The organism is Caproiciproducens sp., from assembly GCF_053840905.1.
On record NZ_JBNLXQ010000002.1, the window covers coordinates 56985 to 114301 of the forward strand.

The 57317-nt window shown below is 54.9% G+C and carries 57 protein-coding genes and 1 riboswitch (2 of these 58 cut by a window edge); of the genes, 16 read left to right on the forward strand and 41 right to left on the reverse strand.

Annotation, left to right across the window (positions count from 1 at the left end):
• The 6 genes from abc-f to sufU form a co-directional block, all read left to right on the forward strand.
• Positions 1-542 carry the 3' end of a ribosomal protection-like ABC-F family protein gene (gene abc-f, locus ACQGQ5_RS01985; RefSeq protein ID WP_455734927.1) on the forward strand. The gene continues 937 nt to the left of window position 1, outside the view, so the window shows 542 of its 1479 coding nt (coding positions 938-1479); its start codon lies beyond the left edge, outside the window; its stop codon occupies positions 540-542.
• Positions 543-681: 139 nt separating this feature from the next.
• On the forward strand, positions 682-1431 hold the full coding sequence (gene sufC / locus ACQGQ5_RS01990) for a Fe-S cluster assembly ATPase SufC (RefSeq protein WP_455734928.1): 750 nt from the start codon (positions 682-684) through the stop codon (positions 1429-1431).
• A gap of 17 nt (positions 1432-1448) precedes the next feature.
• Positions 1449-2870: a Fe-S cluster assembly protein SufB gene (gene sufB / locus ACQGQ5_RS01995; RefSeq protein ID WP_455734929.1), complete on the forward strand. Its 1422-nt coding sequence runs from the start codon at positions 1449-1451 to the stop codon at positions 2868-2870.
• A 22-nt stretch (positions 2871-2892) separates the two neighbouring features.
• On the forward strand, positions 2893-3990 hold the full coding sequence (locus ACQGQ5_RS02000; protein WP_455734930.1) for a SufB/SufD family protein: 1098 nt from the start codon (positions 2893-2895) through the stop codon (positions 3988-3990).
• Positions 3971-5197: a cysteine desulfurase gene (locus ACQGQ5_RS02005; protein WP_455734931.1), complete on the forward strand. Its 1227-nt coding sequence runs from the start codon at positions 3971-3973 to the stop codon at positions 5195-5197. The genes ACQGQ5_RS02000 and ACQGQ5_RS02005 overlap by 20 nt, the downstream gene beginning before the upstream one ends.
• Complete coding sequence (gene sufU / locus ACQGQ5_RS02010) at positions 5187-5636, forward strand: Fe-S cluster assembly sulfur transfer protein SufU (protein ID WP_455734932.1); 450 nt, start codon at positions 5187-5189, stop codon at positions 5634-5636. The genes ACQGQ5_RS02005 and sufU overlap by 11 nt, the downstream gene beginning before the upstream one ends.
• Before the next feature lie 70 nt (positions 5637-5706).
• Here sufU and gpmA read toward each other — a convergent pair whose 3' ends face one another.
• From gpmA to cysK, 9 genes are all read right to left on the reverse strand, one after another.
• The gene (gpmA, locus tag ACQGQ5_RS02015) at positions 5707-6459 is read right to left on the reverse strand and encodes a 2,3-diphosphoglycerate-dependent phosphoglycerate mutase (protein ID WP_455734933.1); all 753 of its coding nucleotides are present in this window, start codon (positions 6457-6459) and stop codon (positions 5707-5709) included.
• A 128-nt stretch (positions 6460-6587) separates the two neighbouring features.
• Positions 6588-8480 (reverse strand): ABC transporter ATP-binding protein, encoded by a 1893-nt coding sequence (locus ACQGQ5_RS02020; RefSeq protein ID WP_455734934.1) that lies wholly within the window; start codon positions 8478-8480, stop codon positions 6588-6590.
• Entirely contained in the window at positions 8477-10720 is a 2244-nt protein-coding gene (locus ACQGQ5_RS02025; RefSeq protein ID WP_455734935.1) for an ABC transporter ATP-binding protein, read from the reverse strand. Before ACQGQ5_RS02025 ends, ACQGQ5_RS02020 begins: the two co-directional genes overlap by 4 nt.
• Positions 10721-10726: 6 nt before the next feature.
• A complete protein-coding gene (locus tag ACQGQ5_RS02030; RefSeq protein WP_455734936.1) occupies positions 10727-11194 on the reverse strand; it encodes a MarR family winged helix-turn-helix transcriptional regulator in 468 nt (155 codons plus the stop codon).
• Positions 11195-11480: 286 nt separating this feature from the next.
• Complete coding sequence (locus ACQGQ5_RS02035) at positions 11481-12326, reverse strand: P-loop NTPase (protein ID WP_455734937.1); 846 nt, start codon at positions 12324-12326, stop codon at positions 11481-11483.
• Positions 12327-12523: 197 nt separating this feature from the next.
• Complete coding sequence (locus tag ACQGQ5_RS02040) at positions 12524-13480, reverse strand: NAD(P)H-dependent glycerol-3-phosphate dehydrogenase (RefSeq protein WP_455734938.1); 957 nt, start codon at positions 13478-13480, stop codon at positions 12524-12526.
• Between the two features lie 70 nt (positions 13481-13550).
• Positions 13551-14981 (reverse strand): HAMP domain-containing sensor histidine kinase, encoded by a 1431-nt coding sequence (locus tag ACQGQ5_RS02045; protein ID WP_455734939.1) that lies wholly within the window; start codon positions 14979-14981, stop codon positions 13551-13553.
• Positions 14959-15651: a response regulator transcription factor gene (locus ACQGQ5_RS02050; protein ID WP_455734940.1), complete on the reverse strand. Its 693-nt coding sequence runs from the start codon at positions 15649-15651 to the stop codon at positions 14959-14961. Before ACQGQ5_RS02050 ends, ACQGQ5_RS02045 begins: the two co-directional genes overlap by 23 nt.
• A 320-nt stretch (positions 15652-15971) precedes the next feature.
• Entirely contained in the window at positions 15972-16901 is a 930-nt protein-coding gene (gene cysK / locus ACQGQ5_RS02055; RefSeq protein ID WP_455735136.1) for a cysteine synthase A, read from the reverse strand.
• A 289-nt stretch (positions 16902-17190) separates the two neighbouring features.
• Here cysK and ACQGQ5_RS02060 point away from each other — a divergent pair, with 289 nt between their 5' ends.
• On the forward strand, positions 17191-17625 hold the full coding sequence (locus ACQGQ5_RS02060) for an RrF2 family transcriptional regulator (RefSeq protein ID WP_455734941.1): 435 nt from the start codon (positions 17191-17193) through the stop codon (positions 17623-17625).
• Positions 17622-18053 (forward strand): RrF2 family transcriptional regulator, encoded by a 432-nt coding sequence (locus ACQGQ5_RS02065; protein ID WP_455734942.1) that lies wholly within the window; start codon positions 17622-17624, stop codon positions 18051-18053. Before ACQGQ5_RS02060 ends, ACQGQ5_RS02065 begins: the two co-directional genes overlap by 4 nt.
• 89 nt (positions 18054-18142) lie before the next feature.
• Here the strand turns inward: ACQGQ5_RS02065 and ACQGQ5_RS02070 are convergent, their stop codons facing one another.
• The 4 genes from ACQGQ5_RS02070 to ACQGQ5_RS02085 all read right to left on the reverse strand — a co-directional run bounded on the left by ACQGQ5_RS02070 (position 18143) and on the right by ACQGQ5_RS02085 (position 21747).
• Positions 18143-18952 carry an ABC transporter ATP-binding protein gene (locus tag ACQGQ5_RS02070; RefSeq protein ID WP_455734943.1) on the reverse strand — a complete coding sequence of 270 codons (810 nt, stop codon included), beginning with the start codon at positions 18950-18952 and terminating at the stop codon, positions 18143-18145.
• On the reverse strand, positions 18930-19847 hold the full coding sequence (locus ACQGQ5_RS02075) for an ABC transporter permease (RefSeq protein ID WP_455734944.1): 918 nt from the start codon (positions 19845-19847) through the stop codon (positions 18930-18932). The genes ACQGQ5_RS02070 and ACQGQ5_RS02075 overlap by 23 nt, the downstream gene beginning before the upstream one ends.
• Positions 19848-19868: 21 nt before the next feature.
• Positions 19869-20924: an ABC transporter substrate-binding protein gene (locus tag ACQGQ5_RS02080; RefSeq protein WP_455734945.1), complete on the reverse strand. Its 1056-nt coding sequence runs from the start codon at positions 20922-20924 to the stop codon at positions 19869-19871.
• Positions 20925-21384: 460 nt separating this feature from the next.
• Complete coding sequence (locus ACQGQ5_RS02085) at positions 21385-21747, reverse strand: MmcQ/YjbR family DNA-binding protein (RefSeq protein ID WP_455734946.1); 363 nt, start codon at positions 21745-21747, stop codon at positions 21385-21387.
• Positions 21748-22051: 304 nt separating this feature from the next.
• On the opposite strand from ACQGQ5_RS02085, the gene ACQGQ5_RS02090 reads away from it, so the two are divergent.
• The 5 genes from ACQGQ5_RS02090 to ACQGQ5_RS02110 all read left to right on the forward strand — a co-directional run bounded on the left by ACQGQ5_RS02090 (position 22052) and on the right by ACQGQ5_RS02110 (position 25615).
• Positions 22052-22855, forward strand: a complete 804-nt coding sequence (locus ACQGQ5_RS02090; RefSeq protein WP_455734947.1) for a motility protein A — start codon at positions 22052-22054, stop codon at positions 22853-22855.
• Positions 22856-22870: 15 nt separating this feature from the next.
• On the forward strand, positions 22871-23698 hold the full coding sequence (locus tag ACQGQ5_RS02095; protein WP_455734948.1) for a flagellar motor protein MotB: 828 nt from the start codon (positions 22871-22873) through the stop codon (positions 23696-23698).
• Between the two features lie 77 nt (positions 23699-23775).
• Complete coding sequence (locus tag ACQGQ5_RS02100; protein WP_455734949.1) at positions 23776-24099, forward strand: DUF1540 domain-containing protein; 324 nt, start codon at positions 23776-23778, stop codon at positions 24097-24099.
• A gap of 181 nt (positions 24100-24280) precedes the next feature.
• Complete coding sequence (locus tag ACQGQ5_RS02105; protein ID WP_455734950.1) at positions 24281-25138, forward strand: GDSL-type esterase/lipase family protein; 858 nt, start codon at positions 24281-24283, stop codon at positions 25136-25138.
• Between the two features lie 12 nt (positions 25139-25150).
• Complete coding sequence (locus ACQGQ5_RS02110) at positions 25151-25615, forward strand: DUF4358 domain-containing protein (protein WP_455734951.1); 465 nt, start codon at positions 25151-25153, stop codon at positions 25613-25615.
• Between the two features lie 189 nt (positions 25616-25804).
• Here the strand turns inward: ACQGQ5_RS02110 and ACQGQ5_RS02115 are convergent, their stop codons facing one another.
• Positions 25805-26527 (reverse strand): NAD-dependent protein deacylase, encoded by a 723-nt coding sequence (locus ACQGQ5_RS02115; RefSeq protein ID WP_455734952.1) that lies wholly within the window; start codon positions 26525-26527, stop codon positions 25805-25807.
• A gap of 152 nt (positions 26528-26679) precedes the next feature.
• On the opposite strand from ACQGQ5_RS02115, the gene ACQGQ5_RS02120 reads away from it, so the two are divergent.
• Genes ACQGQ5_RS02120 through ACQGQ5_RS02130 form a run of 3 tightly spaced genes read left to right on the forward strand, consistent with a single transcriptional unit; the run spans position 26680 to position 31388 of the window.
• Complete coding sequence (locus ACQGQ5_RS02120; RefSeq protein ID WP_455734953.1) at positions 26680-27618, forward strand: AAA family ATPase; 939 nt, start codon at positions 26680-26682, stop codon at positions 27616-27618.
• Positions 27619-27627: 9 nt separating this feature from the next.
• Positions 27628-28815, forward strand: a complete 1188-nt coding sequence (locus ACQGQ5_RS02125) for a hypothetical protein (protein ID WP_455734954.1) — start codon at positions 27628-27630, stop codon at positions 28813-28815.
• A gap of 17 nt (positions 28816-28832) precedes the next feature.
• A complete protein-coding gene (locus ACQGQ5_RS02130) occupies positions 28833-31388 on the forward strand; it encodes a transglutaminase family protein (RefSeq protein ID WP_455734955.1) in 2556 nt (851 codons plus the stop codon).
• Positions 31389-31592: 204 nt separating this feature from the next.
• On the opposite strand, the gene htpG is transcribed toward ACQGQ5_RS02130, so the two are convergent.
• From htpG to ylxM, 27 genes are all read right to left on the reverse strand, one after another.
• Positions 31593-33476: a molecular chaperone HtpG gene (gene htpG, locus ACQGQ5_RS02135; protein ID WP_455734956.1), complete on the reverse strand. Its 1884-nt coding sequence runs from the start codon at positions 33474-33476 to the stop codon at positions 31593-31595.
• Between the two features lie 123 nt (positions 33477-33599).
• The gene (locus ACQGQ5_RS02140; protein ID WP_455734957.1) at positions 33600-34775 is read right to left on the reverse strand and encodes a cation diffusion facilitator family transporter; all 1176 of its coding nucleotides are present in this window, start codon (positions 34773-34775) and stop codon (positions 33600-33602) included.
• A gap of 2 nt (positions 34776-34777) precedes the next feature.
• A complete protein-coding gene (locus tag ACQGQ5_RS02145) occupies positions 34778-35308 on the reverse strand; it encodes a FumA C-terminus/TtdB family hydratase beta subunit (protein WP_455734958.1) in 531 nt (176 codons plus the stop codon).
• Positions 35309-35401: 93 nt separating this feature from the next.
• Positions 35402-36325, reverse strand: coding sequence for a magnesium transporter CorA family protein (locus tag ACQGQ5_RS02150; RefSeq protein ID WP_455734959.1), 924 nt, complete (start codon positions 36323-36325; stop codon positions 35402-35404).
• A gap of 313 nt (positions 36326-36638) precedes the next feature.
• Entirely contained in the window at positions 36639-37730 is a 1092-nt protein-coding gene (ftsZ, locus tag ACQGQ5_RS02155) for a cell division protein FtsZ (protein WP_455734960.1), read from the reverse strand.
• Between the two features lie 174 nt (positions 37731-37904).
• Positions 37905-38861: a cell division protein FtsQ/DivIB gene (locus tag ACQGQ5_RS02160; protein WP_455734961.1), complete on the reverse strand. Its 957-nt coding sequence runs from the start codon at positions 38859-38861 to the stop codon at positions 37905-37907.
• Between the two features lie 23 nt (positions 38862-38884).
• The gene (gene murA, locus ACQGQ5_RS02165) at positions 38885-40138 is read right to left on the reverse strand and encodes a UDP-N-acetylglucosamine 1-carboxyvinyltransferase (RefSeq protein ID WP_455734962.1); all 1254 of its coding nucleotides are present in this window, start codon (positions 40136-40138) and stop codon (positions 38885-38887) included.
• Between the two features lie 65 nt (positions 40139-40203).
• Entirely contained in the window at positions 40204-41325 is a 1122-nt protein-coding gene (gene murG, locus ACQGQ5_RS02170; protein WP_455734963.1) for an undecaprenyldiphospho-muramoylpentapeptide beta-N-acetylglucosaminyltransferase, read from the reverse strand.
• Between the two features lie 38 nt (positions 41326-41363).
• Positions 41364-42467, reverse strand: coding sequence for a putative lipid II flippase FtsW (ftsW, locus tag ACQGQ5_RS02175; protein ID WP_455735137.1), 1104 nt, complete (start codon positions 42465-42467; stop codon positions 41364-41366).
• Positions 42468-42703: 236 nt separating this feature from the next.
• Positions 42704-43711, reverse strand: a complete 1008-nt coding sequence (gene mraY / locus ACQGQ5_RS02180; RefSeq protein ID WP_455734964.1) for a phospho-N-acetylmuramoyl-pentapeptide-transferase — start codon at positions 43709-43711, stop codon at positions 42704-42706.
• Between the two features lie 81 nt (positions 43712-43792).
• The gene (locus ACQGQ5_RS02185; RefSeq protein WP_455734965.1) at positions 43793-44293 is read right to left on the reverse strand and encodes a hypothetical protein; all 501 of its coding nucleotides are present in this window, start codon (positions 44291-44293) and stop codon (positions 43793-43795) included.
• Between the two features lie 26 nt (positions 44294-44319).
• Entirely contained in the window at positions 44320-46539 is a 2220-nt protein-coding gene (locus ACQGQ5_RS02190) for a penicillin-binding transpeptidase domain-containing protein (RefSeq protein WP_455734966.1), read from the reverse strand.
• Positions 46540-46669: 130 nt separating this feature from the next.
• A complete protein-coding gene (locus ACQGQ5_RS02195) occupies positions 46670-47167 on the reverse strand; it encodes a hypothetical protein (protein ID WP_455734967.1) in 498 nt (165 codons plus the stop codon).
• 35 nt (positions 47168-47202) lie between these two features.
• Positions 47203-48129: a 16S rRNA (cytosine(1402)-N(4))-methyltransferase RsmH gene (gene rsmH / locus ACQGQ5_RS02200; protein ID WP_455734968.1), complete on the reverse strand. Its 927-nt coding sequence runs from the start codon at positions 48127-48129 to the stop codon at positions 47203-47205.
• A gap of 15 nt (positions 48130-48144) precedes the next feature.
• A complete protein-coding gene (gene mraZ / locus ACQGQ5_RS02205) occupies positions 48145-48564 on the reverse strand; it encodes a division/cell wall cluster transcriptional repressor MraZ (RefSeq protein ID WP_455734969.1) in 420 nt (139 codons plus the stop codon).
• Positions 48565-48800: 236 nt separating this feature from the next.
• Positions 48801-49274, reverse strand: a complete 474-nt coding sequence (locus ACQGQ5_RS02210) for an ATP synthase subunit B family protein (RefSeq protein WP_141827642.1) — start codon at positions 49272-49274, stop codon at positions 48801-48803.
• Positions 49267-49767, reverse strand: a complete 501-nt coding sequence (gene coaD, locus ACQGQ5_RS02215) for a pantetheine-phosphate adenylyltransferase (RefSeq protein WP_455734970.1) — start codon at positions 49765-49767, stop codon at positions 49267-49269. Before coaD ends, ACQGQ5_RS02210 begins: the two co-directional genes overlap by 8 nt.
• Positions 49764-50315, reverse strand: a complete 552-nt coding sequence (gene rsmD, locus ACQGQ5_RS02220; protein WP_455734971.1) for a 16S rRNA (guanine(966)-N(2))-methyltransferase RsmD — start codon at positions 50313-50315, stop codon at positions 49764-49766. Before rsmD ends, coaD begins: the two co-directional genes overlap by 4 nt.
• 68 nt (positions 50316-50383) lie before the next feature.
• Positions 50384-52240 (reverse strand): excinuclease ABC subunit UvrC, encoded by a 1857-nt coding sequence (gene uvrC / locus ACQGQ5_RS02225; protein ID WP_455734972.1) that lies wholly within the window; start codon positions 52238-52240, stop codon positions 50384-50386.
• A gap of 95 nt (positions 52241-52335) precedes the next feature.
• The gene (locus tag ACQGQ5_RS02230) at positions 52336-52599 is read right to left on the reverse strand and encodes an HPr family phosphocarrier protein (RefSeq protein WP_038323319.1); all 264 of its coding nucleotides are present in this window, start codon (positions 52597-52599) and stop codon (positions 52336-52338) included.
• Between the two features lie 256 nt (positions 52600-52855).
• Positions 52856-53623 carry a tRNA (guanosine(37)-N1)-methyltransferase TrmD gene (gene trmD, locus ACQGQ5_RS02235; RefSeq protein ID WP_455735138.1) on the reverse strand — a complete coding sequence of 256 codons (768 nt, stop codon included), beginning with the start codon at positions 53621-53623 and terminating at the stop codon, positions 52856-52858.
• Positions 53613-54140, reverse strand: a complete 528-nt coding sequence (gene rimM / locus ACQGQ5_RS02240; protein WP_455734973.1) for a ribosome maturation factor RimM — start codon at positions 54138-54140, stop codon at positions 53613-53615. Before rimM ends, trmD begins: the two co-directional genes overlap by 11 nt.
• A 196-nt stretch (positions 54141-54336) precedes the next feature.
• A complete protein-coding gene (locus ACQGQ5_RS02245; protein ID WP_455734974.1) occupies positions 54337-54891 on the reverse strand; it encodes a folate family ECF transporter S component in 555 nt (184 codons plus the stop codon).
• A 65-nt stretch (positions 54892-54956) separates the two neighbouring features.
• Positions 54957-55053: riboswitch (THF riboswitch) on the reverse strand.
• A gap of 252 nt (positions 55054-55305) precedes the next feature.
• Positions 55306-55539, reverse strand: a complete 234-nt coding sequence (locus ACQGQ5_RS02250; RefSeq protein WP_455734975.1) for a KH domain-containing protein — start codon at positions 55537-55539, stop codon at positions 55306-55308.
• A gap of 17 nt (positions 55540-55556) precedes the next feature.
• On the reverse strand, positions 55557-55799 hold the full coding sequence (gene rpsP, locus ACQGQ5_RS02255; RefSeq protein ID WP_038323312.1) for a 30S ribosomal protein S16: 243 nt from the start codon (positions 55797-55799) through the stop codon (positions 55557-55559).
• Positions 55800-55866: 67 nt separating this feature from the next.
• Complete coding sequence (ffh, locus tag ACQGQ5_RS02260) at positions 55867-57192, reverse strand: signal recognition particle protein (protein ID WP_455734976.1); 1326 nt, start codon at positions 57190-57192, stop codon at positions 55867-55869.
• Positions 57193-57207: 15 nt separating this feature from the next.
• Positions 57208-57317: the end of a YlxM family DNA-binding protein gene (ylxM, locus tag ACQGQ5_RS02265; protein ID WP_455734977.1), read on the reverse strand. The gene runs 253 nt beyond the window's last position; the window shows 110 of its 363 coding nt (coding positions 254-363); its start codon lies off the right edge, out of view; its stop codon occupies positions 57208-57210.

A 57317-nucleotide genomic window follows, 5' to 3' on the forward strand; every position in this document is an offset into this window, starting at 1 on the left:
AAAACCTCTCCGTGCTTTACGGGGACAAAAGGGTCTTCGACGGTCTTTCCTTTACGGTCAGCCAGGGCGACCGGATTGCGCTGTGCGGTAAAAACGGCTGCGGAAAATCCAGTGTCCTCAAGCTGCTGACCGGGGAAAAAATCGATTTCACCGGCAGCCTGCAGGTGGGAAAAAATCTGATTATTTCCTATGTTCCCCAGGACACCTCCTTTTTACGGGGGAATTTAAAGGACTACGCGGAAGAAAGTCATATTGACGAAAGCCTGTTCAAGGCGATTCTGCGCAAGCTGGATTTTTCAAGGGCGCAGTTTGAAAAGGACATGGCGGATTTCAGCGAAGGGCAGAAAAAGAAGACGCTTATCGCGAAAAGCCTGTGCGAGCGGGCGCACCTGTATCTTTGGGATGAACCGCTCAACTTCATCGACGTTCTGTCCCGTATGCAGATCGAGGAGCTCCTTCTGAAATACCGGCCGACCATGCTGTTTGTGGAACACGACAGTTCGTTTGCCGACTCCATAGCAACCCGCCGGATCCTTTTTTAAGCTTTGAAACATTATCACCAAAGTCAGCCGTACGAAACACCCGAATTTAATGGATTATTTCGCTTGTAAAACGGGAAAACAGTGTTATAATATTAATGTACACTAATTTAGTATACATTAAGTTTAAAAGAGGTGTTGCATGGTGTCACTGTTGGAAATAAAAAATCTGCGCGTCAGCGCAGATGACAAAGCGATATTAAAAGGGATCGACCTGTCCGTGGGCAAAGGGGAAATCCATGTGCTGATGGGACCCAACGGCGGGGGGAAATCCACGCTGGTCAATACGGTTATGGGACATCCCCAATACCGTGTGGATGAAGGCTCGATCGTGTTCGACGGCAAGGACATCACCCGGGAGCCCACGAACGAGCGCGCAAAGGCGGGACTGTTTTTATCGTTCCAAAATCCGGAAGAGGTTCCGGGGGTCACGCTGGAAAACTTTATGAGGACTTCACGCACGGCAATCACCGGAAAGCCCGTGAAGCTGTTCGCCTATCAGAAGGAGCTAAAGAGAAAAATGGAGGAACTCGGCATGGACGGGGAATACGCTTCGCGCTACCTGAACGTGGGGTTCTCCGGCGGCGAGAAGAAAAAGTCCGAGATCCTGCAGATGCTGATGCTGAACCCGAAGCTGGCCATTTTGGACGAAACGGATTCGGGGCTGGACGTGGACGCGGTAAAAATCGTTTCGCAGGGTGTGGAGAAATTCAAGAACAGGGACAATTCCCTGCTTGTGATCACGCATAATACCAAAATTCTCGAATACCTGAACGTGGACTGCGTCCATGTCCTGATGGACGGAAAAATTGTGAAAACCGGTCCCCGCTCGCTGATCGATCAGATCAACGAATCCGGCTTTCAGCAGCTCGCCGTGTCCGCCGCGGGCTGACGGAGGAGGAAACCGAATTGAAAGATACAGGTGTCAGAAAGACCTATGTGGAAGATATCGACCGCAGTATTTACGACGTGAAGGACAAGGTCAACGCCTCTTTTCAGGTCGAAAAGGGACTGACCGCAAAGATCGTCAACGAAATTGCAATCAAGAAAAACGACCCGGAGTGGATGCGGCTTTTCCGGCTGAAATCCCTTCAGGTTTACAACCGCCTCCCCATGCCCTCCTGGGGCCCGCCGCTGGACGGACTGGACATGGATCAGATCATCACCTATATCCGCCCGGATACTGGGATGAGCGCCAAATGGACGGAGGTTCCCGACGATATCAAAAACACCTTTGAACGGCTCGGCATTCCGAAGGCGGAACGGGATTATCTTTCCGGCGTCGGCGCGCAGTACGATTCCGAGGTGGTTTATCACAACCTGCGCGAGGAAGTCAGCCGCCAGGGCGTGATTTACACCGATATGGAAAGCGCGATTCACGACCCGGTGTACGGGCCGATGGTGAAAAAACACTTTATGAAGCTGGTTCCGCCCGAGGATCACAAATTTGTGGCGCTGCACGGGGCGGTCTGGTCCGGCGGGTCGTTCGTATATGTTCCGCCCGGAGTCAATGTGGAAATACCGCTGCAGTCCTATTTCCGGCTGAACGCGCCGGGCGCGGGGCAGTTTGAGCACACCCTGATTATCGTGGGCGCGGGCGCCAGCCTCCATTTTATCGAGGGCTGTTCGGCCCCCAAATACAACGTGGCCAATCTGCACGCGGGCTGTGTGGAGCTGTATGTGGGCGAAAACGCGCATCTGCGCTACTCGACCGTGGAAAACTGGTCGAAGAACATGTACAATCTGAACACCAAGCGCGCGCTGGTCGAAAAGGGCGCCACCATGGAATGGGTTTCCGGCTCGTTCGGCTCCCATGTATCCTATCTGTACCCGATGAGCATCCTGAAGGGCGAAAAGGCCCGCATGGAGTTCACGGGCATCACCTTCGCCGGAAAAGGGCAGTCGCTCGACACCGGAATGAAGGTCGTCCACGCCGCGCCCTACACCTACTCCAACGTCAGCACCAAATCGATTTCCAAGGACGGCGGGAACTGCACCTACCGCAGCTCCGTCAAAATTCTGCCGGACGCGCACGACTGCAAATCCTCCGTTTCGTGCGAATCCCTGATGCTGGACGACCGTTCCCGCTCGGACACCATCCCGGTGACGGATATCCAGAACGACAACGTCGACGTCGGGCACGAGGCGAAGATCGGGCGCATCAGCGACGACGCGATCTTCTACCTGATGAGCCGGGGGCTGTCCGAAGAGGACGCAAAGGCGATGATCGTCACCGGCTTTGCGGAACCGATCGCAAAGGAGCTTCCGATGGAATACGCGGTGGAAATGAACAACCTGATCAGACTGGAAATGGAGGGGGCCATCGGCTGACGCCGGTGCAAAGGAGGCATTCATGAATACGACTTTTCAGAAAATTAACAGCCTGCCCGCTCCCACCTGGGGCTGGCTGGGCGTAAACGGCACGGATGTTCCGGCGGAAATACCGGAAATCGCGCCCTGCAAAAAAGAAAATAAGATTGTCCGGATTCCGGACGGCGTAAAGCTTTTCAGCGGCGCGCTTCCCGTCCTGGAGCCGGAAACAGCGCTGGGGACCGACGCCGCAAATTTTGTCCGGGACCATTGGAATTGCGGCATCACCGCCGTCGTTCCCGCGGGGACCCGGCCGGAACAGCCGATCTTTCTTTCCTACCATATGGATGAAACCAATCCGGCCGTTGTAGACAGGAACACGTTGGTGGCGGAGGAGGGAAGCGAGGTCATGGTGGTCATGAGCTATCTCTCCAAAGAAGGCGTTTCCGGCTTCCACAGCGGGCTGACGCGCCTGTTTGCGGGAAAAAACGCCGTTATCCATCTGGTGCAGGTTCAGCTGCTCGGCGACACCTGCGTAAATTTTGACAACATCGGCGCGGTGACGCAGGAAAACGGCGCGGTCGACGTCGTACAGGTGGAGTTCGGCGCCAAGAGCTCGTACGCGGGCTGCAAGGCCCGTCTGCTGGGAAAAGGCAGCCGGATGGACTACCATACGATTTACTTCGGCGATCAGGACCGTTCCCTCGATATGAACGTCGTCGCGGAACACGCGGGCCCGAAAACAAACAGTGAAATCAGCGCCTCCGGTGCGCTGCTGGACGAAAGCAGCAAGATTTTCCGCGGCACCATCGACTTTCTGCGAGGCGCAAAGCAGGCGGTCGGCCACGAAAGCGAATACAGCCTGCTGTTCAGCCCGAAGGTGCGCAGCCGCACCGCGCCGCTGATTTTATGCGGGGAAGAAAATGTCGAGGGGCAGCATGCCGCGACGACCGGAAAGATCGACGAAAACAAGCTGTTTTACCTGATGTCGCGCGGGCTGGACGAACTCGCCGCAAAAAAGCTGGTGATCGAGGCACAATTCCGCCCGGCAACCGAAAAAATTCCGGACGATGTGCTCAGGCGCGCCGTATCCGATTATGTGGAAGAGAGGCTGAATAAAATTGAACCCTTATCTCAATGATTTTCCCATTCTGCAGGAAAAGGAAAACGGCAGACGTCTGGTCTATCTGGATAACGCCGCCACCACCCAAAAGCCTCTCTCCGTTCTGAAAGCCGTCGAGGAATACTACCGCACAGAAAACGCCAACCCGTACCGCGGGCTGTATAGCCTGAGCGTCCGGGCGACGCAGGCGTACGAAGACGCGCGCCATACGGTCGCCGAATGGATCGGGGCCGGGGACGACAGCGAGATCATTTTCACGCGCAACGCCACGGAGTCTCTCAACCTTGTGGCGTACAGCTACGGCCTTCCGTTTCTGCGTGAAGGGGACGAAGTGACCCTCTCCGTCCTGGAGCATCACAGCAATCTGGTGCCGTGGCAGATGGTGGCCAAGGCGAAGGGCGTCAAATTGAACTTCTTATATCCCGACGCATCCGGGCGCCTGACCGACGAGGAGATCGAAAAAAAGATCACCCCGAATACCCGTGTGGTCGCGGTGACGCATGTCTCCAATGTTCTGGGCACGGTGAACCCGGCCGCGAAGATCATCGACGCGGCGCACCGGGCCGGTGCCGTCGTCGTTCTGGACTGCGCGCAGAGCATCCCCCACTTTCCCCTGAACGTCGGGGAACTCGATGTGGATTTCGCCGCGTTTTCCGGGCATAAAATGCTTGCACCGATGGGCGTCGGCGTGTTGTACGGCAAAAAGGCCCTTCTGGAAAAAATGCCGCCCTTCCTCACCGGCGGCGAAATGATTGAATATGTGTACGAGCAGGACGCGACCTTCGCCCCGCTTCCGCAGAAATTCGAGGCCGGAACCCCGAACGTCGGCGGCGCCGTCGGCCTTGCGGAGGCGGTCCGCTATCTGCGCAAGGTCGGTTACGATACGATTCAAAAGACGGAGGCCGAACTGCTTGCGTATGCGCTTCAGGGGCTTGCGGCCGTCCCGCATGTGACGGTGTACGGAGACAAAACCGGCGCCCGGGACCGCTGCGGCGTCATTTCCTTTAACGTGGACGGGGTGCATCCGCACGACGTGGCCACGATCCTGAATGAGGACGGCGTGGCAATCCGCGCGGGCCACCACTGCGCCCAGCCGCTGATGCGGTACCTGGGCATCAACGCCGCGTGCAGGCTGAGCCTGTACTTCTACAATACGAAAGAGGATATCGACATTTTTCTCGAAAGCCTGAAAAAGGTCAGGGGGTGGCTCGGTTATGGAGCTTAAAGAGCTTTATACACAGATTCTTACGGAACACAACAATTCCAGCCGCAACAAGCACCATATTGAAAATCCCACAACGGTGCTGAAAGGGGTCAATCCCAGCTGCGGCGACGAAATCGAACTTGAACTGAGGATCAGGGACAACGTCATTGAGGACGCCGCGTTCACCGGGGTCGGCTGCGCGATCTCACAGGCGTCCGCCTCCATCATGATCGACCTGATCAGAGGCGAGCCTGCCGACGAAGCGTTAAAGCTTGCCAAGACTTTTCTGGGAATGATCAAAAATGAAATCACGGACGAAAAGCAGTTGGAAGCGCTGGACGAGGCGATCGCCTTCCGCGATATTTCCCACATGCCCGCGAGAGTAAAATGCGCGGTCCTGGGCTGGCATACGCTGGAGAACGCCGTGGAAAAAGACAGGGAAAAACACGAAGCAAAATAAAAGACTGACAAAAGGACGCCCGCCCGGCGCAAAACCGGACAGGCGTCCTTTTTACGGAAAAACTTGAAACTTATTTGACAGGAGAAGATTTCCCCTGATTCGCCACGCGCTCCATTTTGGCTTTCAGCAGCTCCTGATCGCCCAGATAGTATTTGCGCAGGACACGGAACTCCCCGTCGAACTCATAGACGAGCGGGACGCCCGTCGGGATGTTCACTTCCATGATTTCTTCTCTGGTCAGCCCGTCGAAATGCTTGACCAGCGCGCGGATGGAGTTGCCGTGCGCGGCGATCAGGACCCTTTTGCCGTCCCGCATATCCTTTTTGACCGCAGTCTCAAAATAGGGAAGCACCCTGTCTATGGTGTCCTTCAGGCTTTCGCAGAGGGGAAGCTCCTGTTTGATTTCGTTTCTGTACGCCGGGTCGAATTTCGGATTGCGCGTGTCGTCCTCCGCGAGCGCCGGCGGCCGGACGTCGAAGGAGCGCCGCCAGATTTTCACCTGGTCCTCCCCGTACTTTTGGGCGGTCTCCGCTTTGTTCAGCCCCTGCAGCGCTCCGTAATGCCGCTCGTTGAGCTTCCACGATTTTACAACCGGCAGCCATTCTCGGTCAAGCTGCCCAAGCGTCAGATTCAAAGTCTGAATCGCCCTTTTTAAATAGGAAGTGTAGCATACGTCAAAATCATAGCCCTCCTGCTTCAGCAGAACGCCGGCTTCCGCCGCCTCGCGCCTGCCGTTTTCCGAAAGGCCGACATCCGCCCAGCCCGTAAAAAGATTTTTCTGATTCCACTCGCTTTCCCCGTGCCGGACCAAAACCAGTTTCATTTGATGTCCTCCTCAGCCGTCCGGATTCCGTAAACCGCTGCCGGACGGTATCTTCTGTTATCGTCTACTATTTTAGTATACAATATCTTTTCCAAAAAATCAACAGCGATCCGGCGTGCCGCGACAAATTACGCAAGCTCTTCCGGCCTGACGAACTGGCTGTTGTACAGGTTTGCGTAAAATCCGTTTCTGCCGAGCAGCTCCTCGTGGCTGCCCTGCTCCACGATATCGCCGTCCTTCATGACCAGAATCGTGTCGGCGTCGCGGATGGTGGAAAGGCGGTGGGCGATGACAAAGCTGGTGCGGCCCTTCATCAGATGATCCATCGCTTTCTGGATCAGAAGCTCGGTACGGGTGTCCACGCTGCTGGTCGCCTCATCCAGAATCAGGATCTGGGGGTCGGCGAGGATCACGCGGGCGATGGTCAGAAGCTGCTTCTGGCCCTGAGATACATTGCTGGTATCTTCGTTGAGAATCATATTGTAGCCGTCCGGCAGCGTCCGTACAAAATGGTCCACCTGAGCGGCTTTTGCGGCGGCGATGACTTCCTCGTCCGTGGCGTCCAGCCTGCCGTAACGGATATTGTCCGCAATGCTGGCGTTGTAAAGCCAGGTATCCTGCAGGACCATGCCGAACAGGGAGCGCAGGTCGTTGCGTTTGAAATCGCGGATATCGTAGCCGTCGACCAGAATCGCGCCCTCGTTCACGTCGTAGAAGCGCATCAGAAGCTTGACCATCGTGGTTTTTCCCGCGCCCGTCGGGCCGACAATGGCGACCTTCCGCCCCGGCCGGATATCCGCCGAGAAATCGTTGATGATGATCTTGTCCGGATGATACCCGAAGTGGACGTGCGCGAACTGAACGCTTCCCTGAATGTGTACGTTCAGCTCCGTATCCGGACCGTCGCCGGTGTTGACGCTGATCGGGAAGCTGCTTTCCGGAATCTCCTCCGGCTGCTCCAGAAACGTGAACACGCGCTCCGCCGCGGCCGCGGTCTGCTGCAGGATGTTGGAAATATTGGCGACCTGCGTCATCGGCTGCGTAAACTGGCGGACGTACTGAATGAAAGCCTGAATATCGCCGACGGAAATCCTGCCGTTGGCGGCAAGATATCCGCCTAAAATGCAGACCGCAACATAGCCCAGATTGCCGATAAAGTTCATGACGGGCATCATCATGCCGGACATAAACTGACTTTTCCACGCGGAGGAATACAGCGTATCGTTGTAATCCTCAAAGGTTCCGGTCGATTCGGCCTCGCCGTTAAAGGCTTTGACCACAACATGGCTGGCGTACATTTCCTCAATATGGCCGTTGACGTGTCCAAGGTAAGTCTGCTGGGCCATAAAATGCTTCTGTGATTTTTTGACGATGGTCAGGATGAATATCATGGAAACGGGGATAATGCACAGCGCAACCAGCGTCATCTGCCAGCTGATGGACAGCATCATGATCAGGATCCCGACGATGGTGGTGACAGAGGTGATGATCTGCGTGATGCTCTGGTTCAGGCTCTGGCTGATGGCGTCGACGTCGTTCGTGATGTGGGAAAGCACTTCGCCGTTGCTGGTCGTATCGTAATACTGAAACGGCAGCTTCTGGATTTTGGCGGCGATTTCACGCCGAAGCTGATAGGTCACCTTCATGGATACTCCGGTCATAAGGTAGCTCTGGATATAGGAGAACAGGGCGCTGATCAGGTACAGGCCGACCAGCCACAGCATGATGCCCGCGATGTAACCAAAGTCGATGCCGGTCCCCGCGCCGGTGATCTGGCCCATGACACCGGTAAAAAGCGCGTTGGTCGCGCTGCCCAGGATCTTCGGGCCCACAATGGAAAACACGGTGGACGCCACGGCGAAAACGAGGACGGTAATCAGCGAAAATTTATATTTGCCCATATAGCGGACCAGTTTTTTGAAGGTTCCCTTGAAGTCCTTGGCTTTTTCCCCGCGCACCATCATGCCGCGGTTCCCGCGGCCCGGCATCGGCCTGCGCGGCTGGGAGGTTGTTTTACTCATGCCAGTTCCTCCTTTGAAAGCTGTGACGACGCAATTTCATAATAAGTCGGACAGGACTTTAAAAGCTCCCGATGCGTACCGATCCCTGCGATTTTCCCCTCGTCCAGCACAATGATCTGTTCGGCGCTCATGATCGTGCTGACACGCTGCGCCACAATCAGGACGGTGCTCTCGCCCGTGTGCTTTTTCAGAGCGGAGCGCAGAGCCGCGTCGGTTTTATAATCGAGCGCGGAAAAGCTGTCGTCAAAAATATAGACGGGCGGTTTTTTCACCAGCGCGCGCGCAATGGAAAGGCGCTGCTTCTGTCCGCCGGAAACGTTGCCGCCGCCCTGCGCGATCTCCGACTGGAACCCCTCCGGTTTTTCAGAGATGAATTCCATCGCCTGGGCGACCTCCGCCGCGGTGCGGACATCTTCCTCCGCCGCGTCTTTGTCGCCGTAGCGCAGATTGGAATCGATGGTGCCGGACAGGAGGATTCCCTTCTGCGGCACATAGCCGATCTGATCCCTCAGCTCCTTCTGGGAAACGTCCTTTACATTGACGCCGTTCACCAGCACTTCGCCGTCGGTCGCGTCGTAAAAACGGGGAATCAGGTTCACAAGGGTCGTTTTTCCCGAGCCGGTCGAGCCGATAAACGCGGTCGTCTGCCCCGGTTTGGCGGTAAAGGTGATATGCTGAAGCACATCCTCGCTTGCGCCGCTGTACCGGAAGGAGACGTCTTTGAAATCGATATAGCCGGTTTGGTTCCCGTCGAAGGACACGGGATGCTCCGGGTCCTCGACAGAGGGTTCCACGTCGAGCACCTGGGCGATCCGGTTGCCGGAAACCGCCGCGCGGGGCACCATGATGAACATCATGGAAATCATCAGAAAGCTCATGATGATCTGCATCGCGTACTGCATGAACGCCATCATGTCGCCGACCTGCATGGCGGAAGCCGCAATCTGATGCGCGCCCACCCACACGATCAAAAGCGTGGAGGCGTTCATGATCAGCATCATCACCGGCATCATGAACACCATGACGCGGTTGACGAACAGCGAATTCCTCATAAGGTCGCGGTTCGCGATATCAAACCGTTCCTCCTCAAATTCCTGCGTTCCAAAAGCGCGGATGACCATCAGGCCGTTCAGGTTTTCGCGCGAAACCAGATTAAGCCGGTCGATCAGCTGCTGTACAATCTTGAACCTGGGGAGGGTGACGCTGAACACGATCAAAATGATACCGATCAGCACGACGCAGGCCAGCGCGATGATCCAGCTCATGGACACCGATTTGCGCACCGCCATGATGATCCCGCCGACCCCCATGATGGGGGCGTAGCAGAGCATGCGCACGCTCATCACCAGCAGCGTCTGCATTTGTGTGACGTCATTGGTGGTACGCGTAATCAGAGAGGCGGTCGAAAATTTGTCGAACTCACCGTTGGAAAAGCTTTCAACCTTTTGGAATACCGCGCGGCGCAGGTCGCGCGCCACTCCGGAGCTGAGCCTTGCGGCGAAATAGCCGACCATAACGGTTGCCGCTCCGCCCGCCAGCGCGATAAAAAGCATCATCAGGCCCATTTTGAGGATATAGGCGGTCTGGATGCCGGAGAGGTTCATCCCCAACTCCCGATAAAAGCTCCTGCACATTGCCGCGCCGCTTTGCAGCAGCATGGATTCGGGATTTTTCAGCGCTTCCGCACGCGCGTTCTCAATCACGCCGGCGGGCAGCTTTTTCAGCACCGGCCCCAGCGCGTAAAGCTTGCTGAGGTCCATTTCCGAAACATCGGTTTTCCCTCCCGCGGCATCCGTCAGGCTTTTGCCGGACTGCTGCGCAAGGGTCTTCATGGTATTGATCAGGGTCCAGGCCGATTCCCCGAACGCCCGGTCCAGCTGGGTAAGGGCAGCGCCGTCCACGCCGCCGCGCACATAGATATCCTCTGTTTTCAGCAGCGGATACCGCCTGGCGGCATCGTCGTGACTGTCGCCCGAGCCGGAGGAAGAAATCAGAACATAGCTGTCCGCGACAGCTTTTTTCTGCTCCTCCGTCATAAATTTCGTAACAAACGCAAGCCCTTTGGCACTGATCGCTTCCGGGGCGGCGTCTTCGATGCCGCTTTGCTGAATGCCGATATTGACGATCTCGGACATGTAATTGGGCAGGTTCAAGTCCGCCATCGCCTGCCCGAACAGCAGGACAACCGACATCAAAATCATGAGTGTATAGGGCTTTAAGTATTTCGCCAGTTTCTTCATATTTTGTTATAATCCTTTCCCCTGGTCCGCCCGGAAATTTTCCATAATACCGTGCAGCTTATTGACAAGCCGGGTCAGCTCCGCGGTATCCTCCGGTCCCAGCTCTTCCATCACTCTGTCGAACCAATGCTGGAACTGCCGATGGGTCTTTTCAAGCTGTTCCGCTCCCTTTTCCGATAATTTCACATAGACGACCCGCCGGTCGCTTTTCGCCGTGATCCGTTCCACCAGCTGCTTGTTTTCAAGGGAGTTCAGCATTTGAGAAACGGCGGGCCTGCTCATTTGCGCCGCCCTGCTCAGGTCGGTGGCCTTCGCTCCGGGACGGCTTTCGCCCGCTTCCTGTGTCAGCCGCCGAATCGTAAGCAGCGTAAAATACTCGCCCCGGGATACGCCCTCCATCGGCGGTCCCCACGCGTTCTCCCTTTTCAGGCTGTGCATTGCCCGAATCAGTTTCTCCTTTTCCGCCTGGTCCATACATTCGCTCTCCTTTGTTCCATTCATGAATATTAAGTGCATTAATAGTTAACTGCATGAAACATTATTATACGCAATCTTTTTGATAAATCAAGACCCTTTTTTCACTTTTAACGCATTGTTTACAGACTATCCATATATTTACCGGATTCTGGCAAGTTATGACGCAGAAAAAAATACCCGCTCAAAACCGGCGGCAATTTGAAAAAAAGACAAAAAAAACATTGCCTCCCCCCGCCGAAAGCGGGAGGAGGCAACGAAACGAGTTTCTCCGTATGAACGTATATTAAGATTTTGCCGGCTGCCGCTCGACCGCGTCGGCGGCGGCTTCCAGCCACTGCGCGTTGACCAGCTCGACCAGACCGGAATCGCAGTTTTTCGCGACCTCGGGGTCAAGCGGGCACTTACCCAGAACCTTCAGACCGAATTTTGCGGCGATCTCTTCCACGTGGCTCTCGCCGAAGGGCTTGATGATCCCGCCGCAGTCCGGGCACTTGACATAGCTCATATTTTCCACAATACCGACAATCGGCACATTCATCATTTTCGCCATGTTCACCGCTTTGGCCACAATCATGGAAACAAGCTCCTGCGGAGAGGTGACAATGATGATGCCGTCCAGCGGAACGGACTGGAACACGGTCAGCGGCACGTCGCCGGTCCCCGGAGGCATATCGACAAACATGTAGTCCACGTCCGTCCAGATCACGTCCGTCCAGAACTGCTTGACGGTGTTCGCGATGATCGGGCCGCGCCAGACGACCGGCGCCGTTTCCTCTTCCAGCAGAAGATTGACGGACATGACGTCGATCCCGGTCTTGCTTTTGACCGGAAGCAGGCCGAGTTCGCTTCCCATGGCCTTCTGGTGAAGGCCGAACGCCTTGGGGATGGAGGGGCCGGTGACGTCCGCGTCGAGGATAGCGGTGTGGCTGCCGCGGCGGTTGAGGAGGACGGCCAGCATGGAGGTCACCATGCTTTTGCCTACGCCGCCTTTTCCGCTGACTACGCCGATCACTTTATTGATTTTACTCATTGCGTTTGGGGCTTCCAGAAAATCGGCCGGGCCGCCGGCGCGGGAAGGGCAGTCCTCGCCGCAGGAATCGCAGTTATGCGTACAATTTTCTTCGCTCATGATCATCATCCTTCATTTCAAAATACGATTTGCGGCAAGCCGCAGAATCCAATCCATAGAACAGATATATTGTAAAATTATATACTAAATTTGTCAACTTTATCCCTGAAATATTTAAAAAACAGGCCGACACAGCAGCCTGTTTTTAAATATTCCCGCCGCGGCGGGAAGGATATCGGCGGTATCGCCCGGAACAGTCAGAACTCCATTTTCAGACTGCGCAGGAACAAATCCGAAAGCACCGTTTTCGGCTCCTTCTTCCCGTTGATCACCACATCCACCGCGCGGCAGATCGGCAGTTCCACCCGGTACTCTTCCCCCAGCCGCAAAAGCGCCGTGGTGGTCGCCACCCCTTCGGCCAGCTCGCCGTAGCTTTCTCCCCTGACGAACAGCTCGCCGAACCTGCGGTTATGGCTGAACTCGGAAAAGACGGTCGCCTCGTAATCGCCCAGGTGGCTGAGGCCGTAAGCGGTAATTTCATTGCCGCCCATCGCCTGGATCAGGCGGGCGATCTCCCTTGTCCCGCGGGACATCAGGGCGCCCTTCAGCGCGGTGCGGTTCAGCCCGTCCAGCATTCCGCCCGCAATGCCGATGACATTTTTGGCGGCCGCGCCCACCTCGTTGCCCAACAGGTCGGTCCCGTAATAAAAGCGGATCAAATCGCTTGAAAACGCCTTGACCAGATATTCCTTGATCTCCATGCTGTGGCTGTCAATGACCATGCAGTTGGGGATTCCCCTTACGAAATTCTGCACATGTCCCGGCCCGACCCAAATGGCGCAGGGCACCTTCGGCGCGTATTCCTCCGCAATCTGCGTCAGGCGCCTGCCCGTTCCCGCTTCCAGCCCCTTCATGCAGAGCACAATCGTTTTGCCGCTCAGGCTGAGCGCGGACAGCTCCCGCATCAGCGAGCGAAAGCTCTGCGCCCCGACGGAAACCACCAGGATCTCCGCAGTACCCACCGTTTCGGCGAGATTTTCCGAAAGAACGATCCCTTTATTCAATGTAACCATTCCATTGGCGCGCGTCTCGAGAAGCGTCTTCATTTTCTGAGAGCCCGCGCGCCCATAGAGGGTAACACGATGATTCAATCTGTCAAGATACCACGCCAAAAAGCTGCCCCATCTTCCGCAGCCGATGACCGATATATCCATTCCATCGCCTCCTTTTTTTATTATACCATGATTGCCCGGTTTTTTACAGCAATTCCCCCCGAAGCCCGTCTCACAGCATTTCCAGCTCGAACCAGAACACGCTTCCGCCGCCCTCCCGGCTCTGCACGCCGTACGCGCCGCCGTGCATATCGAGAATGGCCTTTACAATGGAAAGCCCCAGCCCCGTGCCGATCTGGGCGCGCTTATGCGCCTTGTCCACCTTATAGTAGCGGTCCCAGATATCGTTGAGTTTGTCCTCCGGAATTCCCTCGCCGGTGTCGCGGACGGAAATTTTCACTCTGCCGTCCCGCACCAGCTGCGTAATTTCAACGACCTTGTCGCTCCCTGTGTAGGTGATGGCGTTGTTTACCAGATTGTAGACGACCTGAGAAATTTTCAGCTCGTCGGCGCTGACCGTCACGTCCTCGTCGGCGTGAAAGGTGATGTTGTAATCCGTCAGCTTGGAATAGCGCTGCAGAATCGTCCGGATGCTCTGCGTCAGATTGAAATCGGCCCTGCTGAGCGGCTGGGTGCCGGACTGCAGCTTGGAAATATCGAGGACATCGTTGACCAGCGTGGTCAGGCGTGTGGCTTCGTCGATGATGATCTGTACGTTTTCCGGGGTGTTTTCCCCGGGCAGATCGCGCATGACCTCGCTGTAGCCGGTAATCATGGTCAGCGGCGTGCGCAGGTCGTGGGAAATATTCGCGATCAGGTCCCGGCGAAGCTCTTCCGTTTTGGAAAGCTCCTTCGCCGCGTAGTTCAGGGTCTGGCCCAGCTCCGATATCTCCCTGTAGCCCGTCTCATCGAAGGACACGTCGTATTCCCCGGTACCCAGGACCTTTGCCGCCTCGTTGATTCTGATGATCGGCTTCGAGATTTTTTTGGACAGGAACAGCGCAAGCAGAAGGGACAGAACCAGCATGACGACGGTGATGCAGACAAGCTGAATCCGCAGGGTGTTTACGGTGGAATCGATCGGCGAAATCGTGGAATTGAGCAGCACCATTTGGCGGGTGCCGTCCTTTTTCTCCACAATCTGCGCGTAGATAATGCTTTCCACGCGCGGCGGCTCAAGCCTGCGCTGATAATTCTCCACGCTGAAATCGCGCGTCAGCCGCTCAAAGTAAGTACCGCCCTGCGCTTTCGTCACGGCGTAGACCTGCGCAAGATTGAAAAGGCTCAGGCGGCTGATGACGCTGTTCGGCAGGGAATCTTCCTTATAGTAGATCACTCCGTTCTGGTCGGAGACAATAATGCACATCTGATTTCTCTGCGAAAGGTTCTGCACCGTTGCGGACAGGTCGCCGGAATCGATGTTTTTCGCGATCGTCTGGGCGGACGTCCTGATTTCCCGGGTTTTAATCGCTTTGTAGAAGCTGTTCAGAAAGACCACCTGGAACACCCACAGCAGAACCAGGATCACTGCCGTAAAACCGGCGAAAGAGGCAAAAATGCGCCATTTGATTCCGATGCTCTCAAAGTGTTCTTTCAACTTCAAAGCGGTAACCCACCCCTCGTAACGTAACAATGAACTTGCTGTATTGCTTCAGGCTGCGGCGAAGCAGCTTGATATGGGTATCCAGCGTGCGGTCGTCCCCGTAAAAATCATAGCCCCACACATTGGTAATCAGCTTTTCCCGCGTCAAGGCGATATTCTTATTGTTAACAAGGTAGAAAAGAAGGTCGTATTCCTTGGGGGACAGGTCCACCTTTTCCCCGTCCACGGTGACGATCCGCCCCGTGAAGTCGACGGTCAGGCCCTCAAACCGCTGTATTTCCTTCTGAGCCGCGGCGCTTTCCGGGCTGGCGCGCTTGATGATGGCGTGAATCCGCAGCATCAGCTCCTTCGGGGAAAACGGCTTGACGACATAGTCGTCGATCCCCAGCTCAAACCCGTGGATTTTGTCGTATTCCTCGCCCCGTGCGCTGAGCATCAGGACGGGCGTGGCGCTGTATTTGCGAATTTCCCGTACGGCGGAAAATCCGTCCAGCTCCGGCATCATGACGTCCATCAGGATGATGTCGAAATCGTTGGGGTGGCTGCGGCAAATGGAAACCGCCTCCATACCGTCCCCGGCTTCGGTGACGGTATGCCCCTCAAACGTGGCATATTTTTTAATCAGTTCCCGGATCTTTTCCTCGTCGTCCACTACTAAAATATGATACAAGCCGTCCGCCTCCGCTTTTCCTTCATTTTATACGTCATCATTATAAAAGATCATTGTGAAGACTTTGTGACCGTTCCACGTTCGTTTGCTACAATTCCCCGCGGAACGGGACAGCTTTATTGTACCACAGATTCTGCTCGCAGGAACAGTGTTTTATGCAATAATAACACCGCTGCCGAAACCGAAGCTTTCGAACGGGTCCCGGGAGCATGGAGCCGTGGTACGCCCCGTTTCCGGAGGCCGGAGACAAAGAAGCTGCGGCAGACGAATGAAATCTGCCGCAGCTTCCTGGTAATGTATATGGATACTTGGGGTATGAATTAGTCAAAAACGCCTGTGGAGAGGTAGCGTTCACCGGTATCCGGCAGCAGCGCCACAATCAGTTTCCCCTTGTTTTCCGGACGTTTTGCAAGCTGGGTCGCTGCAAACGCGGCGGCGCCGGAGGAAATGCCGACGAGCAGTCCTTCGCTGGATGCGAGGTGCCTGGTGGTCGCGAAAGCGTCCTCATTGGCAACAGTAATCACTTCATCCAGAATGTCCGTGTTCAGAATGTCCGGAACAAAGCCCGCGCCGATGCCCTGAATCTTGTGCGGCCCGGATTTGCCTTCGCTGATGACCGGAGAAGCAGCGGGCTCCACGCCGACGATCTTTACGTTCGGATTTTTGGATTTCAGGTATTCGCCGACGCCGGTAATGGTGCCGCCCGTTCCGATCCCGGCGACAAAAATATCGACTTTTCCGTCGGTATCGCGCCAGACTTCGGGCCCGGTCGTCTCGCGGTGAATTTTCGGGTTCGCCGGGTTCACAAACTGCCCGGGAATATAGGAATTCGGAATTTCTTTCGCAAGCTCATCCGCCTTTGCGATCGCGCCTTTCATGCCTTTGGCACCCTCGGTAAGAACCAGCTCGGCCCCCAGAGCGGCAACCAGCCTGCGGCGCTCAACACTCATGGTTTCCGGCATGGCAAGGATCAGGCGGTAGCCCTTCGCCGCCGCCACAAAGGCAAGGCCGACGCCGGTGTTGCCGCTTGTCGGCTCAATGATGGTGGTATCCTGATTGATCAGCCCTTTGTCCTCCGCGTCCTTGATCAGCGCGTAGCCGATTCTGTCCTTAACGGAAGAAAGAGGATTGAAGTATTCCAGTTTTGCCGCAACGGTTGCTTCCAGGCCCTTTTCCTTTTCATAATTCGTCAGTTCCAAAAGCGGAGTATTTCCAATCAGTTCGGTCAAATTCTTAGCGATAGACATAATCATCTCTCCTTAATTCATGATATGAAAGGCAACAAATTTTTTTGGGGCATCAACCTGTTTGGCAAGCTGCAACAATAAATATTGCGCCCCGCTCTGAGAAAAAACAGCCGGTTCACCAACATCCCCCCAATCAATATTAAACATATCTATTTACTAATATATTCAATTTGACCTTATTATAGAACTCATATATGATAATGTCAATAGGAAAAGTGATATTTTTTATTGCAACGGTTGTGAAAACATAGTATCCTATTTTATAAGGAATTACAAAATAAGGAGTGGCCTAATGAAACTTTCTACAAAAAGCCGCTACGCGCTGGAAGGAATGCTGTATCTGGCGGCCTACGGCGATGAAAAACCGCTGAGCATCAGGGAATTGTCCTCGGGGATTCAGGTTTCGGCAGCATATATGGAGCAGATCTTTTTCAGTCTGAAAAAAACCGGGCTGGTGTCGACCATGCGCGGCGCGAAGGGCGGCTTTATCCTGAATCGGCCGGAGGACGAAATCACCGTCGGCAAAATCATTCGCGCGATGGAAGGCAATATGGTGCCGGTCGGCTGCGTGGGCAGCCTGTCCTCCTGCAAAAGCAAGGTGCGGTCAAGCTGTATCAGCCGGAACGTATGGGTGCGGATTTCCACGGCAATCTCCGATACGGCCGACAGTCTGACCCTGCGGGAACTGAAGGAAAAATATATCGCGGAAAACGGAGGGCGCCCATGAAAATCTCGACAAAAGGAAGATACGGGCTGCGCGCCCTGATCGACCTTGCCATGAACAGCGGCGAGGGTTGTGTCTCCCTCTCCGAAATTTCCCAGCGGCAGGACCTGTCCCTCAATTATCTGGAAAGCATTTTCGCTTCCCTGAAGCGCGCGGGGATCGTCATCGGAATCGCGGGCGCGCAGGGCGGCTATGTGCTGGCGAAGCCGGCGGAGGAAATCACCCTGCGGGACATTATGGCCGTGCTGGAGGGCGACATGTCGGTTTACGACAATCTGGGAGAAAGAACCAGCATCCGCAGCTTTCTGAACCGCAGCGTCTGGGACGTGATCGACCGCAGCGTGGACGAGGTCCTGACCGGCACCACGCTCGGGGACGTGCTCAAGGATATTGAAGCCCGGCACCTTTCCGCGGACTGCTCGGAACTGTAATATCCGCCTGTAAAAAAAGGAACGCCCATGGACTGAAACCAGTTCGGCGGAGCGTTCCTTTTCTTTATTTTATTGGATCCGCGTTCCGGTCAGTTCCCGACCTCAATGCTGATTTCGTTGAATTTATCCGTCAGGTCCTTGACGGCCAGCGCGTTTTTCCGCTCTCCGGCGGCATCGACCACAATCCCGCCGCGGTGCATCATCACCAGCCGGTCGCCGTAATTGACGGCGAATTTCAGATTGTGCGTGACCATCAGCGTCGTCAGCTTCTTTTCACGGACAAACCGTTCCGTGAGCTCCATGACGTTTTCGCTGGAACGCGGGTCGAGCGCCGCGGTGTGTTCGTCGAGGATCAGAAGATCGATCGGCGTCATGGTGGAAATAAGCAGCGCCAGCGCCTGACGCTGGCCGCCGGAAAGGCTGGCGACCGGCAGGTCGAGCTTCTCTTCCAGACCGAGCTTTAACAGCTCCAGCTGAGAACGGTAAAAATCGATTTTCCTTTTATTCACCCCGGGCTGCAGCCCGAAGGAACCGCCCTTATTGTCCGCAAGCGCCATATTTTCCAGAATGGTCAGCTCGGGACAGGTCCCCTTCGACGGGTCCTGAAAAACACGGCCGATAAATTTGGAATGCCGGTACTCTTTCAGCCGGCTGATTTCCCGATGGTTCACGGAAACGCCGCCGCTGTCAACGGCGATGCTCCCGCAGAGGATGTTGAGGATGGTGGTCTTTCCGGAGCCGTTGCTGCCGATGACGGAAACAAACTGTCCCTTTTCAATTTCCAGATTGAAGTCGTTGAACAGCACCACCTCGTTGACCGAACCGGGGTTGAAGGTTTTATAAATATGCTTCATGCTGACGAAGCTTTCACCCGTCTCAGATTTGGGTCGGATTGACATTTTGCTTTTTCCCCCTCCCCATGAACATATTGTTGGATATCAGCGCGACGGTGAAAAGGACCGCCATCAGCAGCTTCAGATAATTGGTCGGCAGGCCGAGCTGCATGGCGATCACAAGGCACGCCTTATAAATAACGGCGCCCAGGATCGCCGCCGTGGTGGCCTTCATCAACCTGACTTTCCGGAACAGGTTCGTACCGATAATCACCGAGGCAAGCGCCATTACCACCATGCCCGTTCCGCTGGCCACGCTGGCGGACTCCGTCTGCTGGCTTAAAATGCTTCCCGCCAAAGCCGTGCAGCCGTTGCCGATGGCAAGGCCGATGACCTTCATGGTTCCGGGGTTCCTGCCCAGAGAGGTGACATACTGCGCGTTGTCCCCCGAAGCGCGGAGCAGCAGGCCGGATTTGGTCTTCAGGTACCCGTCCAGCAGAAGCTTCACAAGGACGCAGGAAACTGCCGCGACGACCACCACCCGGTAATTTTCCGGAAGGCCGCCCGCCAGCAGGCCGGAAAGCCCGGAATTAAAAATGGTGTTTTTGTCGTAAAACGGCATCACCGCGCTGCCTTTGGTAATGACAAGGTTCACGCTCCAAAGTCCGGTCATCACGAGTATACCGGAAAGGAGGTCGGTAATCCCCAGCCTGACGTGCAGGAAGCCCGTCAGGCAGCCCGCGGCGGCGCCGCAGACAAAGGCAAGCAGGCACGCCAGCCAGGGGTCGGCTCCGGCGGTAATCAGCGCCGCCGTCACACACGCCCCGAGCGGGAACGTCCCGTCGACCGACAGGTCCGGGAACCCCAGAACGCGGTAGGTGATGTATACGCCGACGGCCATGATCCCGTAAATGAAGCCCTCTTCCAGCACATTGACAACCAGGCCCAGAATGATATCCATGGAGCGTTTACCAGCTTTCTGTTATTTTGTTACCGCCGCGGCGCCGGAGTATTCCGGCGGCAGGGTCAGGCCGAGCTGATCCATGACCGCTTTGTTGTAGACGGGGGTGCAGTCCTTGACCATATAAACCGGCGTTTCGGAAGCCTTCGCTTCCCCTTTCAGGATCTTCGCCGCCATTTCCCCGGTTTCCCTGCCCAGGGCGACATAGTCGATGCTCTGGGACGCGAGGCAGCCGTTTTTCACCTGCTCCTCTTCCGAACCGAAAACGGGGATGTTGGCTTTTCCGGCCGCCTGCAGGACGGAGGAAAGATTGTCGACGACATTATTATCGGTAAAATTATTGATGCAGTCGACGCCCTTGGAAACGGCGGTCGCGGCCGCGGCGGCAACCTCGGAGGCGTTGGTCACGCCGACGTCGACAACTTCAAAGTTGAATTTCGGGGCAAGCTCCTTGAACTGCGCAAGCTGGGAAACGGAATTCGGCTCGCTGGTGGTGTACAGGATACCGATTTTTTTCGCATCCGGCAGGAACGCGCGGATCATTTTGATCTGCTGCTCAAGTGGAAGCACGTCGGACGAGCCCGTGCAGTTGACTTCCGGCTTTTCGTTGGATTTGACGATTCCCGCGGCGACCGCGTCGGAAACGGCGGTGAACACAACGGGGATATCGGTGCTTTTTGCCATGCTGTACGCGGACATGGCCGCCGGGGTGGCGATTCCCATAATCATGTCATATTTCTTGGAAACCATGTTTTTCGCGATCAGGTCGCCGTTCGCGATATCGCCCTGCGCGTTTTGGAAATCGACGGTGATATTCTCCCCGTCCCTGAGTCCGGCTTCTTTCAGGCCCGCCTGAAACCCGGTGTAGCAGTTGTCGAGCGAGGGATGCGTCGCGTACTGAATGACGCCGATCCTGAAATTTTTCGCCGCGCCCCGGCTCTGCGCCTCCGAACCGGCCGAGCTCGCCGCGGAGCTTGCCGCCGCACCGGACGAACACGCCGTAAAGGAAGCCGCCAGCGCCGCTGCAAGGACCCCCGCCATGATTTTTTTGACTGTATAATAAAATCTGTTTTTCATTGTCGTTTCCTCCTGAAAGTTAAGTTGTTTCGTTTTTGCCGCGGTTGATTGACACAGCCTCGCCATCGTATCCCGTACATTGCCATTTCCGTCACTCCTTAACCTTAGTTTGGAAATAAAAAAAGCCCTTGCCCCTGAAAACAGGGACAAGAGCATTCGCTCCTGTGGTACCACCCAAATTGACGGTTAAACCGCCCGCTTTTTCCATACACGACTTTCCATGATGTATGCTTCCTTAGTAACGGGCGAAGTTCCCGTCAAAAGCTACTGGGCAGAGCCAACCGCTCCGCTTTTCATTTTGCCCTCATAAGTCCATTCAGCCTGCCGCACTCCTCCGCAATCCCACCATCTGCGGCTCTCTACGCGAGCGATCTGCCTGCCTACTACTCTTAATCATCGGTTTGTGGTTTTTATTCTCTTTGACAGCTATTATATGCAAAACGCGGAGACTTGTCAAGCACTATTTTTTTCTTTTCACGGTCGGCCTGATGAGATCGTAGCTCTGACCGATCCACGTGTAAATTTCCTGCTCCGGAACGGAACCGTCCACCTTTACGGTATTCCAGTGCACCTTGTTCATATGATAGGCGGGCGTCACCGCGGGATAGGCGCCGCGCAGCAAATCGGCAAACATCGGGTCGCACTTCAGATTGATGTTGACGGCCCCGCCGCGCTCATAAATAAAGGCAAAGGCTTTTTTGTTGGCCCGGTGCCGCAGAACGGCCCACGCCTGCGCCGACCCGGGATCGTCGTCAAACGGATAATCCTCATACGCGCCGGGAAAGGTCAGGCAAAATTCGATCAGCCCGCGTTTTGTCAGCATATCGCAGTCCCCCACTTCATTTAGCACCTTGAAATATTCCCCATGATGTATTCCGAAAAACTATTCAAATTGTAAGCGATTTTCCTGTAAAGTCAAGAGGATTCCGGCCGATATAAAGATTATATAAAGAAAAAACATTCCTTTCGCAGGGACTACATATTTATGTAATCCTGTCGATATTTAGTATAGAAGAGGTTTCATCCTTGTCAGATAATACGGTAAAAGAATTATTATTCTGAATTGGAAATGGGCTTCTTTCTGCATTTTGTTCGACACGCATTTTAAGATATCGGAGGAATTTCGTTTGGATATTTCAGTTGTTTTGGGAATTGTGGTTTCGTTTGGCGCTTTGATTTTGGGATATACGCTGGAGCACGGAGTGCTGAGTTCCCTTTTTCTGCTGAGCCCCTTCGTTATTGTTTTTGGCGGTACCATGGGCGCCGTTATACTTTCCTACAAGCTGACCGATATTCTGTCGGCGTTTAAGTCCCTGGTGGGTACGTTTTCCAATAAATCTCTGGGAAATCCTTCCAAGGTCATTGAAAAAATCACCTTTATGGCCGACGCCTGCCGTCAGGGAGGAATCCTGAAGCTGCAGGAGCTGATCAACGACTCCGAGCTGGACAGCAACGAATTTCTGGTTTTAAAATCCGGCATGGTGCTGGCGCTGGACATGAAGTCCGACGAGGAAATCCAGTACGCCCTGGAATCCAACATCCGCGCCTATACGGCGCAGAAGCAGATGGAAATATCCGTATTTACCAGCGCCGCGGGCTTCTCTCCCACCATGGGCGTAATCGGCACCGTCATGGGACTGATCCAGGTGCTGTCGAACATGACCGACGCGGCGGCGCTCACAGCTTCCATCGGCGTCGCTTTCGTCGCTACGCTGTACGGCGTCGTGCTGGCGAACCTTGTGTACCTGCCCTTTGCCAGCCGCCTGAAAAGCGTTCTGAAGCGGCAGCAGATTTTAAGGGAAATGATGACGGAGGGAATCTGCATGATCGCGCGCGGAGAATCTTCCCGCAGCATCGAAAATAAGCTTTCCGTTTATTACCAGCTGTTTCCGCACGGTGATAAGAAGTATAAGGAAGGTATCGAGAAATAAATCAGGGGGAAACATATGGCTATTAAAAAGCATGTTGCTTCAGAGCATGAAGAAGAAGAAAACAGCGAGAGATGGCTTCTGACCTATTCCGATATGATTACCCTTCTGCTCGCTTTATTTATTATTCTCTATTCCATGAGTACCGTCGACGCGAAAAAGGTCGCAAAAATGGCTGAGAATTTCGGCATGGCGATGGGCAACAGTTACTCCACAAGCGCCAACGGGGCGGGAACCGGAACCGGGACAGGCACAGGCACCGGAACAGGGACAGGGACTGGCACCGGGACTGGAACCGGCACAGGGACGGGAACCGGTACGGGCACAGGTTTTGGCGGATCCGCGGTAAATCCCGACGCGCTGGATCAGGTTTACGACGTGCTGGAAAACTATGTTCAGAAAAACAGTCTGCAAAATTCGGTCGGGCTGGTCAATTCGGACACCTATGTGAAGATCCATCTGAAGGACACGCTGATGTTTGTTCCGGACAGCCCCAAAATGCTGCCCTCCAGCGAACCGGTGCTTCACGAGATCGAAGGCGCCCTGTCGCAGGTATACGACCGCATTGATTACATTACCATCAGCGGGCATACCGCGGACGTCGGCGAACATACCATCGCGAGCGACCAGGTTTCCTGGCGGCTGTCCACGGAGCGCGCCATCACGGTGATGAACAGCTTTGTCAGCTACGGAATGAAGCAGGACAAGCTGTCGATACAGGGCTTCGCCCATTTTTCGCCGATCGCTTCCAACCTCAACGAGGAAGGCAGGGCCAAAAACCGCAGGGTAGAGATCACCGTGGTGAAAAACCCTCCTGCCGGTAAAACGGAAAGCAAGGCAAATTAAAGGGAATCTTCCTCTGTATAAAAATCCACAGTCGGTACAGAATATTAAAAAGTATTTTTAATAAAGAGGTGCCGACCATGACAAATCTACATTGCGACGTAATGACCTGTGCCAACAACAGGGACAACTTCTGCTGCAGACCCGAAATTCAGGTCAGCGGCCGTCAGGCCCGGGACAGCGAGGAAACCTGCTGTTCTTCTTTTCTGGACGCGGCGGACGGCGCGCAGAACTCCGTTGGCTGTTCCCTTCCCAACACGGCGCTGGACATCTACTGTGAAGCGGAAAACTGCCGGTTTAACTCAAACGAGCGGTGCGGCGCGAATGAAATCAGCGTTCAGTCCGGAAACGTCCAGCCGCACTCACAGTCCGCGACGGCATGCGCCAGCTTTGAGAACAGATAGGATTTCGGAAATCCCCCTAACAACAGACGGAATGAGCAGCGCCGCAGGGCGCCGCTCATTTTTTATATCTGGAATTGACGGGGATATCTTCCTGTCATATTTTGTAACAATTGTTGTGATACGGTCCTACATATGCTATACTGTTTGTGTTAATTTTACTTGTTGATTAGAAGGTGCTAAGATGAATCATAATAAAAATTACGGCGGGAGGGGACTGGCCCTTCTGACGGCCGGTCTGCTGCTTTTATCCGGCTGCGGCGGAAATAAGGAAGCCGCTTCCAGCGCCGCCCCCGCGAGTTCCGCGGTACAGAGCGCGGTTTCCTCCGCGGTAAGTTCACAGGAGGCTCCCTCCTCACAGACGCCGTCTTCTTCCTCTCAGCCGGAAGATTCCGCCGCGGTGCAGGAAAGCGCCAAAGCGGATGCAAGCTACCTTGACGACGCGGTGTTTATTGGGGATTCCGTATCCCTGAAGCTGAAAAACTACGTCACCGCAAAGCGCAAAACAGAGGCGGGCTTCTTTGGAAAGGCGCAGTTCCTGGCCGCCGGCAGCATGGGCAGCGGCAACGCGCTGAAACCCCTCGGCGCTTCTTCCATCCACCCGGCCTATAACGGAAAGAAAGCGCTTCTGGAAGACAACGTTGCGGCGATGGGCGCAAAAAAAGTCTACATGATGCTGGGAGCCAACGACCTGGCCCTGTACGGCATCGACGGTTCCGTAGAAAACATGTCCAAACTTCTTGCGAAGATTCAGGAAAAATCCCCGGACGCCAAACTATTCGTTCAGTCCGCGACCCCCATCATCAAGGAGCAGCAGATGACGACCCTGAATAATCCGAATCTTTCCGCTTACGACGCGAAGCTGGCGGAAATGTGCAAAAAGAACGGATATTATTACATTGACGTTGCGTCGGTCATGCGTGACAGCGAGGGGAACCTGATCCCCGAATACTGCAGCGACCCCAACGACCTCGGAATCCATTTTACGGACAAAGCCTGTCAGGTATGGATTGATTACATTTTGACACACACTGTAAAATAAGGGAGAATACCGATGAAAAAGCTTTTATCACTGCTGCTCGCCGCGGCGATGCTCTGTTCTCTGGCCGCGTGCGGCGGCGGAACAAAACAGGCCGACCTTTCCAAGGTGATGACGGATATGAAAGCGGCACTTTCCAATAAGGAAATGATGGATTTGTCCGCCGAGGACCTGATGCCGAATTACGGAATTGACACCGCGGACGTCAAGCAGTTCGCCGCCTACGTTGATTCGACCGGCATCAAGGGCGACGAGATCATCTTCCTGGAGGGAAAGGACGCCGACGCAGCCAAGCGGATCAAGGAGAAGCTGGACGCCCGCTACCAGCAGAAGGAAACCGAAATGAAGGACTATCTGCCGGAGGAATACGCGATGCTGAAAAAATGCGGCGTCAACCAGAACGGAAATTACGTCAGCATGATTGTCTCACCCCAGTACGAGGAGCTGAACAAGATATACGACGCCGCGGTCAAGGGCTAAACAGCCGAGCGGCGGCTTTTGCAGGAAATGGTACAAAAGCCCGGAAGAACGTGATACTTTTCGTTCTTCCGGGCTTTCTTCTGCTTTCAGAAAAGTTTTGCGGCTGTTCACCTTTCCGCTAAAATATTGCGGTCCATGAGGGAGCCAAAAGAGAAGGGGGTTCGATTTTCCATCTGCAAACTTTCAAGGTCACACCTTGATTTTATCAAGCACCTCGCCGATGCTGCCCTGAATCACCAGATTGGCGTTGCGGTCCTGGGGGGTGCTGGTGCGGTTGATCAGGACCAGCCGGTCCCCGCCGTAGTAGTCGATCAGGCTTGCCGCCGGATAAACCGCAAGGGAAGTCCCGCCGATGATCAGCATGTCCGCGCGCTCGATCGCCTCCACCGCGCCGTAAAGCGTGCGCTGATTGAGGCCCTCCTCGTACAGCACCACGTCCGGCTTAACAGTGCCGCCGCAGGTGCAGGTCGGAATTCCCGTGCTGTTCAGGATGAATTCCGCGTCGTAAAGCTTATGGCAGCGCCGGCAGTAGTTGCGGTGAACGGAGCCGTGCAGCTCGTAGACCGTTTTGCTCCCCGCCGTCTGGTGCAGGCCGTCGATATTCTGCGTGACCACGGCGGTCAGCTTTCCCGCCCGCTCCAGCTCGGCAAGCTTTCTGTGGGCGGCGTTCGGCTTTGCTGTCAGGCAAAGCATCTTGGCCCGGTAAAAATCGTAGAATTCTTCCGTATGCGTTTCATAAAAACTGTGGCTCAGCATCGTTTCGGGCGGATAGCGGTAATGCTGGCGGTAAAGCCCGTCCACGCTGCGGAAATCCGGGATCTCGCTTTCGGTGGAAACACCGGCCCCTCCGAAAAACACGACGCGTTTGCTCTCGTCGATCATGCTCTGCAGCTTTTCAATCTTCTGTTCCATGATACAGCCCTCCATTCTTCGCTTCTTCTATTTTGCACCTGTGGCGGCAATTTTTCAAGAGAAAATTCTTCCGGAATAAAATACCCGGTTTGCATAACGGGTTGATTTCGACTATAATAATACAGAATAAAAGACGGGCGGTGGCTGTAAAAATGCAGGAAAAGGCTTTGCGAATCATCAACGAGGTAAAAAAAGCAGTGGTCGGAAAAGACGTGATTGTCCGGAAAGTACTGATGGTGATTCTGGCGCAGGGGCACATCCTTCTGGAGGACATCCCCGGCGTTGGAAAAACGACGCTTGCCCTTGCCTTTTCCAAGGCGATGTCCCTTGATTACAAGCGGGTCCAGTTCACGCCGGACGTAATGCCGACCGACGTAACGGGATTTTCCATCTACAACAAGGCGACCGGCTTATTGGAGTACAAGCCCGGCGCGGCGCTGTGCAACCTGTTTCTGGCTGACGAGATCAACCGCACCTCCAGCAAGACGCAGTCCGCGCTTCTGGAGGTCATGGAGGAAGGCAGCATCACGGTTGACGGAATCGCCCACCCCACCCCGAAGCCCTATATCGTGATTGCCACCCAGAACCCGATCGGTTCGGTGGGCACGCAGATGCTGCCGGATTCCCAGCTCGACCGCTTTATGGTCCGGCTGACCATGGGGTACCCCGAGCTGCGCGACGAAGTGGAAATTTTGAAGCGCAAGCAGGGCGAGGACCCGCTGGAATCGGTCCAGAAAGCCGCCGACGCGCGGGAAATCATCGCCATGCAGAACGAGACGGACACCGTTTACCTTTCAGACGATCTGTACGCATACATCGCCCGGCTGGTGAGCGCGACCCGCGAAAACAGCCTGATCCGGCTGGGCGCGAGCCCGCGCGGCTCCATCGCGCTCGTCAAAATGGCGCAGGCGAACGCCTACCTTTCCGGCAGGGACTATGTGGTCCCGAAGGACGTGCAGTCCGTCTTCGCCGACGTGGCGGAGCACCGGATGATTCTGAAGCCCCAGGCGAAAATAGGCAACGTGACCGCAGCCGGCCTGCTCAGGGACATTTTGAGGGACGTCCCCGCGCCCGCCGTCGCGCAGAAATAGGGGCGCGCCATGTTCCGCTGTCGTGCAGCCTACTGCGCCGTGCTTGCCGCCGCGATTCTGTTCTTTCTCTTTTTCAAGGAATATCTCGCCTTTTTTACACTGGTGCTGATTCTCATCCTGCCGTTCTTCTCATGGCTGTTTCTGGTGCTCGCCATACGCGGAACGACGGCGGAGCTTGCGGCGCAGAATGTCACCCCGTACAAAAATCAGGAATTTTCTCTGTATATTATCCTGAAGAACGCGTCCGCCTTTCCCCTGCTCCGCGCAAAGCTGCACTTCTCCTGTGTAAACGCACTCAGCGGCGAAAGACAGGAACAAACCCTGTTCACGCCGGTGAACGCCCGCTCGGAGCAAACCGCGGAATACCGGATGCAGTCCCGCTATTGCGGCCGTATCACGGTAAAGCTGACACAGGTTCAGTACTACGACCCCCTCGGATTATTTCAGATCAGCCGGAAACCGGACCTTCGGACCGAATGCTTTATCGCTCCCCGGGTACATCCGATCGATTCTTCCATCGATATGACGGCCGCCGCGGGCACGGAAAGCAATACCTACTCGGAAGAAAAACCGGGGGACGACCCGTCCGAGATTTTCGGTGTGCGCGCGTTCCGCAGCGGCGACCGCCTGCGCAGCGTCCACTGGAAGCTCAGCTCCAAGCTGGACGAGCTGATGGTAAAGGAATTCGGCCTTCCGGTCGACAGCGGCATTCTGGTGCTCCTGGAGCTGCTCGCGCCGGATATGGAGACGCTGGACGCACTGATGGAAACAGCCGCCTCTTTATCGCATTTCTTTATGGAAAACCGGATCATTCACCGAATCGAATGGTACGGAAAAGAAGAGGACCGGCTGCATACGTCGCTGATTCAGAGCGACGAGGATCTGGCCTCTCTGCTGAACAGCCTGCTTTCCGCGCAGTCCTACGGCGAGGAGCCGTATGTCCTGAAGTCCCGCAGCAAGACGGAGCAGGACGCCGGAAGCTTTTCCCACGCCGTTTATATCACGGGAAAACTGACCGAAGCGCTTACGGAGCTCTGCGACCGGCCAAGCGGGGAAAAGATCACCGTGCTTTTTGTCGGAGGAGAAACGGACGACGAACAGCTCCGGCTGGCGGACGCACTGCGCGCGATGAACGCGGAAGTGGCAGCGGTCCGTCCTGAAAAAATCCAGCAGTGCCTTTCCGGCCTGATTCTATAAGGAAACAGGTGAGCCGCATGAATACTGAAAATCATCTGCCGGATTCCCCCGGCCTGAAAATCTCCCCGCCCCGCCTGAGCGGACAGACGCCGTCGCCCGTAAGGAACACGGTGTTCCGGCTGATTCTGATCCTGTCCGGCGTTTTCGGCGCGGGCTGGTGTTTTATTTCCGCCTTTGCGCTCCCTGTGCTTCCCCTGACGGCTTTATCCAGCACCCTGCTGTTTATCGCCGTATTCGCGCTGATCGACTCCTTCAAACGCTTTCAGCCCCTGTTGCTGCCAGTCCTTTGTCTGGCGTACTGCACGGCGGTCTGGTACCTGCGCCAATGGATCTTTCAGGGCTTCCTCATCACCGTCAACCGGATGATGACCGCCTACGCGGAGCATTCCGACTTTGAATTCCCCATCTACCTTGTTCTGGCCCCGGCGGCGCAGTATTCCCAACTGTGCACGCTGTTTGTCCTGTTTGTCCTGTTCCCCGTCACGGGCCTGGTGAGCAACGCCGTCATCAAACGGAAAAGCTTCTGGCTGGCCTTTCTGGCCACCTTTCCCTTTTTGCTTGCGGCGCTGGCCTTTACGATCACGCCGTATTTCCCCGCCGTGCTTCTGCTGTTTCTCTGCTGGACGCTGCTGATACTGACGCGCCTGTCCGACGAAAAGAAGAAGGGCTCCGCCAAGGCGAAAGGCTTTTCCGTCAGAAACGACGCGGTATCGTCCCGAAGCGGCCTGCTGATGATTCCGGCGGTCCTGCTGAGCTTCGCGCTGATTATGAGCACGTTTCCCCCGCAGAGCTACCGGCATCCCGAGGGAGCGGAAAAGCTGCGCACGGAGCTGATCGACACCGCAACGGACGGTACTTTTCTGAACGGCGGCAAAGCCTTTGCCGGAAACGTTTCCCACGTGGACCTGTCCGGTGCCGGGCGGGTGGAATTCACCGGAAAAACCGCCCTGCGTGTCAAGACGGACCGGCCGTATCCCCTCTACCTGAAAAGCTTTGCCGGAAGCGTCTATACCGGCTCAGGCTGGGAGCTGCCGCCGGATTCCGACTACACCGATATCAACCAAAAGCTGGACGGCCTGAACGTTCAGAACCTGTCCGGGGAGTACGCCTCCCTGTCTCGCCGCGGAGATACCCCGGACTTTCAGCCGTTTGGGATTCAGGTTCAAAATATCGCGGCGGCAAAGCAATGCATTTACGCGCCGTACAACCTGACCACTACCCCGCAGCAGATTTCGGGCGTGCGGTTTATCAACGACGCGTTTATCCGCTCCGGCGCTCTTTTCGGCACCGGGCAATACAGCTTTTACGCATACGCCCTTTCGGAAGAGGCGACCCGATCCACTCCGTGGGGGATCCTTTTTACGCTGACTCCGAATTCCCTGTTCCGGACAAGGGGCGCGGCGGATTATTTAAACGCGCAGTACCGGCTGAACGTCCTGAACACCGGCACCATTGCGGATTATTACAAAAGCACGCTTCCCGATAATCTTCTGAACAAGCTGGATGAGGAAACCAAAACCTTTGTGAGTAAGGAGCAGGAGTACCGGCTGTTCCTGTACGGCAAATACACGCAGCTGCCGCAGGGTACAAGAGAAAAAATATTGAGCCTGATGAAGCAGGACGAGCGGCTGAACGGATTCTTTGTACAGGACTTAGACAGCTCCTCCTATTATTCGTCCGCGGACGGCATTGCCAACGCGGTCAAAAACTACCTGAGCGACCACTGCTACTATACCCTTTCGCCGAAAAAACCGCCGAAGGGCAGGGACTTCGCCGACTATTTCCTGTCGGAGAGCCACGAGGGCTACTGCGTCCATTTTGCCACCGCCGCCGTCGTCATGCTGCGGGCCATGGGCGTTCCGGCCCGCTACGCGGAGGGGTATATCGTCACGACCGGGGATTATCTGAACGCGGGAAGCGACGGCTGGGCGGATATCCCCGACAGCCGGGCGCACGCCTGGGTGGAGCTTTATTCCCCGGGGCTGGGCTGGCAGCCGTTCGACGTCACGCCCGGCTTCAATCCGGCCCGGAATCTGACGCAGGACAACAACCCGGTGAACCAGCCCCCGGTTCCCAGCGCGGAATCCGGCAATCCCTCCGCGGAAAGCGCCGTGCAAAGCGAGCCGGAAGCCGCTTCCTCCCAGCCCGCGCAAACCGAATCGTCTTCCGCCGCGGGCTCCGCCCCCGGCGCGGGGCCGCAGGGGACCCCGGGTCTGAGCAATTCCGCTTTGCCGCTTGTCCTTATTATCGCTTTGATTGCCCTTCTGCTTGCCTGTACGGCGTTAAAGCGCAAAATCGTAATAGCACGCCGTTTGAAATTATTTGCGCATACAGACGTCAACAGGGCCGCAATCGCGGTCTATGCCTATCTCACAAAGCTCACGGAATACGGCGTGGAAATCAGCGAGGAAATCACCGGCCTCGCGCTGAAAGCCCGGTTCAGCCGTCAGGGAATCACGGAAAAGGAAAGAAAAATCATGACGGACTACGCGGAGCAAACGGCGCGCGAATGCTATGGGCGCCTGCCGAGGGCAAAGCGCTTCGCATTCAAGTATCTGGACAATTTCATTTAGCCGCGCAAAACGGTCAAAAAGCACCGGGAGCGGAATCATCAATCCGCTCCCGGTGCTTTCGCCTGTAAAATAATATTACAGCATTTCCAGTTGATTCTGCAACAGGATTACGTTTCTCCTCCGCCGAAGGCGGGGGAGAAACGTGTTTTGTCCCGCAAACTGATATGGAGTTGCTGTAGCTATTTTGATGGTATTAGTCGGTGTTTATTTTGTCATCAGGCCGCAGATCTGATTGGAAAACGCGACCGGGTCGTCGATGCTGACGCCCTCGATCAGCAGGGCCTGCGTATACAGCAGGGAAGCGTATTCCTTTAAGGTGTCCTGATCCTTTTCGTAAAGCTCTCGGAGCTTCGCGAAAACCGGGTGGTTCGCGTTGATTTCCAGCACCCGCTGCGCCGTGACCTTTTCATCCGTCGGCATGGCGTTGAGCACCTTTTCCATCTCGATGGAGATCGCGCCGTCGGTGGACAGGCATACCGGGTGCGTTTTCAGCTTCTGCGACAGGATCACCTGTTTGACCTTGCCGTCAAGGGCATCCTTCATAAAGGTCAGCAGGTCCTTGTTCTCCTCCACCTGCTTTGCGGCTTCCTTCTTTTCCTCCTCGGTTTCCAGCCCCAGGTCGTCGGCGGAAACGGAACGGAACTCCTTGTCCCCGTACTTCATCAGCATCCGCAGGGCGAACTCGTCCACATTGTCGGTCAGATAAAGGATTTCATAGCCCTTATCCTTCAAAGCCTCGGTCTGCGGGAGCATATCCACCTTATCCGTGGTTTCGCCGCAGGCGTAGTAAATATATTTCTGGTCCTCCTTCATACGGGAAACGTATTCCTTGAGCGTGACCAGCTTCTTTTCGCCCGAGGAGTAGAACAGCAGCAGGTCCTGCAGGACGTCCTTGTGCGTGCCGTAATCCTGATACAGGCCGTACTTCAGCTGCAGGCCGAAATTTTTGAAGAATTCCTCGTATTTTTCACGCTCGTTTTCCAGCATCGTTTCCAGCTCGGACTTGATCTTCTTTTCCAGACGTCCGGCGATGATTTTCAGCTGGCGGTCATGCTGCAGCATTTCGCGGGAAATATTCAGCGAAAGGTCCTGAGAGTCGACAAGGCCGCGCACAAAGCTGAAATAATCCGGCAGCAGGTCCGCGCACCTGTCCATGATCAGCACCCCGTTGGAGTAAAGCTGAAGGCCCTTTTCATAATCGCGGGTGTAGAAATCCATCGGCGCCTTGGCGGGAATGAACAGCAGGGCGTTATAGGTCGCGGTGCCCTCGGTGCTGGAATGGATCACCCTGATCGGATTGACGTAGTCCATGAATTTGCTCTTGTAAAACTCATTGTACTCGTCTTCGGTGATCTCGTTTTTATTTTTCCGCCAGATGGGAACCATGCTGTTCAGCGTTTCGTTCTCGGTATAGGTTTCGTATTCGTCCTTGCTGCCCTCTTTCAGACGGCTTTTTTCAACGTCCATCTTAATGGGATAGCGGATGTAATCGGAATATTTCTTGACAAGGTTCCGGATGGTATAGGAATCAAGATACTCGTCGTAATTGTCGTCGTCCGTATTCGGCTTGATCTTCAGGATGATATCGGTACCGTGGCCCTCCTTTTCGCAGGGCTCCATCGTGTAGCCGGCGGTGCCGCTGCTTTCCCAGCGGTAAGCCTCTTCCCCGCCGTACGGCCTGCTGACGACGGTTACCTTTTCACTGACCATGAACGCGGAATAGAAGCCCACCCCGAACTGGCCGATGATTTCAATATCTTCCTTCTGCTCGTTTTCTTTTTTAAAATTCAGAGAGCCGCTCTTGGCAATGGTGCCGAGGTTGTTTTCCAGCTCGTCCTTCGTCATGCCGCAGCCGTTGTCGGTAATGGTCAGCGTGCGGTTTTCTTTATCCGGAATTATCTGAATGCAGAAATCGTCCCGGTTCAGTCCGGTGTCGCCGTCGCTCAGCGTCCGGTAATAAAGCTTGTCAATGGCGTCGCTGGCATTCGAAATCAGCTCGCGCATAAAAATTTCGCGATGGGTATAAATGGAATGGATCATCAAATCCAAAAGGCGTTTGGATTCCGCTTTAAATTGTTTTACTGCCATAATCAACCTACCTCTGTCCATCAATTTTAGCACTCTCTGGTTTTAAGTGCTAAAAGTATTTTAATACAAGCCCCCGGAAAATGCAAGTAGGTGAATTGTTAATTTTTTGTTGCGGGCGGCGCATTATGGCTCCGGAACATAGCTGTGGTCGACGGTAAGGACCACAAAATAGGTCGGGTCGAGCTTGTTGATCTCCTCCGTAATCCGCCGGGTCAGCTCGCTGTCGCTCATGGGGAACGCAAACGAAACGCAGACGTCAAAAATCAGGTTGGAGTGGGTGGTGCCCCACACCACACGGAAATCATGCATGCTGATTTCCGGAGAAATGCCCCCGATGATCTCCATAACCTGCTTTTTCAACTGGTTGGTGCGCTCGTCGTCCGTCACGATCGGGTCAAGGTGGATCACGAGGTGGATTCCCTTTTCGCTGAGAAAGTCCCGTTCGATATTGTCGATGATATCATGGCTCACCAGAATATCCTGTCCGGCGGAGACCTCGCAGTGAACGGAGGCAAAGCAGCGCATGGGCCCGTAATTGTGGACGTTCAGGTCGTGGATCCCCAGGATCCCGTCGTAGCTCATTATTTTGGCGTAGATTTCGTCCACCAGCTCTTTGGTGGGGGCCATCCCCAGAAGCGGATTGCTGGTTTCGATAATCAGCCGGACGCCCGTAATCATGATGAACAGGGCGACGATCACGCCCATGTATCCGTCAAGGTTAAAGCCCGTAAAATAGGTGATGAGGATGCCGGCCAGAACGGACAGGGTGGAAAACACGTCGTTCAGGCTGTCCGCCGCGTTTGCGGAAACGGTGGAGGAGCCGATGGCGCTGCCGACCTTTTTATAGAACAGGCACTGCCACAGCTTGATCAGGGCCGACAGAAGCAGCACGCCGACGGAAACCAGGCTGAATTCGGCGTCCTCCGGGTTCAGGATTTTATCGAAGGAGCTCTGAACCAGCTGGAAGCCGACCATCAGGATAACAAACGACACAATCAGGCCGGAAAGATATTCTATACGCGCGTGGCCGTACGGGTGCTCCTCGTCGGCCGGCTTTCCCGCCATCTTGAAGCCGACCAGAGTAACGATGGCCGAGCCGGAGTCCGACAGGTTGTTGATGGCGTCCGCGGTGATCGCGATGCTGTGAAAAAGAATCCCCGTCGTGATCTTCATAAGAAACAGCAGGATATTCGTCACAATTCCGACCGCTCCGGATAATTTTCCGTACCGTTCCCGCACCTTGCTGTCGTCCGTTTTCTGATAATCTTTTACAAACAAACGAATTAAAAACTGAAACATAGCTACACCTCAAAAAGGCTGCCTCCACAGCAGTCGATTGCCGTAAACAGCGGAAAATCCTCTATCTGCAGCTCTTTCACGGATTCACAGCCAAGGTCCTCAAACGCAAGGACTTTGACGGAACGGACGCATTTTGCCGCAAGCGCCCCCGCGCCCCCGATCGCGCACAGGTACACCGCCTGGTTGCGCCGGATGGCGTCTGCTACCTCTGAAGAGCGTCCGCCCTTGCCGATCATGCATTTCAGCCCCAGGTCCAGCAGGCGGGGCGCAAACACGTCCATGCGCGAGGAAGTGGTCGGCCCGCACGCGCCGATCGGCAGGTGGTCCGGCGCGGGCGTCGGACCAGCGTAATAAATCGCGGCGTTTTTCAGCTCGAACGGGAGCGGCTCCCCCTTGTCAAGCATGGCGAACAGCCGCTTGTGCGCGGCGTCGCGCGCCGTGTAGACCGTGCCGCTCAGCAGAATCCTGTCGCCCGCGCGCAGCGTTTTTGCAGCCTGTGCCATATCGTTCGTATGAATTTGCAGTCTGTCCATGCTAACCTCACAACGATCAGAATAGGGAACTGTATTACAGCTCCCTATCAGTTTATTTTTATTCTTATTTATTATAGCATATACCGGAATCAATTAAAACATATTTTTCTTTCTCAGTATCAAATAGGCGATTCCCATACAGACCAGGGAAAGCGATACCGGGAACCAGAAATTCGTCAGCGGAATCCCGCTCACATTCATGCCGTAAACACCAGAAATAACGGTCGGGATGGAAATCAAGAGGGTGAGGGAAGCCAGAACCTTCATGACGATATTCAGATTGTTCGAAATCACGGAAGCAAACGCGTCCATGGTACCGGACAGAATGTTGAGGTGGATATTCGACATTTCGATTGCCTGTTTTACTTCTATCAGCACATCCTCGACCAGATCCTGATCGTCGTCGTAAAGCTTGACGACGCGGCCGCGCATGATTTTTTCAATGGTAATTTCATTCGCCTTGAGCGAAGAAGAAAAGTACACCAGGGATTTTTCAATATCCAGCAGCTGGATCAGCTCGGAATTTTTCATGGATTTGCGGAGCTCGCGCTCCACGAAATTGCTGATCTTATCGATCTGTTTTAAGTATTGCAGATACCGCGACGCGACGCGCAGCATAAAAAGAAGGACAAAGCGGGTTTTCATGTTGGTCTGAACGCCCTTGACAACGTCCTCCGAAAATTCATTGATAATCGGGTTTTCCTGGGTGGAAACGGTGATCACGTTTTTTTCCGTCAGAATAATGCCGACCGGCGTGGTGGTGTACGTAATATTTTTACCGGCCTTTTCAATCACCGGGATATCGATGATGATCAGCGTGCTCTCGTCTTCCTTGTCAATATGGGAGGATTCCTCTTCGTCCATGGCCGCGCGGAAGAAATCGGGTTCAATCTGAAAGTCGGCAATCAGGCTGTTGATTTCCTCGTCGTCCGGCGCCACGCAGTTGATCCAGCACCCGGGTTCACAGGAAGGAATCGGCGAGATGTGACCGTTGATCGTCTTGTAATAGGACAGCATTGCGCTCATCTCCTTTATGAAATTGAATGAATTGTCGACTTAAAGGGTCAGGTTTCACAATGCCACCCCCAGTATGTTCAAATTTGGATGTCTTTATTCCAAAAGCTATTATAACACAATATCAAGAGATTACAAGAGCAATCGGGGTATTTTGAGCAATATTGGTTCAAATCTGTTCTAAAATGCTCTACATGGCTCATTTTGAATGAATTAGGGGAATTCCGACTGGATTTTATCGTGCATTTTGGATAGAAAGCAAAAAACGGCGGATACGAAAACGTATCCGCCGGAAGGCCGCTATGTACTGTTAAACTTATTTGCGGTTGAAAATCGACATAATGTCGGTGAAGTCCTCGTCGTCGATCGGGTTGGGCTTGCCGACCGGCTTCGCGGGCTCGTCCCGTCTGGCGTCCTGCTCCGGCTTGTCCGAAGGAAAGACCGTTCCGTTGGTGGTCGCAAAGCCCGTGGCGATGACCGTAACGCTCATTTCGTCGTCCATGTTTTCGTCGAACGCCGCGCCCCAGATAATGTTGGCGTCCTGATGCGCCTGTTCGGCAATCATGGAGGAGGCCGTCTCAATTTCATCCAGACCGATGTCCGGCGAAGAGGTAATATTGATAATGACGCCCTTGGCGCCGTTGATGGCGGTTTCGAGAAGCGGGCTGGAAATCGCCATATTGGCGGCGGTTTCCGCTTTATCCTTGCCGGAAGCCCTGCCCACGCCCATGTGCGCGTAGCCGGCGTCCTTCATGACCGCGGTGACGTCCGCAAAGTCAAGGTTGACAAGACCGGGCAGCTTGATCAGATCCGAAATGCTCTGTACGCCCTGGCGCAGAACATCGTCGGCAACGGAGAAGGCGTTGATAAGGGTGATGCGCTGTTCGCTGACCATCTTCAGTCTTTCATTCGGGATGACAACAAGGGAGTCCACATGCTCGCGCAGGGCGGTAATTCCGCTTTCGGCCTGCTCCATACGGCGCCGGCCTTCAAAATCAAAGGGCTTGGTCACAATTCCAACGGTCAGCACGCCCATGTCGCGCGCAATCTCCGCGACAATCGGCGCGGCGCCGGTGCCTGTCCCTCCGCCCATACCGGCGGTGATGAAAACCATGTCGCTGCCCCGGATGGCGGCCGCGATGGCTTCACGGCTTTCATCCGCGGCTTTCTGCCCCATTTCCGGCTTGGAGCCCGCGCCCTTTCCGTGCGTGACTTTTTCCCCGATCTGTATTTTCTGTGTGGCCTTGGAACGGTAAAGCGCCTGTTTGTCGGTGTTTACACTGATAAACTCAACGCCCTGGACGCCCATAGTGACCATGCGGTCAATCGCGTTTCCGCCGCCGCCGCCCACACCGACTACTTTAATCTGCACAATGTTGTCAAAGTCATTGTCAATCTCGAAAGACATGTGCTGCATCCCCCTTAATGTACGTCTATCATTCGCGCCCGGCGGGCTGCCGCGGCTGCAAACATTATATTTTTTTATATAATATTAATTTAACACTTATCGGTCACAATTTCAATAAAATTCTATCTTATTCAGTATAGTATAATTCGCGAATATTAATATTCACAAAAAGAACTATCCGCTGCTATTTTGTGAAGCCTGACCCGCCGTGGAAGAGGACGCGGGAGAGGAAACCGAATAGTTGGGATCAAAAAAGGCGTTGTTGTCTTCCACTACTACGGAAAGATTCAGCGTGCCCCGTTCGTTGTCCTTGATTTTTCCCGCGTCGAAAATACTTTTTGCAAAACGGAGTTTATAATCCAGATCGGAATTCAGGCCAAGGTTCATAACGATGCGCCCGTCGTAGACGACCCGGATCTTGTATGGATCGCTGAAATCCATCTCCGTAATCTTTTCAAACCTGTTGGCGCTGATCGCGGCGCTGAGGCTCTGAAAGGTCTCTTTCTGGGAAGCGTCCGCGTAAACGACCGCTTTCCCGGCCTCGGCTTTGGAAAGCGAAAGCCCTTTGATGGAGGTACAGTTTTCCGGCATCTTTTCCGTCAGCTCAAGCACCTTTCCGTTTGCGCTGACCACCGCGTATTTTCCCTTGTACTCGATCGCACCGGAAACGGTTTCCTCCGTTACCTCGATCACAATCTTGGCAGGAAGGCGCCGGGAAACCTTCGCCGTGCCGATATACGGCAGCTTTTGCTGGATCGCGTCCGCCGCGCTTCTGGTATGGGCAAGGAAAAGATTTTCCCCTTTTTGGATTCCTCCCGCCTGCACAATCGCCTGCGCCGGATAGCGGGAGGTCCCGGTGACCTCTATGGTCTCTATTTTAAACAGGACGGTCAGGGAAATGGCCACCGCCCCCGCAATCACCGCGAAAAACAGGAAAATGTAAAACAGCAGAAGAAACCGCCGCCTGCGCCTTTTCCGGTTATCCGCCCTGCGCTTCGGCGAAGCGTATTTTGCGCCGCCGCGCGCGCCCGCGCCCTGTTCTTCCCATTCGGAGACAGGACGGTACTCCCCGCTTTTCCTGTCGTAGACGCGCGGGATGGCATCCTTCCTGTTTTTTCGGTTCCTGTCCATTTGCAATTCCTCCGGTAGTGGGATTAAATTCTTTTAATGTCCGCTCCCAGCATAGCCAGGCTCTTTTCAATGCTCTCGTAGCCGCGGTCCAGATGCTTCAGGCCGGAAATCAGCGTGGTGCCCTGCGCCGCGAGCCCCGCTACCACCAGGGCGGCTCCGCCGCGCAGATCCGCGGCCTCCACCGGCGCGCCGGACAGCCGGCCGACTCCCTCGACGATCGCGACGCGCCCCTCCACCTTGATATTGGCTCCCAGGCGCATCAGCTCTCCGACATGCTTATAGCGGCTCTCAAAGATATTTTCAACAAAAATACTGGTGCCGTCCGCCAGCGTGGTCATCGCCATCACCGGCGCCTGCGCGTCGGTCGGAAACCCGGGGTACGGCATCGTCCGGACGCTTTTGACTCTTCCCAGCCGTTTCGGCGCCGTTATTTTCATATTGTGATCCAGAATATCGATCTGGCACCCGCATTCTTCAAAAACGGGGATGACCGGCGCAATATGTTCGGGGATCACACTGGCAACCGTGAGCGTGCTGCCGGTGATCGCGGCCGCCGTTAAATAGGTCGCCGCCGCGATGCGGTCGGGGATCACGCTGTGTTCACACCCCGTCAGACCCCCGACCCCTTCAATGACGACGGTGCTTTCCCCGGCTCCCTGGATTTTCGCGCCGCAGGAATTCAGGAAATCGGCCAGGTCCCAGATTTCGGGTTCGCGCGCCGCGTTGGTGATGACCGTGGTCCCTCTTGCGCGGCTGGCCGCGATGATGATGTTTTCCGTCGCCCCCACGCTTGGGAACGACAGATTGATACAGGCCCCCTGAATCCCGTTCGGCGCGCTGCATTTCAGACAGCCGTGGTCTTCGTTAATGATGACTCCCATTTTCCGCAGCGCCAGAAGGTGCAGGTCAATAGGTCTGGGGCCAAGCTCACAGCCGCCGGGGAAGGAAAGCTCCGCTTTTCCCATCCGGCTGACGATCGCTCCCAGAAAAATAATGGAGGAGCGCATTTCGCGCATCAGAAGGTCCGGGATCTCATCTTCGTTTGCGCTGCTCGGGTCAATGGTCACGTCGCTTCCGAAGCGTTCCACACGGCAGCCGAGGTACCGCAGAATCTTTAAGGATGTGTCCACATCCGACAAAATAGGACAATTATGTAGTATGCATTGGCCACTACAGAGTAAAGAAGCCGCCATCAGAGGCAATGTGCTGTTTTTTGCGCCGTGGATATGGATTTCACCCTGTAATTTATTCGGTCCCTGTATTAAAAGCTCTGACATAACAACACCCCCACATAGTCTAATCACATACTATGCGGTCTTTTGTTCTGCTGTGAATTGCTTTCTCAGGCGCCTGCCAATACCTCTTTCATGATTTTGTAAATTCGTTCGTTGGTATCAAGAATCGCCATACTGTGCGCGTTTTCCCCCAGCGACCGGATGGTTTCGGGCTGCCGGAAAAGGTCGTCCACCATTTTGCACAGGGCCGGGCCGGAAAGATCTTTTTCCTCCAAAATGGCGGCCGCTTTACGGCTGACCATGGCCATGGCGTTGTGATACTGATGATTTTCCGCCACATTGGGCGACGGAACCAGAATAGCCGCTTTCCCCTGCGCCTGCAGCTCGCTGAGAGAGATCGCTCCCGCGCGGCAGATCACAAGATCCGCGGCGGCAAGGCATTCGGGCATATTGTTGATATATTCCCGGACATCGATATTGGGATGCTCCGGCAGATTCAGCCCCTTTTCCTTCAGCAGGTCGGGAAACCATCCGCCCCACTGGCCGTAGCCGTGAATATGCTGGAAACGGTCCGTTTGCGCGCTTTTGACAAGCAGGTCGGCAGCGGCCTCGTTGATTTTACGGGCGCCGAGGCTTCCGCCGAACGAAAGGATCATCGGACGCTTGTCCAGGTGCAGCGCTTTGCGGGATTTCTCCCGGTCCGCACGGATGACGGCCTGTCTCACCGGGTTGCCGGTAAGCACGCATCTGGCCGCCGGGTCAAGATATTTCTGAGCGTCCAATACCGCGAGCATCGTCCTGTCCGCGTGTTTGGAGAGCATTTTATTGGTCACTCCCGGAAACGCGTTCTGCTCGTGGATGACCGCCGGGATTTTCATCTTCATCGCTTCGCGCAGGACCGGCCCGGCTACATAGCCGCCGGTACCCACACAGAGATCGGGCCGAAACTCCCGAATGATTTTGCGGGCCTCCCGGCTCGAAGTAAAAACGTGGACCACGGTCTTTGCGTTTTTTTTGATATTTTTCCAGTTCAGCTTACGCTGAAAGCCGGAAATGGTGATGCTTTCAAAATCGAAGCCCGCGGCGGGAACCAGCCGTTCCTCCATACCGCCCTTCGCGCCGACGTAAAGGATCTGTGCGTCCGGCTCCTTTTCACGAAGATACCCGGCAATGGCAAGCGCCGGGTTGATATGCCCCGCGGTGCCGCCGCCGGCAAATAAAACTTTCATGGCAATACCCCTTTTATATTGACCGCCAATGGCGGGTGTTAAGTTTTTTCGATCGCCGACGTTCGCGAGATGGAGAGCACGATTCCCATCTCCGCCAGCAGGATGACCAGCGACGTGCCCCCGTAGCTGAAAAACGGCAGGCTGATACCGGTGTTCGGAATGGTGTTGGTCACAACGGCGATATTCAGGACCACCTGAAGTCCGACCTGAACGACCAGCCCGATCCCGAGCAGCATGCCGAATTTATCCTTCGCCTTGAGCGAAATGGTGATGCCGCGCCAGACCAGCATGGCAAACAGGATGATGATGATCAGCGCGCCGATGAAGCCCAGCTCCTCACAGACGATCGCAAAGATGAAGTCGTTCTGCGGTTCGGGAAGATACAGGTATTTCTGTCTCGACTGGCCGAGCCCCAGCCCGAGCAGGCCGCCGGAGCCGATTGCGTAAAGCGACTGCCGCGTCTGCCAGGTGTCCTCCATAATCGCCTTGCTCGCCGTGGAAAAGGGGTCCAGCCAGGCGACGATACGGTCGTTGGCGTAGCTGAATTTCTGCGTGAACAGGACCAGGTAAGCGACCGCCGCGCCGGCGCCGCCGAACGCAAGCCCGAACCAGCGCAGGCGGACTCCGCCGATAAACAGCATCACCCCGGCCAGAAGCACCATGATGACGGTGGCGGAAATATGAGGCTCCAGCACCAGCAGGCCGACTGTGGCGCCAAGAATCAGAATATATGGCAGAACGCCGTACCGAAAGGTATCCATCCGTTTGAAATTGAGGGAAATCAGGTGGGAAAACACCAGTATCACCGTGAATTTGGCCAGCTCGGACGGCTGAAACTGCCCCAGCGGGCCCAGATCGATCCAGCGGTGAACGCCGTTGATACGCGGCATAAAAAGCACAAGGGCCAGCATCATAAAGGACAGAAGGAGAAAGGGAACGGCGAACTTGTGCAGATGGTGATAGTCGAAATACGAGATAAAAATCATTGCGGTAACGCCCAGAACCGCAAAGACAGCCTGGCGGCTGATAAAGAAATAGCTGCTTCCATGGCGATAGTACGCGTTGGCATAGCTCGCCGAAAAGAGCATCACCAGACCGATGACAAGCAGGGTGAGAATCAAAAACAAAAAGGGCATATCCATGCCTGAACGCACGGAAAAGATCCGGAACTTTTTCCGGATTCCGTTTGGTACCGACTCCCTGGTGTCCTCTTCTTTTTTCCGGGAACCGCGGGGGGCGGTATGGTCTTTTTCTTTTGTTCTCGTCATGGTATCCCCCTTTTTCCGTCTCAGGGCGTGCACTCCTGTCTATTTAAGCATATGGAAAACAAAATATTTGTCACAATTAAATACTGCGCGCGCACGGCGAAAATATTCGGTCAAAATCCATAATATACGAGAAGGGCGGAGCCGATGCCGAACAGCACCGTCACCAGACCGAACACGCGGCAGATTTTCAGCTCTCCCCATCCGCACATTTCAAAGTGGTGATGAATCGGGCTCATTTTAAAGAGCCGCTTTCCGTGCGTGGCCTTAAAGTAGGACACCTGAAGCACGACGGAAAGAATTTCGCAGATATAAATAATACCGAGCGGCAAAATCAAAATCGGAAGATTCAGCCCGAAGCCGAGGGCGCACACGATCCCGCCCAGGAAAAGCGAGCCGGTGTCCCCCATAAAGACCTTTGCCGGGTTCATGTTCCAGATCAGGAAGCCGAGGCACCCGCCCGCGGCAGCGGCGGCGAAAATACTGATCCCGTGAATGCCGATCATGCCGGCGATCAGCATGAAAAAAAGGCTTACGAAAAAAGTAACCGTGGCGTTCAGCCCGTCGATGCCGTCCGTGAAATTGACGGCGTTCACCATTCCGACAATGCCGAGCAGCGCGATCACCCAGTACCAGACGCCCAGGTCAACGCTGCCCACAAACGGGATCAGCGTGGCCGAGGTGCTTCCGGCCAGGCGCAGCGAATAGAGATAGGCGGCCGCGATGATAAACTGCAGAACGAGTTTCTGACGCACGTTCAGCCCCAGATTGCGCTTTTTGACAACCTTGATATAATCGTCGAAAAATCCGACCGCCCCAAAGCCGATTGCCATCAGCAGGCCGCCGAAAACTTTCGTCCTCATCATCATTTCCAGGGAATTCTTTTCGGTCACGCTGTAATAAAGCGGCACACAGACCAGAACGGCGGCGGCAATCCCGATCATAAACATAAAGCCGCCCATCGTCGGGGTACCGTTTTTCTTCTGGTGCCACCTGGGGCCGACCTCACGGATCGTCTGGCCGAAATTGATTCTGTGCAGAAAAGGTACCATCCATCTGCCCAGCAGAGCAGTGATTCCAAAGGAAAGAATAACCGCGGAAAGGATCCAAACCGAGTTCATATGTTCTGACTCCACCTTTTTATCGTTGTCGCCCGCACGCAAAGTACGAGCATCCTATTATACCATAATTCCTCTGTCTTTTTAATCCCCGATTTTAAGGCTGTTCAGCGCGTCGAGCACCTCGGCAAACGAAATCCCGCAGGCAATCGCCGCCGCGGCGGCGGCCAGCGCGGGACCGACCCGGTCCAGGCTGTCGGCCGCGAGCCTGACCCGGCCGATCACGCCGACCCCGATCATTTCAAAGGCGGCAAACCCTTCCGGAAGCTTCCGGATATTTCTCGCCGTAAAGTCCGCGCTGTCGCTGACCGTGGAATAAGTAAGCGGCTTCAGGGCGGCGATTTCGGGCATGGCGGAAAAGGCGTAGTCCGCCACGCAGACCGCAAATCCGTCGGCGGCCGAGCTCTGTGCGTCGCAGAGAAGCAGAACCGCGGGCTGCACATCCTCCGGAACACTTTCCCCCGCCGGCGCGAGCAAATAATTTTCGTGGCCGCAGAAAGCCAGAATATCGTTCAGCACCGAAATAGTATGCCCCTTTTTATCGCTTACAGCAATCAGCTTTTTCGCTGAATGAAAGTTTCCCAAAATTGTCATCCCCCTGCTCTAAATGATTACTCCACCTGATTCGGCTCTATAAATCCGACGGTTACCACTGTTCCGGGCGCCACCTTGGCGCCCTCGGCAATACTCTGTGAATTGGAAACCGGGTTGATCCCGTTGGTCAGCGCCGCACCGGAGATACTGATATTGATTCCCGCGTCCGCGGCCTTCTTGTTGGCGGCGGAAAGGGAAAGCCCGGTCAGCTTCGGCACCGTGACCGTCTTGCCGGAGTCCGAATCGTCCGTAAACAGCACCACCGTACCGTTCTGCGGAATAGTTTTGCCCGGTTCCGGAACCTGAGAAACAACTTTGTCCCCGCTTCCGTTAACCTTCGGCGTCAGCTTCATCTTGGCCAGCTCCGCTTTGGCCGCCGGAATGGTCTTTCCCACAACGTCCGGAGCGTTTACGTCAAGCTTCGCCAGCTCCGAATCGGTATATTTGCGTTCCACGCCGAGGTACGGCAGGATTTCCTCCATCGTTCTGGAGAAAACAGGCCCGGCTACGGCGGCGCCGTAGTAGCTGTCGCCGTGCGGTTCGTCAAAGAACACCAGCATGGCTACCTGCGGATCGTCCGCGGGGGCAAAGCCCAGATAGGACGCGATGTACTGCATGGTCCCGGTCTTCTGGAACACATCCATCTTCTGGGACGTACCGGTCTTTCCGCCGACGCGGTAGCCGGGCAGATAGCCGTTTTTCGCCGTGCCGATGGTGGCGTTGGTCTGCAGGATCTTGCACATGCGCTGGGAAATGTCGGTGGAAATCACCTGACGCTTCGGCGTTGTATCGGCGGTTTTCACGATATTTCCGTCGGCGTCGATAATCTGGCTGACCACATGGGGCTGCACCATATAACCGCCGTTGGCGACCGCGGAGGCCGCGGTAATCATCTGAATCGGCGTAATGCTGAAGTTCTGCCCGAAGGATTCCGTGGCAAGCTCCACGGGATTCAGCTGGGCGGCGGTATAATAGATGCTGCGCGACTCGCCGGGCAGATCGATGCCCGTCTTGGCCGTCAGGCCGAACGCGGTAAAGTATTTAAAGAAATTGTCGGGGCCCAGCCTTTCGCCGAGCTGTACGAAAACCGGATTGCAGGAATTGCAGAGTCCCTGCACAAAGGTTTCGCTGCCGTGGCCGTACGACCTCCAGCAGTGAATCGTTCTGTCGGACACCTTGATGGAGCCGCTGCAGAAGAAGGTCGAGTTTTCATTGACCACGCCCTCTTCCATCGCGGAGGAGCCCGTCACCATTTTGAAAACGGAACCGGGATAATAGGTATCGCTGACCGACTTGTTTCTCCACTGCTTTTCCTGCGCGGCCTTCAGAGCGGCGGTTTTCTCTTTTCCCTCGGGCATCGCGGCGATCTGGGCGGCCTCTGTCTGGTCGGCCACGACAAACGGATTGTTCGGGTCGAAGTCCCCTTTGACCGCCATCCCCAAAATCGCGCCGTTCTTCACGTTCATGACGATCGCGCAGGCGCGGTTGCCGACCTTGTTGGTGATAACGCCTTCCTCCAGATTTTTCTCAAGGAAGTGCTGCACCACCTCGTCGATGGTCAGCACAAGGCTGGAACCGTTCTGCGCTTCCACCTTCTGCTCATACTGAAAGGGCATATCCGTCCCGATGGCGTTTTTCGCGGTGACCAGCTTTCCCGGCACGCCGGTCAGATAGCTGTCGTACTGCTTCTCAATGCCGTAAAGTCCCTGGCTGTCCGTACCGGTAAAGCCCAGAACGGAAGCCGCGAACGCCCCGTACGGATAATATCTTTTATAGTCCTCGATCAGCCGGATTCCGCTGCCGATGTCGTTGTCCGCCTTAAACTTGAGGACCTCATCCTTCACATCCGTTTCCACCTTGCGCTTGAGCTCGTCGTAATATGTTTTTTTCTTGCTGCGCTCGATGATTTCGTTTTTGTCCATGCCCAGAATCTTCGCCAGGCCGTCCGCGATTTTTTCCCGGTTCTTATCCGTGATGAACGCGGGCTCCAGCACCACCTTCCACACGGTGGCGCTCTGGGCGAGCGGCTTCATGTTGCAGTCGTAGATCGTACCGCGCTGGGCGCTGATGGAGGTATCCTTCAGCTGCTGGTCGACCGCGCGGGTCTGAAGGCTTTCCCCCTCCACCAGCTGCAGTCGGGCAAGACTGAAAATAATCGCGCCGAAGCCGACGGCGATCAGCACGACCAGCACAAAGATCGTACGGCGCCACATTCTGATTGTCGTCCCTTTTGCCATTACTGTTCCTCCAAAAAGACTATGTTACAAAAATGAGAGTCAAGATTTGCTCTCAACTCTCCTTTTTCGCATACCAAACCAAACATCTCAACAAATTTGGGTAGTAATACTTATTGATCAATTATTTTTTTTATGACAATAATTGCAGGATAGAGTTCCAAAGCGAGGCGAGCCAGTTTTCATCCCCGCTCTTCTGGACGACCTGCGTTTTATCCCCCTTGGAAAGGGAGATCGGCTCCACCTGATTCTGTTCTACTTTTTTCAGGCCGAGCTGATTGGTCGCATAGTTTTCCACGGTCTGCAGGGAAAGCTGGGAGTCGGACTTCATTTGCAGCTGCGTATAGACGCTTTCGCTTTCGTTGAGCGTTTTTGTCGCGGCGTTCAAATCCTCGGTCAGCTCGGTCAGCTGTACCTGTCCGTAAACCATGGTTCCCACCACACCGACTATAATGGCAAAGGTCAGGAAAGTGGATACGGCGCGGAAGAAATCGGTTTTCGTTCTTCTGTTTTGCTCCAGTTTTTCCTTGGGAAGTTCTATAATATTGCTTTTTCTGGAGGGTTCCTGCTGCTGTCGTTTGGGTTCGAACAATGCAAAATCATACGCTTCGTTGCTGTTTGGAGAAGCCATATTTTCACTTCCTGTCGTAAAATTGAACAGATGCTTTATAATTTTATGCAGACGCGGAGCCTTGCGCTCCGGCTGCGGGGATTTTCTTTCAGCTCCGTCTCTCCCGGCGCGAGGCCTTTTTTGTAGAGCAGCTCCGCTTTCGGCTTTTTGCCGCACACGCAGACCGGAAAATCCGGCGGGCAGGTACAGCCCGTACACCAGGAAGCCATGCGCTGCTTTACGATTCTGTCCTCCAGCGAGTGGAACGTAATGACCGCGAGCCTTCCGCCGGGCTTTAAGATGGAAAAGGCGGCGTCCAGTCCCTCGGACAGCCTGTCCAGTTCCCCGTTGACCGCGATTCTGAGCGCCTGAAAGGTTTTCCGGGCGGGATGCCCCTGTTCGCGGCGGACCGCCGCGGGGACGGATTCCTTAATGATCTCCGCAAGCTCTAGGGTCGTCCGGATCGGTTTCTGTTCCCGGGCCTTTACGATTCCCTTCGCGATGCCGCGCGCGTTCCTGTCTTCGCCGTAACGGCTGATAATCTGCGCAAGCTCCTGCCACGAGAGGCTGTTGACCAGATCCGCGGCGGAAACGCCCGTCCGGCTCATGCGCATGTCAAGGGGCGCGTCCGAATGGTAGGAGAACCCGCGCTCCGGGTTGTCCAGCTGATAGGAGGACACCCCTATATCGAGTAAAACGCCGTCGGCGGGGACAAGCTTCAGGCTTGCCGCCACTTCGGCCATTTCGGAGAAATTCGCCTGATAAACCGTGGAACAGCGGTAGGATTTCAGTCTTTCAGTTACGGCTCTGACCGCGTCGGGGTCCTGATCGATGGAAAGGAGCCTGCCCGTAGTCAACCGGTCCGCAATGGCCTGCGAATGCCCTCCGCCGCCCGCGGTCCCGTCGATATAGACGCCGTCCGGATGAATATCGAGGCTTTCAATGGTTTCATCAAACAAAACCGGCTTATGAAGAAATTCCATACTGATACCGCCCGCCTAAAGCTCAAGCATATCCATTGCCTCGGCTATGCTTTCCTCTGTCAAATTGGAATTGAAGTCGTTCCAGCGTTTGCTGTCCCAAATTTCCGCCCGGCTTGACGTCCCGATGAAGGTCACGTCCTTTGTAAGCTGCGCGTGGTCGCGCAGGACCTGCGGAATGAGGATACGCCCCTGCTTGTCCGGTTCGACTTCCGCCGCGCCGGAAAAGAAAAAGCGCTGAAGGCCCCTCGCTTTGGAAATCGGCATTGCCTTTACCTTGTCCTGGAGCCTTGTCCACTCCTCGGGTGAAAGCACAAACAGACAGCCGTCCAGCCCCTTTGTGATGTAAAAATGCTCGCCCAGATCCTCACGGAATCTGGCCGGAACGATCACACGGCCCTTCGCGTCTATATTATGTTGGTACTCGCCGATCAACATTGCAAGCCACTTTTCGGGTAAAAGCACGTCTTGAAAACCACTTTGTGCTACTTACCCCCACCTTTCACCACTTGTGTTTTGATTATAGCGTATTTATTTTTAAAATGCAACTGTTATTTTTTTGATTATGTCAACCAAATTCCCTTGCTTTTGCATATAAAATCCTATGTTGGTGCAGTAAAAAACCACGATACAAGATCTTGTACCGTGGTTTTTTAAAAATTGGAAAATTTTGTTTAATTTTGGCCGGAGCGCTGGGACGCTTTTATATTCTGCCTGGTCTGGCGAAGCTCCGCAAGGTTGGCGGCGAGACCGTCGTCCGTGCGTTTCATCAGATCGTCTATGTAATCGTTGGAGGCCTTGCGCATTTCCCGGAATTTCGCCTGCGCCTGACTGAGCAGGTCGTTGGCCTTCTGCTGTGCCTGTTTGACGATTTCATCCTGGTTTACCATGGCCTTGGCGCGTTCCTCCGCCACGCGGACGACGGTCTCGGCCTCGCGCTTTGCGTCGCTGATGATCTGCGCGCGGTCCGCGCAGATCGCCTTTGCCTGCCGGATTTCCTGCGGCAGGCTTTCGCGGATTTCATCAAGGATCTGTTTTACCTCGTCGCCGTCCAGCACCGCGCGTCCGCGGCTGAGGGGAAGGCTCCAGGCCTTCTCTACCATATCGTACAGTTCGTCGATTAAATCTTCGGTGTTTAACTCACTCATCGTGTGATTCCTCCCCTGCATTTAATCTTTCTTTGATGTCGCTCAAAATACACCCCGGCACGAAATTGGAAATATCCCCGCCGAAACGGGCGATCTGTTTGACAATGCTGGAGCTTAAAAACATATTTTCGGCGCTTGTGGTCAGGAACATGGTTTCCAGACTGGGATTCAGCTTTTTATTGGTAAGCGCCTGCTGAAATTCATATTCAAAGTCCGACAGGGCCCGCAGCCCCTTGACAATTGCCGTCACGCCGCGCTCGCGGGCGTAATCGGCAAGCAGCCCGTCGAAACCGACCACTTCCACATCAGCCATCTCACAGGTGCAGCGTTTCAGGAGCTCGATTCTTTCCTCCACCGTGAACATCGTGTGCTTTTCCGGATTTACCAGAACGGCGACAATGGTTTTGTCAAAAACCTTGCGTGACCGGTTGATAATGTCCAGATGGCCTAAGGTAACCGGGTCGAAGCTGCCCGGGCAAATTGCAATTTTCATAATTCGGTCACGTCCTTATGTCTGTATAGGGTAAGCTGGATTTTGCCGTGGCGGTAGCCGCGGGCACGGATAAAATCGCCCGCTGTTTCCGGCAGTTCCTCGTCGCGGGGATGCTCGCAGATAATGGTCCCGCCCGTGTTCATCACCTGAGCGGTCATCGGCAGCGCCCGCTGAAGCAGCCCGGTACGGTAGGGCGGGTCCAGAAACGCAAGATCAAAGCGCTCGCGGTCCTGCAGCAGAAAAGCGGCAAAATCCATGGTTTTGATCACCGCGTTTCCGGCAAGGCCGGTATGCTCCAGATTTTTCTCCACGACAGCAATGGAATTCCTGCTCGCATCGACAAAAACCGCCTGCTTTGCGCCGCGGCTCAGCGCTTCGATCCCAAGCTGACCGGAACCGGCAAAAAGGTCCAGCACCCGTCTGCCCTCAATCTGGAACTGAATGGCGCTGAACAGCGCTTCCTTGACTCTCTCCGGCGTAGGACGGACGCTTTCGCCCTCCAGTGTGGTCAGCCGCGAACCGCGGGCAGACCCGGTGATTACTCTCATATATGGATCTCCTTAAAAATTACAAAATAATCCTATAACCGTTATTATCCCATTATAAAGGCGCTGTGTCAACTTTTTTCCTCTTCGGGATGGAAATAACGGAACAGACTCTGCGCGGACGGTTTCGTCATCCCCGGCGCGGCGTTCAGCTCCGCCAGATCCGCGTTCCGGATCGCCCGGATGGTCTTGAAGTGCTTTAACAGCGCTTTGGCGCGGGCCTGTCCCACACCCTCGATAGAGGTCAGTTCGGAGGAAATGGTTGTCTTTTTGCGCGCCTGCCTGTGGTATCCAATGGCAAAACGGTGCACCTCGTCCTGAATGGAAGAAACCAGCGTAAAGGCCTTGCGGTTGGAATTGATGGCGATTTCTCCCCCGTCGGACGCAATGGCCCGGGTGCGGTGCTTGTCGTCCTTGACCATACCGAAAAGCGGGATCTTCAGCCCCGCGGCTTCCAGCACGGGCCGGACCGCGCCGACATGCCCCTTGCCGCCGTCCAGCAGGATCAGGTCCGGCAGGCGCCCGAAGCCGTCGGTAATATTTTTTCCCCGTGCGTCGAAATATTCATGAAAGCGGCGTTCAATTACTTCCTGCATGGAAGCGTAGTCATCCTGTCCCTGCACCGATTTGATTTTGAATTTCCGATAGGCGGATTTCAGCGGCCTTCCGTTTTCAAACACAATCATGCCCGCCACGTTCTCGCTGCCGGCAAGGTTCGAGATATCGTAGGATTCAATATAGAGAGGCGGCTGTTCCAGCCCCAGAAGCCGGCCGAGCTCGTCCAGGGCGGAGGCTTCCCGCACGGTCCGGCCCGTGGCCTGAGCCACCTGCTCCGCCGCGTTGTTGCGGCACATCTCCACAAGCCGGGCCTGTTCGCCCTTCTGCGGAACGGTGACCGTCACTTTTCTTCCCGCCTTCTGCGTCAGCCATTCCCCCAGAAGCTCCGTGTTTTCTGCCGGGCCGTCCAGGCAGACGCGCGGCGGAATCCGGTCGCGCATGGTATAATAGCGCTCTATAAATTCCCCGCGGGCAACCTTTGGATTTCCGGTTTCCCCCATTAAAAAAGTTTCGCGGTCGCAGAGGCGGCCGTTGAGAAAACGAAAAACTTCAAAGCAGCTTGTTTCGGCGCCCTGTGCCAGCGCGATGATATCCTGCTCCGGCACGCGCGCGGCCACCACCTTCTGCCGGTCGCTCATGCGCCTGATGGCCGTCAGGCGGTCGCGGATGCGCGCGGCGCGTTCAAATTCCAGCGCCTCGGCGGCGTCGTTCATCTTTTTTTCCAGCTGGCGCATGCTTTTGGCACTGCCGCCGCGCAGGAAATCGATGGCTTCCTCCACGTACTCGTTGTACTCCTCTTCGCCGATCCTCCCGCGGCACGGCGCGCAGCACTGCTTGATATAATAATTCAGGCACGGCCTCGCTTTGCCGATATCCTGCGGAAACCTGCGCGAGCAGGACGGCAGCCGGAAAATCTTCAGCGCCTCGTCGATGGCTTCCTTGGTCGCCCACGAGCTGACGTAAGGACCGATGTAATTCGCGCCGTCGTCAAGGATCTGCTTTGCCTGTGAAATCCTTGGCCACGGCCCGGAGGTAATCTTAATATAATGATAGCCCTTGTCGTCCTTCAACAGGATGTTGTATTTCGGGGTGTGCTGCTTGATCAGGCTGCACTCCAGCACCAGGGCCTCGAATTCGCTGTCCGTCAGAATATACTCAAAATACTCCACGTTGGCGACCATGCGGCGCACTTTCTCGTCGTGGTTCTTTTCGGAGCCGAAATACTGGCTGACGCGGTTTTTCAGCGCCTTTGCCTTGCCGATATAAATGATCTTGCCCGACTTGTCGTGCATAATGTAGACGCCGGGGCTGAGCGGAAGGCGCATGGCGCGGCTTCGAAGCTCCCTGATATGTTTTTCATGATCTGTCATGATACCCTCCTCTGCTGCGCAACCCGGAACAATCGGCACGGGTTGTAAATACAAAAAAGCACCGCCGGTTAAGCGGTGCTGTTTGGCAGAATAAATTACTCGGTAAAACCGGACTGAACCAATTCTACAAGGCTGTTTACCGCCTCTTCTTCATCCGTGCCGTCCGCAATGATGCGGATGGTGGTCCCTCCGACAATCCCAAGGGACAAAACGCCCAGAAGGCTTTTCGCGTTCACGCGTCTTTCTTCTTTTTCCACCCAGATAGAAGATTTGTATTCATTTGCCTTTTGAATAAAAAAGGTAGCGGGGCGCGCGTGAAGACCCACTTGATTCTGAACCAGTACTTCTTTAACACACATTACTTCATTCACTCCTAAACAGAAAAGTCATTTCCGCAAAACCAATCATTAATAAATAAAAAATATCAGTTTCATTGTTATTTTTCTATGATTCACAGTTATTATATCACAATTCAGCATACCGTCAACTAAATAAAAAAACTTTGGATTGATGACTGAATCGGGTGGATTATGTTCGGCATTACTTTGTGCAATGTGCCATAATTGTTGAAAACTTTTGTTTTCTCTGCTGTACTGTTCCCATTTTTCTTCCGGTTCATGCTTCGTTTCCGTTTTCCGTTTCGATTTTTTTCGTCCCGGAAAGCAGTTTGGTTAAAAACTCCGTGTCCTCTTTTGTCAGATCGGCCTTTTCCAGCAGTTCCGGTCTTTTCCGCAAGGTGCGCAGAATCGACTGCTGCCGACGCCATTTTCTCACATTTTCATGATGGCCCGTCATCAGTTCGTCCGGGACCCTGGCCCCGCGCCACAGTGCCGGGCGGGTATACTGCGGATACTCCAGAAGGGAATGAAAATGGCTCTCCTCCTGAAAGCATTCCTCGCTGGAAAGGACCCCGTCGACCATCCGGCAGACCGAATCCGCCAGCACCAGCGCCGGAAGCTCCCCGCCGGTGAGGACATAGTCCCCGATGGAGATCTCCTCATCCACATACCGGTCGATAACGCGCTCGTCGATTCCCTCGTAATGGCCGCACAGCAGCGCCAGCTCCGGGAGCTGCGCCAGCTCCTTCACACGCTGCTGGGTCAGGGTTTTCCCCTGCGGGGACAGGTATACCAGATGGGGCTTTTTCCCCAGCTTTTCAATTAAATCGTCAATACACAGGGCAATCGGCTCCGCCATGAGCAGCATGCCCATGCCGCCGCCGAACGGGCAGTCGTCGACCCTGTTATGTTTATCATATGCATAATCACGGATTTGGTGGCAGTACACCTCGATCGCGCCTTTTCTGCGCGCCCGCCCGATGATGCTTTCGGACATGACTGCCTCGCACATGTCGGGGAAAAGAGTGAGAAAATCAATCCGCATCATCAAAAATCCCCCTAAGCGGCCGTATCTGCATTTTACCGTTTGTAATATTGATATCTATAATTACTTCTGGTATTGCCGGAATCAAATAGTTCTTCTTGTTTTCCGACGTAATCTGATAAACGTCGTTTGCGCCGGTGCGCATAATTTCCGTCAGGGTCCCGTAGTAGATGCAGGTATCGGCGTCAAAAACCTCCAGCCCGATCAGGTCCTGCATGAAATACCGGCCCTTGTCCAGCTTTACGTCGTCGCGGCTGATGTAGAGAATTTTGCCGCGCAGCGCGTCCCCCTGCTCAACGGTAGAAATCCCCTTCAGCTTTAAAAGCAGCTGCGTTTTGTGGACGCGCGAAGAAGCGACTTCCAGCTTTTGAGCGCCTTTGTCCCAATAGAGCGTTTTGAACAGGGCCAGGAACTCGGCCGAGTCGCACCAGGGGTCCACGCGCAGTTCCCCCTGAAGGCCGTGTGTCCCCACAATTTTACCCGCCTCCAAAAACTGATTGACCATAATTTCCTCCATGAATCAATAGAATTCCCCGCGGCGGCTTTTTTACCCGCCGATTCAGCACAGGACCGTCTGAGAGAGCATCGCCGCAGGCGTCCCGAAAGCGAGAACTCCCCGGTTTACCAGACCTCCCAGTCAGGCTTTGCCTGCCGGCTCCCTCACAGAGGGAGCCAAAAAGAGCTTGCTTTGCCTGACCGGCCGCCTGAAACGCCTAACGCGTTTTTTTCAGACGCAGGACGGGGATTGTCCGAACGAATTTCAGCAGCGTATAAAGCATGACCACATTCACCGGGAATAAAAGCAGATCCGCCGCGGCGCGTACGGTGAGAACCGCAAGAAAGGCCTTGCCATACAGGATGGAAAGCCACAGAGAATTGAGAAGGAAGTTCACCAGCACCGTCACAACGGTACTGGCGGCCAGAACCCTTCCTACCGTCACCGGTTTTTTGTAAAGAATGAGTCCGTAAATAAACCCCGAAAGAAAGGCGTTCAGGGTAAAGCCGGGGAAAAACGGACCCGCCGGGCGAAGCACGTAATTGACTATGTCCCCGACGGCCCCCACGATCCCGCCGACCACCGGGCCGTACAAAAAACCCGACGCCGCGACGGTCAGAAACGAAAACCGTATCCGGAAAAGATCGGAAACGGGCACGGTAAAAATGCCCAGGACGGCATTTAAGGCGAGCAACAGCCCGCACATTGCAATCGTCGTTACGCTCCTCAGCTCCTGAACAGAGGATTTAACGGACGGAAAAGAAAAACGCAAAGAAAATTCCTCCTTTATGTTGTGTATTCATCTGCTACATAAAAGAGGGATTCCTCAGAATATGCAGCAGCGGGATGCGAATTCTGTACCGCAAGTTTCCTTTTCGTCCGCCCGACAACTCCCCGTTCGGGCGGCACTTAACGCACAAAATTCTACTCTGCCATAATTGTATCCTGTTTGCCCCGTTCCCCGGGGCGGCGCGTTTCTACAAAGCAGGGCCGCAACAGCACTGTTGCAGCCCTGCCTGAGCGCTTAGGCCATGTTTGTAAAATCAAGAGTCTTGTCTTATTCGGCTAAAATCGCGTCTGACCGCGTCAAAAATGCTCGGCATACGGACAGTATTCCTGCGCTTTTTTCCTTGTCAGGCACAATTTTATCACGAAAATCCGTCGATTTTTAATTTGCAAACAAGGCCTAGTCAATCTCAACGGATATTTTCCCGTTGGTACGGGTAGCGGCGGCGCGCATGACAATGCGAATCGCTTTGGCAATGCGGCCCTGCTTGCCGATCACCCTGCCCATGTCGTCTTCGGCAACGTGCAGGTGATAAACAACGGTTCCTTCTTCGTTGGGCTCGTCGACGTCCACGCGAACGGCGGACGGGTCTTCGACAAGTCCCTGTGCAATCGCAATCAGCAGTTCTTTCATCGTTTTATCCTCCGCGATCACAGCACGCCGTGTTTCTTGAACAGAGATTTCACGGTGTCTGTCGGCTGTGCGCCGTTGGCAATCCATTTCTTGGCCTTTTCAGCATCCACCTTCACGACGGACGGCTCCTCGAGCGGATTGTAATAGCCGATTTCTTCAATGAAACGGCCGTCGCGCGGGAAGCGGGAATCCGCGACAACTATACGATAGAAAGGAGCCTTTTTGGCGCCCATCCTGCGTAATCTAATCTTTACTGACATGATGTTTCACCTCCACAAATTGATCAATATCTTCACCAAAAGGGAATTCCTTCTTGGATGAATTCTGTTAAAACGGCATCCCCATGCCGGAAAAACGCCGCTTTCCGCGGCCCTTCATCTGCTTCACCAGCTTCTGCATCTGCTCCAGCTGCTTGATCAGACGGTTGACGTCCTCCACCTTCATCCCGCTCCCCGCGGCCATGCGCCGCTTGCGCGAGGGATTGATGACGGACGGTTTGCTCCGCTCCTCGGGGGTCATGGAAAGAATAATCGCCGCCACACGGTCCATCTGACGGTCGTCGATGTCCACGTCTTTGAGCTGTTTATCCATTCCGGGCATTTTGGAAAGCACATTCTTGAGCGGCCCCATTTTCCTTACCTGCACCAGCTGATCGAGCAGGTCGTTGAAATCCAGCTTGTTCTGCATCAGCTTCTGGGCGGTCTTTTCCGCGGCACTGCGGTCAAGCCTGCTCTGCGCGTCCTCAATGAGGGTGAGCACGTCGCCCATGCCTAGGATACGGGAGGCCATGCGGTCCGGGTGGAAAATTTCAAGGTCCTGCAGCTTTTCGCCGGTACCGGCGAATTTGATCGGCTTGCCCGTCACCGCGCGCACGGAAAGCGCCGCGCCGCCGCGGGTGTCGCCGTCCAGCTTGGTCAGGATCACGCCGGTGATGTTCAGCAGCTCGTCAAAGGTTTTCGCGACGTTGACGGCCTCCTGGCCGGTCATGGAGTCCACCACAAGCAGAATCTCGTGCGGGCCGATCTCGTTTTTGATGTTTTTCAGCTCGTTCATCAGGACTTCGTCGATCTGAAGACGGCCGGCGGTATCGATCAGGACCATGTCGTTGCCGTAGTCCCTGGCGTGCCTGACGGCGGCCCTGCAGATTTTTACGGGGTCTTCCCGCCCCATTTCAAAAACGGGAACGCCGGCGTTTTCGCCGACGACCTGCAGCTGCTTGATCGCGGCGGGGCGGTAAATATCGCACGCGACCAGAAGGGGCCTGTGGCCCTTGTTTTTCAGCATCAGCCCCAGCTTTCCGGCGTGGGTGGTTTTACCGGCGCCCTGCAGGCCGCAGAGCATGATAATGGTCGGGGGGGACGGAGGGCTGGCGAGCTTCGCGTCGCTTCCGCCCATCAGAGCGGTCAGCTCCTCGTTTACAATTTTAATCACCATCTGCGCCGGGGTCAGGCTTTCCATCACCTCGGCGCCGACGGCACGCGCGCTCACGGTATTGGTAAAATCCTTGGCAACCTTATAGTTTACATCGGCTTCCAAAAGGGCAAGGCGGACTTCGCGCATTGCTTCCTTTACGTCGGCCTCATTCAGTTTTCCTTTTGATTTCAGTCGTTTAAACGCGGCCGACAGCTTATCGGCAAGACCTTCAAATGCCAACAGGGGGCCTCCTTCCTATTCGCAGAGCTTTTGGGAAATATCAAGAATCAGCTTCGCGTTGTTTTCAAGCTCGTTGGAATATAGGTAATGATCGTTGTATTCTTTAATCTGTTCGGCGGCGGAGC

What these genes read in the sequence shown, in the direction of transcription:
- ACQGQ5_RS02140 (WP_455734957.1), bottom strand. Translation starts at nt 34,775, where the DNA reads ATGTTTCAGTTTTTAATTCGTTTGTTTGTAAAAGATTATCAGAAAACG.
- ACQGQ5_RS02035 (WP_455734937.1), bottom strand. Translation starts at nt 12,326, where the DNA reads ATGAGCGAAGAAAATTGTACGCATAACTGCGATTCCTGCGGCGAGGAC.
- sufU (WP_455734932.1), top strand. Translation starts at nt 5,187, where the DNA reads ATGGAGCTTAAAGAGCTTTATACACAGATTCTTACGGAACACAACAAT.
- murG (WP_455734963.1), bottom strand. Translation starts at nt 41,325, where the DNA reads ATGAAAGTTTTATTTGCCGGCGGCGGCACCGCGGGGCATATCAACCCG.
- rimM (WP_455734973.1), bottom strand. Translation starts at nt 54,140, where the DNA reads ATGGAGGAAATTATGGTCAATCAGTTTTTGGAGGCGGGTAAAATTGTG.
- rsmD (WP_455734971.1), bottom strand. Translation starts at nt 50,315, where the DNA reads ATGAGAGTAATCACCGGGTCTGCCCGCGGTTCGCGGCTGACCACACTG.
- htpG (WP_455734956.1), bottom strand. Translation starts at nt 33,476, where the DNA reads ATGGCAGTAAAACAATTTAAAGCGGAATCCAAACGCCTTTTGGATTTG.
- ACQGQ5_RS02195 (WP_455734967.1), bottom strand. Translation starts at nt 47,167, where the DNA reads ATGGCTTCTCCAAACAGCAACGAAGCGTATGATTTTGCATTGTTCGAA.
- trmD (WP_455735138.1), bottom strand. Translation starts at nt 53,623, where the DNA reads ATGCGGATTGATTTTCTCACTCTTTTCCCCGACATGTGCGAGGCAGTC.
- murA (WP_455734962.1), bottom strand. Translation starts at nt 40,138, where the DNA reads ATGTCAGAGCTTTTAATACAGGGACCGAATAAATTACAGGGTGAAATC.
- ACQGQ5_RS02210 (WP_141827642.1), bottom strand. Translation starts at nt 49,274, where the DNA reads ATGAGTGAGTTAAACACCGAAGATTTAATCGACGAACTGTACGATATG.
- ACQGQ5_RS02145 (WP_455734958.1), bottom strand. Translation starts at nt 35,308, where the DNA reads ATGGACAGACTGCAAATTCATACGAACGATATGGCACAGGCTGCAAAA.
- ACQGQ5_RS02100 (WP_455734949.1), top strand. Translation starts at nt 23,776, where the DNA reads ATGACAAATCTACATTGCGACGTAATGACCTGTGCCAACAACAGGGAC.
- ACQGQ5_RS02000 (WP_455734930.1), top strand. Translation starts at nt 2,893, where the DNA reads ATGAATACGACTTTTCAGAAAATTAACAGCCTGCCCGCTCCCACCTGG.
- ACQGQ5_RS02085 (WP_455734946.1), bottom strand. Translation starts at nt 21,747, where the DNA reads ATGCTGACAAAACGCGGGCTGATCGAATTTTGCCTGACCTTTCCCGGC.
- ACQGQ5_RS02040 (WP_455734938.1), bottom strand. Translation starts at nt 13,480, where the DNA reads ATGGATATATCGGTCATCGGCTGCGGAAGATGGGGCAGCTTTTTGGCG.
- ftsZ (WP_455734960.1), bottom strand. Translation starts at nt 37,730, where the DNA reads ATGTCTTTCGAGATTGACAATGACTTTGACAACATTGTGCAGATTAAA.
- gpmA (WP_455734933.1), bottom strand. Translation starts at nt 6,459, where the DNA reads ATGAAACTGGTTTTGGTCCGGCACGGGGAAAGCGAGTGGAATCAGAAA.
- ACQGQ5_RS02110 (WP_455734951.1), top strand. Translation starts at nt 25,151, where the DNA reads ATGAAAAAGCTTTTATCACTGCTGCTCGCCGCGGCGATGCTCTGTTCT.
- ftsW (WP_455735137.1), bottom strand. Translation starts at nt 42,467, where the DNA reads ATGGATATGCCCTTTTTGTTTTTGATTCTCACCCTGCTTGTCATCGGT.
- ACQGQ5_RS02115 (WP_455734952.1), bottom strand. Translation starts at nt 26,527, where the DNA reads ATGGAACAGAAGATTGAAAAGCTGCAGAGCATGATCGACGAGAGCAAA.
- ACQGQ5_RS02095 (WP_455734948.1), top strand. Translation starts at nt 22,871, where the DNA reads ATGGCTATTAAAAAGCATGTTGCTTCAGAGCATGAAGAAGAAGAAAAC.
- rsmH (WP_455734968.1), bottom strand. Translation starts at nt 48,129, where the DNA reads ATGGAATTTCTTCATAAGCCGGTTTTGTTTGATGAAACCATTGAAAGC.
- ACQGQ5_RS02080 (WP_455734945.1), bottom strand. Translation starts at nt 20,924, where the DNA reads ATGAAAAACAGATTTTATTATACAGTCAAAAAAATCATGGCGGGGGTC.
- ACQGQ5_RS02190 (WP_455734966.1), bottom strand. Translation starts at nt 46,539, where the DNA reads ATGGCAAAAGGGACGACAATCAGAATGTGGCGCCGTACGATCTTTGTG.
- ACQGQ5_RS02060 (WP_455734941.1), top strand. Translation starts at nt 17,191, where the DNA reads ATGAAACTTTCTACAAAAAGCCGCTACGCGCTGGAAGGAATGCTGTAT.
- ACQGQ5_RS02020 (WP_455734934.1), bottom strand. Translation starts at nt 8,480, where the DNA reads ATGAGTAAAACAACCTCCCAGCCGCGCAGGCCGATGCCGGGCCGCGGG.
- ACQGQ5_RS02070 (WP_455734943.1), bottom strand. Translation starts at nt 18,952, where the DNA reads ATGTCAATCCGACCCAAATCTGAGACGGGTGAAAGCTTCGTCAGCATG.
- ACQGQ5_RS02120 (WP_455734953.1), top strand. Translation starts at nt 26,680, where the DNA reads ATGCAGGAAAAGGCTTTGCGAATCATCAACGAGGTAAAAAAAGCAGTG.
- mraZ (WP_455734969.1), bottom strand. Translation starts at nt 48,564, where the DNA reads ATGTTGATCGGCGAGTACCAACATAATATAGACGCGAAGGGCCGTGTG.
- coaD (WP_455734970.1), bottom strand. Translation starts at nt 49,767, where the DNA reads ATGAAAATTGCAATTTGCCCGGGCAGCTTCGACCCGGTTACCTTAGGC.
- ACQGQ5_RS02030 (WP_455734936.1), bottom strand. Translation starts at nt 11,194, where the DNA reads ATGGACCAGGCGGAAAAGGAGAAACTGATTCGGGCAATGCACAGCCTG.
- ACQGQ5_RS02105 (WP_455734950.1), top strand. Translation starts at nt 24,281, where the DNA reads ATGAATCATAATAAAAATTACGGCGGGAGGGGACTGGCCCTTCTGACG.
- ACQGQ5_RS02025 (WP_455734935.1), bottom strand. Translation starts at nt 10,720, where the DNA reads ATGAAGAAACTGGCGAAATACTTAAAGCCCTATACACTCATGATTTTG.
- ACQGQ5_RS02150 (WP_455734959.1), bottom strand. Translation starts at nt 36,325, where the DNA reads ATGCTGTCCTATTACAAGACGATCAACGGTCACATCTCGCCGATTCCT.
- ACQGQ5_RS02125 (WP_455734954.1), top strand. Translation starts at nt 27,628, where the DNA reads ATGTTCCGCTGTCGTGCAGCCTACTGCGCCGTGCTTGCCGCCGCGATT.
- uvrC (WP_455734972.1), bottom strand. Translation starts at nt 52,240, where the DNA reads ATGACAGATCATGAAAAACATATCAGGGAGCTTCGAAGCCGCGCCATG.
- ACQGQ5_RS02230 (WP_038323319.1), bottom strand. Translation starts at nt 52,599, where the DNA reads ATGTGTGTTAAAGAAGTACTGGTTCAGAATCAAGTGGGTCTTCACGCG.
- sufC (WP_455734928.1), top strand. Translation starts at nt 682, where the DNA reads ATGGTGTCACTGTTGGAAATAAAAAATCTGCGCGTCAGCGCAGATGAC.
- ACQGQ5_RS02160 (WP_455734961.1), bottom strand. Translation starts at nt 38,861, where the DNA reads ATGGACAGGAACCGAAAAAACAGGAAGGATGCCATCCCGCGCGTCTAC.
- rpsP (WP_038323312.1), bottom strand. Translation starts at nt 55,799, where the DNA reads ATGTCAGTAAAGATTAGATTACGCAGGATGGGCGCCAAAAAGGCTCCT.
- ACQGQ5_RS02130 (WP_455734955.1), top strand. Translation starts at nt 28,833, where the DNA reads ATGAATACTGAAAATCATCTGCCGGATTCCCCCGGCCTGAAAATCTCC.
- mraY (WP_455734964.1), bottom strand. Translation starts at nt 43,711, where the DNA reads ATGAACTCGGTTTGGATCCTTTCCGCGGTTATTCTTTCCTTTGGAATC.
- ACQGQ5_RS02250 (WP_455734975.1), bottom strand. Translation starts at nt 55,539, where the DNA reads ATGAAAGAACTGCTGATTGCGATTGCACAGGGACTTGTCGAAGACCCG.
- ACQGQ5_RS02075 (WP_455734944.1), bottom strand. Translation starts at nt 19,847, where the DNA reads ATGGATATCATTCTGGGCCTGGTTGTCAATGTGCTGGAAGAGGGCTTC.
- ACQGQ5_RS02065 (WP_455734942.1), top strand. Translation starts at nt 17,622, where the DNA reads ATGAAAATCTCGACAAAAGGAAGATACGGGCTGCGCGCCCTGATCGAC.